We start from the raw sequence: 56,832 nt of genomic DNA on the forward strand, positions 1-56,832 counted from the left end.
CCCAGGGCGACCGGCTGAGCAGTTCGACGTCGAGATCCGGGATGCCGGTCACGATGCGCAGGAGGTCGTGCCAGTCGCCGTCGCCGAGCGTGTGCGCCTCGGGGAAGTCGGCCGTCGAGAACAGCCAGCGGTCCGTGCCGTTGACCGAGAGGAAGGCGCCCGAGACCACCGGGTTGTCGATCTCGCACAGGTTGAACGGCTTTTCTCGCGCGAGCTCCGTGAGATCGGCGCGGAAGTAGAGGTCGAGGTTGTCGGCGAGATGACCGTGGCCGCTGCGCGGGACGCCCAGTGCGGTTCGGATGGGACTGCGGGCGCCGTCGGCGGCGATCAGGTAGTCCGCGCTCAGCTCGCACGGCTCGCCGTCCGCCGGCTTCAGCAGCGCGGTCACCCCGTCGTCGTCTTGGGTGAAGGACACCAACTCGGTGCCGAGCCGCACGGACACGCCCCGTTCTTCGGCGGCCCGGCGCAGGATCGGCTCCAGCACGACCTGCGGGCACAGGACGTTCGGTCCCGGGCTCAGCTCGGGAATCCTCGCCTGCTGCAGCCGCCGTTCCCGCATGGTCCCGCTCAGTTCCCGCACCCGAGCGGCGGCCAGTGTCGGACCGGCCAGGACCTCGGTGAACGACGCGAGCGGCACACTCGCCTCGGCGACCTCACCCGCCAAGCCGAGCAGGCGGAACACTTCGGTGCTGCGCGGGTTGAACCGGCGCGCCTTCGGCTGCGGCGACACACCGGCGTGCTTCTCGACCAGCACCGGATCCACCCCTTCGCGCCGCAACAGGAGAGCGGCGGTCAGCCCGGCGATCCCGCCACCGCTGATCAGAACAGGAACACGAACCGTCATCGGAACTCCTCGATCAAAGGTGACACGGTACAACTGAGTACACCGTATAACTAGTGGTATCGTCAAGGCATGACGACCGGGATGGGCAGGCGGGAGCGCAAGAAGGCGGCTACCCACCAGGCACTGGCCGACGCGGCCCTGCGGCTGTTCCTCGAACGCGGCTACGACAACGTGGGCGTCCGCGAGATCGCCGACGCCGCCGACGTGTCCACCACGACCCTGCAGAAACACTTCCCCAGCAAGGAATCCCTCGTCTTCGACCGAGACGCCGACATCGAGGAGGCCCTGATCGCCGCTGTGCGCGACCGCGCGCCGGGCACTTCAGTGCTCGCCGCGCTGCGGGACCACACGCTGGCCCGCGCCGAGCGCGGCGCCGCCACCGACGGGGCGTCGGAGTTCATGACCCTCGTGCGCAGCACGCCGGCACTGAGCGAGTACTGGCGCCGGATGTGGATGCGGCACGAGGAGGCGCTCAGCCACACTCTCGCCGCCGAAACCGGCACCCCCGAAACCGATGCCGGATGCGCCGCACTGGCCCACTTCGCGCTGGAAACCTCGGCACTCGCCATCCGCGCCGAAGATCCGGTCCGCACCATCGAAGCCGCGTTCGCCATCCTCGAACACGGCTGGCGCGCCTCGCCACGCTGAGCTGCTCCTCAGGTGACCCCACCACTCATCCCGCCACTCCCAGCGACACCTCGACACCGGACCGACCCTTGAGATGTTCGAGACGGGCCCGGCCAGTCCTCTCACCAATTTCGCAGAACCCCTTCGTTCCAGCTCGCTGGGCTGGTCGGAGGCATTTTCCGCGTTCCGGGGGTTGATCTTCGGTGCTCGCCGTGCGGCGTGATCTTGTACTCCTGCCGGGGCAAAAGCGGAGCACTACCCCGCCCTCGATCCGGCGCCGGCGCGGTGTTCTCGCTGACCTCGGGCCTCGTCAGAGGGTGACCCCCACCGGGGTCGACGGTAGTGACGCCGCCGTGTGCCAGCGGCGCTCGAGGTCGTCGAGCAGCCGCTGCTCGACCTCAGTTCGGCCACCTGTGCACGCGGGCGCAGCAGCTCGACCGCCTCCAGGAGTGTGTCGCCGCGGGGCGACAGGGCGTCGATGAGCCGATCGTTGGGGGATCAAGGCACTCGGCGCTGATCGGACTCGCGAAGCAGGCTGCTCGCCGGACGGTGGTCGGGGGCCCAGTGCAGTGCCGTCTGCAGGCCCCGTCTCGCCTCTTCGCGGCTGCCGGCGCGGAGCAGGTCACGGCCCTGGAGGTAGTTCCGTTCCGCCAGCAGGGCGCGGATCCGCGCGTTGGCGTGGTCGTGGTGCAGGGCGCACCGCAGCAAGCGCTCGTCGGCCTCGAAACTGGCGATGGTCGGGTTGGCCATGGCCGCGGCGCAGTGCAGGTCCAGCATCTCCTCGAACACGTCCACGTCGTGCGGATCCGCCTGCCAGGCCAAGTGCGCCATGGCGATCGCCCTGGTGTGGTCCCCCTCCTCGAAGAACCTTCGTGCGGTGGCGATCCGTTCGCCCGCGGTCGCCGCCCGGGCGGGTTCCGGCCGGGCGGTGTCGATCTCGGCCAGCAGGCCCTGGGCTTCGCCGATCAGCTCGCGCAACTCGTCTCGCGCGGCGTCCAGCCGGCCGGCGCTGATCAACTGGCGCACTCCGGACAAAGTGGACTTCGGAGCCGAGGCGGCGGCTTGTCCCGGGGCGGTCAGCACGGTCGCCGCCAGCGGGGAGAGTGACGGCGTCTGGTCGGCCTTGCGTGGCTCGGCCGCGGGTTCGGGCTCGTCATAGGCCGGAACCGGGCGGCGGCCGAGTTCGTGTGCGTGGCGCAACGCACCGCGGGCGAGGTGGTCGTCCTCGGTGCCGGCCAGTGGACGGCCGAGCCCACCGAGGACCTCGCGCAGCATCGGCATGGCCGTGCTGCCGCCGATCAGCGTCACGACGTCGACCGCGGCCGCGTTCAGGTCGGCCCGGGTGAGCAGCGTGGCCACCCGGTCGAGCGTGCCGGTGACCACGGCCTGCACGTGCCGGTTGAACGACGACTGGTCGAACTGGACGTGCAGTTCACCGCCGGCCGCCGGCACGGCACGGGGGAACAACACCGATTCGCCGGCGGTGAGCCGCAGTTTGACCTGCTCGGCGAACCGCCGCAGCCGCGGCCAGTCGACGTCGCCGTGGTGCCCTCCGTGCGGTGTCACCTGTTGCTGCCTGAGCGCGGTCAGCCAGCTGCGCAGGATGAGTGCGTCGAGGGTGGCGCCGTCCGGGGTGGCAGCCCCCTCGTACCCGAGCACGCGGTAGGTGCCGCGCACGGTCCGGACCAAGCCGAATTCGCAGCCGCCGTACCCCATTCCGTACACCAGGTAGGTGCCGGTGCGGGTGCCGGCAGACTGTTCGACCACCGCGGCGACGGTGTCGGTGATCAGCCTGACGTCGGTGAGCCCGGCGTCGTCGGCGGCGGCCAGCAGCGCGCTTCGCTGCGCGGTGAAGAACCGGGCCGGCACGCTGATCACGGTGTGGCCGATGCTCGTGCCGGGCTCGCGCAGGATGCCCGCGCGCACCACGCCCAGCGCCTTGGCCACCACGGCGGCCGGGTCGACGCCGGACTCGGTCGGCTCGCCGCCCAGCCGGCTCTTCACGCTGGGAAACGACACCGGGATGCCACCGGCCGCCGGTTCGCAGAGCAGCCACGGCCACTCCGCGCCGGCCAGCGTGACGGTGGTCGCGGCGGCACCGGAGGCCGCGTACGCGGCACGCAGCCCCGTGCTGCCCAGGTCGACACCGAGATGGACGACGGTCACAGCCCACTCCTGACGTCAGGACTCGAGCAGCTTGAGCAGCCCGGCATAGTCCTCCGCATCGTGGATCTCGGCGACCTCCTGCCGGTTCAGGCTGTTGGCCACCAACACCTTGAGCACCCGCACTTGCTCCTTCACCACGCCCTGGCGGCCCTCGCTGTGGGCGTCGCGGACGCTGCGGATGGTCTGGCCGAGCTGCTCCTTCTCCGCCTTGCCGGCCCGCGCGGCGGCGCGATCGGCCAGGTACAGCGCGGACGCGAGCCCGGAGCTGAACAGGTCCGACTCCAGCACGGCGAGCATCCGCCGGCATTCGCCGGGTTCGGCAAAGATCAACGCCTGCTCGGCCTGGGTCACATCGCCGGTGACCTTCTTCTTCTGCTCGGGATCAAGGTACTCGACGTAGTCGTGCAGGAAGACCTTGGCCGCTTCCAAGGCAAAGGTCAGGTCCGCCCGCTGGGCTGCCTCGTCGTTCTCGGCCGGCGGCGGGGCGGGTGCTGGCTTCGTTCGCGGGGCGTCGATGCGCAGCTTCTTGTTGTGCTCCAGGCCGACGTCGGGGACGGTGATCGTGACGTGCAGCTCGCGGTTGCGGTCGAACATGAAGGCCACGTCCACGCGCGTGTTGACGTCGATCGCCTCCGGCAGCTCGAACTCGATCACGCCCTGCTCGTGGTTCTGGCTGGCCAGCGGATCGTCTCCCTCGTAGACCGGCACCCGGATGAGCCGGCCGTCGGTCACCCCGAAGCTGTGCACCATCGGCTCGCTCATCGGGTACGGCGTGTTCTTGGGGATGATCGGCACGAAGGCGTCCCGGTGTGAACCCTTGACCGCGTTGACGCCCAGCGCCATGCCGGTGACGTCGTGGATCTTCGTGTCGCCCGCGGACGGCGCGGTGATCAGCGAGTGCCGGCACTGTGCGCACGTGTCGGCCGACTCGTCGTTCACCGCCTTGCACGACTGGCACTCCACCCCGTGCAGCGTGCTGGCCAGGATCCCGGCGCCGATCGCGACGCACTCCATCGGGTCGACGTCGCGGCGTACCTTGGCCTTGCCGAACAGCTCCTCCACGGCTTCGTACACCTTCGGGGTCAGCGTCGCGCCGCCGACCAGCAGCACGTCGGAGATGTCGGACTTGTCCAGCCGCTGGCTGGTGAGCACCGACTCCACGAGGGTGATCGTCCGCTCGACCAGCGGCTCGATGAGCTCGTCGAACCTCGACCTGGTCAGCGTCATCGTGACGTCGAGGTAGTCGCCGGCCACCTTGTAGGCGTGCCCGATGGTGATGTCGGCCGAGCTGTTGTCGCTGAGGAACCGCTTGGCCGCCTCCGCCTCGGTCCGGGCCAGGAACATGAACCCGGCGTCGCCGGACGGGTCGACCTCGCCTTCGCGCTTCACCCAGTCGACGATCTCGTCCACGATGAGACTGTCGAAGTCGTCGCCGCCGAGCCAGGTGTCCCCGTTGAACTCCATGACTTGGAGGTGTGGGCGACCCTGCTTGTCCCGGGTCATGTTGAGCACGGAGATGTCGAAGGTGCCGCCGCCGAGGTCGTAGACGAGCACCCGCCGCCGGTCCCGCTCGCCGAGTTCGACGCCGAACGCCACCGCGGCGGCGGTCGGCTCGTCGATGATCCGCTTGACCACCAGCCCCGCCCGCTCGCCGGCCTCCCGGGTGGCGGCGCGCTGCGTCTCGTGGAAGTAGGCCGGCACCGTGATCACGGCGTGCGTGACCGGGGTGTCCGACGCCGCGGTCTTCAGCCGTTCGAGGATGAACGTGGACACCTCGGCCGGGGTGTGGACCGTGTCGCCGAGGACGACGTGCGCCCGCGGATCCTCGTCGGGACCGGGCACGATCCGGTAGCTGCGCCGGGAACGCGCCTGCTGGACCGACGGGTCTTCGAAGTCCCGGCCCATGAGCCGCTTCACCGACAGAATCGTGTTCCGCGGGTCGCGCTTGCCCCAGTTCAGCGCGTTCTGGCCGACCAGGATCTCCCGCTGGCCGTTGTGTTCTCGCAGCCCGACGACCGACGGGGTGGAGCGGGAGCCGCCGACGGTCACCACCCGGGTGCGGTCGTTCTCCGGGGTGTAGGTGGCGACCACCGAGTTCGTGGTGCCGAGATCGATGCCGATTGCGGTCATGACTGGATGCCCTTTCCCGATGAAACGATGACCGACGCCGGGCGGAGCAGGTGACCCCGGTAGCGGACGCCGCGTTCGATGACCTTGAGAACCGTGTCGGCCGGCAGGTCCGTCGTGTCACTCGCTTCGACCACGTGGTGCGTCTCCGGCGCGGCGAGTTCGCCGCGCCGGCCGATCAGCTCGACGGCGCTGTGCGCGGACAGCACGGTCGCCAGCCGGTCCACGGTGGTGCGCAGGACGGCCGGGCTGCTGATGCCGACGTCGTCGTCCAGCGGCCGGCTGAGCGCGTCGAGAACGTCCGTGACCCCCGCGACCAGTGCTTCGGTGTCCAGGTCGAGCCGCGTGAGCTCACGCAGCAGAAATCGCTCGGCGGTGTCCATCGCCCTTGTCTCCCGGGGGGGGTCAGCGGTCGAACCGGATGAGTCGGTCGAGGAACGACGAGGTGGGGAAGGCGCCCGGACCGGCCGGCGGATTCGGTTCCTCGGCGAGCTCGTCGGCGAGACCTTCCAGGAGCTCGACCGGAATCGTGGTGAGCGCTTCGGTCACCTCCGCGGGCTCGCCGGGGTCGGCCAGCTCGTGGGCGATGCGCTCGTCCAGCCGGTCGAGCTCGGCCTCCTCGCCGACGTCGTAAAGCAGGAGATCGGCCAGCAGCCGGCCGGCCAGGTCACGCAGCTCGTCGGCCGCCCGCTGGGTGGTCGGGTTCATCATGTCCTCGGCCATCAGGGTGAACACGACGTCCTTGACCTCGGCCTGCGTGGACCGCGGCGTGATGCCGAAGCCGGCCAGCACCCGGTAGGGGAACCGGCCCGGCCACCTGGTCAGCGGATCCTCAATCATCGGCGGGTCCTCCTTCGCCCAGCAGTTCCTCCAGCGCGGCGAGCAGATCGACGCGATACCGCTCGTCCGACGGATCCGCGCGCACGGCCATGACCAGGTAGTGCACGCACAGGCTCAGATCGCCGGCGGCCCGCCTGCGGTCGGCTTGCCCGGCCAGTGCCCGGGCCTGGGCCGGCCCGGTCAGGTCCGCGGCCGGGTCCCCGTCGAACGACTGGATCAGCCGGTGCAGTTCGGCCGCGGGCAGGCGGCCGAGTACCGCCTCTCCGATCGCGTCGACCGTCTGTCCCAGCACCCAGCGCAGCCGGCCGGTGGGACCGGCTTGGTCGATCACGCCGTGCACCCCGGACAAGGCCTCGAACAGCGGCGCCAGCTTGTCGGCGGCCGCGGTCAGGCGGCCGGAGTAGTGGAGCAGGCCCTGGACGAGGTTGTAGCGCACCCAGGCCGAATCGGGATCGAGCCGGAGGGCTCGGCGCAGCTCGCCGACCGCGCGGGCGAGATCGGCCGGCAGGCCGAATTCGGCGCAGGCCGAGCCGTGCCAGACACCGCGGTCGACCAACAGGGCGGCGAGTTTCCTGGTGAGCGCGGTCCGGATGGGATCGCCGAAGGCGGGAAGGGCCCGCTCCACCAGCTCGATCGCCTCGTCGAGACCGGCACAGCTGCCCGCGGTCGACTCGGCCAGCACGTCGGCCCGGCCGATGATCATCCGCGACGTCGCCTCCCGGGCCCGGACGCCGATCTGCGCGTTGTCGGCGATGTCGATCGCGCCGGCCAGCCCGGCGATGGCCGGGTCGAGCTGCCGGCCGGCCAGCAGGTCCCGGGCGATCGACAGCCGGGCCCGCACCGCGAGCCCGACCGCGTCCACCAGCATCCGGGATCGACGTCTCGGCAGGTAGGTGTACGCCGGATCGTGCGCCACGAACTCCCGGCAGTGCGGACAGTCGCCGACGCCGCCGTGCCGGGCCGGTCCCGCGCAGTCCTCCGGCAGTTCGCGCCGTCGCAGCCGGTGGTAGTCCGGCAGCGCCCGCAGCGCCCGCTCGAAGCGGTGGTGGTCCAAAAAGGACGAAGCCGCGGACAGGCCGGAGAAGGCGCAGCGCAGCCGGCCCCGCAGGCCCGAGCGGCCGTCGGCGTCGGACTCCCTCTGGTGTTCCCCGGCGATGAACTCGCCCAGCTCCCGGGAAAGACCGACCAGCCGGAGGTATTCGGGACCGCAGCTGAGCCGGCCCTCGCCGCCGCGCAGCGGTAGCCCGCCGGCCTCCTTCAGGCACTGAGCCGCATCGAGCTCCGCCTCGAACCGGAACACCAGCTCCTGGTACCGGTCCGCCTCCGCCTGCTGTCCCGCGTTGGCGTGCCGGTCCGCGTGGCCGGTCAGCACGCCGATCAAGTACCGGCCGAGCTCGATGCGCAGCAGCGCGGTGTCGGCCGGGGTGACCGCGTGGCCGTAACACGCGGCCCGGCCCTGTCGCCAGCCGGTCCAGAACTCGTCATCGGTGAGCACCGTCGCCAGGCAGGCCAGCGCGGTCCGCCACACCGGAGCGGCCAGCTCCCACGCGCCGGCCTCCTCGAGGTCCTGGGCGTGCCAGAACGACGTCAGGCCGAGACAGTGCGCGTCGTGCTGGTCATCCGGCCGCGCACGGAGCCGGGTCTGCCACAGCGCGGTCGCCCGGGGCCGGTCACCGGCGAGCAAGGTCAGCAGCGGAGCGTCGCCCGGCAGCCGCGCGCAGAGCCAGGACAGCGGGGCCCGTTCAGCCGAGTCCATCGTGGCCAGTGCCCGGCGCAGTGCCTCCGGCTCGCGCAGCCGGTACATCCGCGCATCCACCAGCAACCGTTTCGCCGGCGTGCGCAGCTGGTCCCAGGCCATCCGCTCCCGCCAGCTGATGACGCCCCGCTCCATCAGGATGAACGTGGCGTCGGCGACCACCTCGGTCGGGGACGCCGGACTCACGCCGGCCGAATCCAGGGCCAGATAGGGGAAAGTGGGCTCCCGCAGCATCACCGGGTCCGCGACCAGCGTCGCCTCGGCGATCCCCTCCGCGAACGGCAGTTCGGCCAGCAGGAAGTCGAGCCGCTCCCGGCGGTGCCGCACGTCGCGACCGGAGGCGGCCGCCCGGTCGTAGGCGGCCTTCGCCCGGGACCACTGGCCGGCGGCGTCCCATCGCCGTCCCCGGGCGTAGTCGGCGCGGCCGGCCGCGTCGGCGTGGTCGCCGCACGACTCGTACGCGACGATCGCAGCGCCCCAGTCGGTCCGCTCCTCGGCCAAGCGGCCGCGTGCGTAGGCGGCGAGCGTCAAGGTGTCCGAGTAGGCGTCGCCGGCGTCGGCGACCTCCGTCCATCGCCCCGCCGCGATCGCGGCCCGCAGCGTGGCATAGCGCCGCCGGGTGGGCACATCCAGGAAGTCGTTCGGCAGCTCGGAATACAAGTCGGCGGCGTGGGCCCAGTCCGACGCCAGTTCCGACGCGCGAGCCGTGACGTAGCCGATCCGCAGCCGCACGTCGCGGTGGTCGCGCGGCAGGGTGCCGTATGTGTCGAGCGCGGCAGCGTAGTCGCCGTCGTGCTCGTCCCGGCGGCCGGTCGCATAGCGTCGAGCCAGCTCCAGTTCGCCGGTGCTGGGCACCGTCGCGTAGCACTCCACCGCCCGGGCCCAGTCGTCGCTGTCCTCGGCCAGCCGGCCCCGCGCGGTCCAGCGGAGCACGCCGGCCGATCCGCCGCGATAGGCATCGGGTGTCGCGCCGAGCCCGGTGAGCACGGCGCGCCAGTCCTCGCGTTCCCCGGCCAGCTCGGCCCGGGCGAACTGCCGCCGGCGGCCCACCTCGCCGTCGGCGAAATCATCCGGCAGCTCGGCGAAACCGTCGGTGACGCCGGGCCAGTCGTCCCGGCTGTCGGCGAGCATGCCGTCCACGTACCTCCGGCGCGCGCCGACGTCGAGCATGGTGTCCGGCAGACCGGCGTAGGTCTGCCGCGCCGCCGCCCAGCGGCCGGCGTCCTCGGCGACCCGGGCCGCCGCGTAGCCGGCCAGGTGGTCGTCGTCGACGCCGAGCGCGACCGCCGCACGGAAGTGGTTCTCCGCCCCCGGCCAGTCGCCGAGGTCGATGAGGGCGTGACCGTGCGCGTGGGCCGACCGGCCCGGTGCGTCGGCGAAGCCTTGGCACGCGGCGTACCCACTGACGGCGTCCGACCAGCGGGCCTGCGTCTCCGCCAGCCTGGCCGTGAGGTAGCCGACCCGGACTTCGGTGTCCCGATAACCGCTTTCGCGAATCCCGAGGATGGCCGAGGCCTCGGCCAGCGCGGCCTCCCAGTGCTCCGCCTCGTGCTGGGCGAGCAGTTCGGCGTAGTGCTCCGCCAGGGCGATTTCCTGCTGCGCGGCACCGAGTTCCGTCGTGACGTCACGAGCGCCGGCCGGCTGTTCGCGCTCGATCCGCCGGTACCGGTCCACGGCGGACTTCCAGTCGCCGTCGGCCGCCGCCTTGCGGGCCTGGTCGAGCTGGTCGCCGACCTTGCGCGCCGCGGCGATCTCGCCGGTCAGCAGGCGCAACACCGGGTCGGGCACCAGATTGCGCGCCTGGTCGAGGTGCCTCTGCGCCGAGTCGTGGTCGGCCTCGGCGAGCGCGTCGCACACGCGTTCCACGTCCGGCCAGGCGAGCTCCAACCGGGCTTCCGCGACGAGCTGCGCCTGTTCGGGCGTTCCCTGGGCGGCCTTCGCGATGCTCTCCACCTGCTGCCAATCCTGACGCAGCCGCAGGAACCGCGCGGCCGCGACGGCGATCGCCGGCCGGATGTTGCCCTGGGCGCGGAGCCGGCCGAGCGCTTCCTCGCCGGCCCGCAGGGGATCGGTCGACTCGTCGTCGTCCCGCACCTCCCGGACCTTGAACAGCCAGCCGAGGCCGCAGGCCGGGTGCAGGAACAGCGCGGGAGTGGCCCATTCGATCGCCGTGTGCCCCGGCAGATTGGCGATGTGATGCCGGGCCGAGGTCATCGCCTCGTCCACCGAGTTGTTCGCGCAGATGCCGGTGAGCAGCTTCGGCCCGAACACGCCGGCCGCCCGGTCGGTCACCAGCCCCTGCATGGCGACGACGGCCGGGATGCCCCGGCCGACCATGGCCTGGGCGAGCCCGGCGAACGGCTCCCGGGCGGAGTTCCGGGCGCCGAAACAGAGGTTCAGCACGATCAGGCGCAACTTCCGGGCGCGCACGAGGATGCCGCTGAGCACATGGCCGGGCACCACGTCGGCGGTGCCGTCCCTGGCCTCCAGGATGACGACGCCCTCGCCGCTGTCCTCCTGGTAACCGCCGTGCGCGATCAGCAGCACCGCGGTCGGCAGTCCGGCGTTGTCGGTCAGCCACTTCTCGATGTCGGCCCGGGTGGTGTGGCGGATGACGTGGGTCTGCACGAGAAAGGGCGGCAGGTCGGCCAGCTCGGCCAGTTCCGCGGCCGCGTCGATGGCCGGCAGGTCCTGGTCGTGCGGGGCGGCGATGGCGATGAGCAGGTGCAGGACATCCGGCAGGTCGTCACCGGCCGGCAGGCGGCAGTTGTCCGGGCTGCCGCGCAGCGACCGGGCGATCGACAGGTTGCCGTCGAGCGCGAAGGTCTGCTCGGGCTGCTCCGACGGCGAGCACAACGTCTCCACCGGCAGCGCCTGCAGGGCGGCCGGCAGGTCGAAGCGCAGCCGCAGGCCCAGTCCCCGCCGGTCGGCCGCCGCCCGCGCCCGCCGCACGCAGTCGGTGAGCGCGCCGTCGAAAAGCAGGTCGTACACGGACTGGCCCAGCCGCCGCAGACCGGTCGTGGTGTTGGCCGAGCCGGTCGGCGCGTTGCCGGTCTCGATGTCGATGAGGCGGTTCAGTTCGGCGCGCAGCCCGGCCGCCTCGGCGCCGATCCGGGCGGCGCGCACGCCCTGGGTGGCGCCGTTGGCCAGCACGAGGTAGCGCTGCGCGCCGATCTGACGAACGCGAAGCCGAAGTTCCTCGAATTCCCGCACGGGCGTCACGACTCCGCATCCCGTCGCCGGTCTTCGTATTCCTCGAGCACCCCGCCCAGCTTCCGCCTGGCCCGGTCGAGCGCATCACGGAACTTCTCCGTGCCGTGCATGGCGGCGCCTGCCTCGAACTGGTCGACCGCCTCGGTCAGCAGGCGAACGCTGGCCTCGACGTCGAACCGCTGGAAGGCGCGGGAGGACAGCACGCTGAGCAGCGTGCCGAGGTTGAACCGCGGCAGCGGCAGGTCCGGGCGCAGCCCCACCGCCCGCCGCAGAGCGGCCAGCGCCTGCTCGTCGTTCGCGGGGGACTCGTCGAACAGGTCGACACCCCTGGCGTTCAACAGGAAGGCCAGTTCGCTTTCCACGCGGTCGCGCTCCGTGCCGTCCTTGGCCGGGATGACCGCCAACACCGCGTCGAGCACGGCGATCGCCTCTGCGTGGTCGTTGCGTTTCGCCAGCACGAGGGCTCGTCCCAGCGCTTCGTCGGCCACCTCGTGGAGAATGGCGTTCCGGTGGTTGAACCGCATGGCCAGGGTGATCGCGCCACGCCAGCACCGCCGGGCGTCGGCCAGGTCCGTCACGGGCTTGGTGATGTCGCCCCGCGCGATGTCGAGCAGGGTCCGCGCGGCCAGTTCCGCGCTGGCCCGGGCCAGTTCGTCGTGCTTGTCCCGGCACCGGCTGAACGCGGGATTGCGGCGGTCGAACTCCGGGCACTCCGGTTCGCACAGCAGCGGTTCGGAGATCATCGCCGGATGGGTCCGGCCGCCGGTCCGCGCGCAGGACGGGCAGCGCAGGTCCAAGGCGGTCAGCGCGGCGGCTCGTGGCCGCCCGACCTCCAGCCTGGCGACGGCCAAGCCGAGCTCGGAGAACTGCCGGAACAACTGGACCGTGTCCTCCTCGGCCGCGGGCCGGCTGAGGAGGAACTCACCGAGCCGCCGCTCGAGGCCGAGCTCCGCGATCCGCAGAGGCCCGCACACCAGCGCCGGACCGGCCGGGTCGGCGTCCGGAAGCCCGCCCAGTCGCGCGAGCAGTGCCGCCGCGGCGCGTTCCCGGCGCAGCAGCAGTCCGAGGTCATCGGAGGGGAGCCGTCGTTCGATGAGCTCCTCCAGCGCCGATCGCGCGGTGTGGATCGCGTCCTCGGGCACGAGGCAGCGGTATCGCCGGGCCGCCCGTGTCCGCCAGCGGATCCAGAAACCCTCGTCGTACAGCACCGACACCGACGCGCCGAGGCAACCGGGCCAGTCGAGGAGATCCGGCGACCGGTCCGGCGTGGCGCTGAGCGTGTGCAGGTGCAGCACGGTCTGAGCGTGGCTGTTCCGGTGATCGGCCGGCGCCCGGACGGCGGCTCGGGCCAGGTGCGCCGCCGCGTGCGCGCGCCGGTCGCTCAGCACGTACGCGACGGCCTTGAGCAGCACCAGGTCACCGTCGACGTGATCGGGTAGTGCGTCGGCTGCCGCCGGCCAGTCGCCACGGCGGGCCGCGGCGACGCCGTCGGCGCAGCGGAGAAGCGTGCGTTCACGTCCGGCCCGGCTCCCGGGTACGTCCGCTGCATCGGCGTCCGCGAGGTGCGGCCACGCGTCGTTCCCGCCGGCGCGATACCGGGCCTCGGCCAGCACCGCCGGCCAGTCCACGCCTCCGGCCGATTCGAGGATCTCCACCGCGGCCGGCCAGTCGCCGCCCCGGATCCGGAGTGCGGCCAGGACACGGCCGGCCAACCGCCGGATCCGGTCCGGTGTTCCCGGGTCGGCGCACAGGTCCCGCAGTTCGGCATCGGCCGGTTCGGCGTTGCGTATCGCGCTCATGGCCAGCCCGAAGCGGCTGACGGGATCCGTCGTCGTGGCCAGCGTCTGCTGCCAGTACCGCTCCGCCGGCGCGTGCCGGCCGTCGCGGAACTCGAGCACGGCAAGGTAGCGCAGGCCGCGCGGGCCGCCGGCGCGCAGCCGGGTGCGGGCCCGGTCCCAGTCGCCCCGGGCGACGGCCAGCATCGCGTCCCGCAGGTTCGTCTCCTCGACGAGGTCGGCCAGGTCGTTCGGATGGGCGCCCCGAAGCCGCTGCCAGACGGCCATGCTCGCGTCGAAGTCGTTGCGCTGCAGGAGGGCCAGGCCGTGGTGCAGCAGCACGGCGTCGTCGTGGCAGCCGCCCGCGACGGCACGGTCGAGTTCGGTCGCCGCGGTCTCGAACTTTCCCTGGTGCCACAGCGCCATGCCGAGGATCGCCGCCGCGTCGGCGCTGGGCGGGACATCGGCCGCGATGGCCGCCGCCCGCGTGGTCTCCCCGCGTTGCAGCAGCAGCGCCGCGGTCAGCAGCCGCGTGTTGTCGTCGACGGCATGGTGGTCGGCAGCGGCGAGCAGATCAGGCAGGGACACATCGGCCCGCCCCTGCCGCAGCCGGACGTAGGCCCGCTGCAGATAAGCCCGGCCGTGCCGGGGGTCCCGGTCGAGCGCAGCGGTCAGCAGCCACTCGGCACGCCGGTGGGCAGCGGCGTGAGCGGCGGCGCACCCGGCCCAGTAGAAGCCGTCCGGGCTGGTCGGCAGCAGTCGCTGGACGCGGTCGAACCGCAGGTCCGCGGCCCGGATGTCGTTGTCGGCCAGGTGCACGCGGCCGAGCCCGATGTGGGCGGCCGCGGCGAAGTCGTGGGCCGTCTCGCCGCTACCGTCCAGTTCGCCGAGGTGGCCGAGTGCGGCGGTGAAGGCGTCCTCGGCGGCGCGGGGGTCATGGCCGGCCAGCGCCCGCTCGCCGTCGGCGATGGCCGATCGCACCAGCTCGAGCACCGTTGGGTGGCTGCCCACTTCGATCATGGCTCCGGCTCAGCCCTCGGCTTCGTCGAGCTCCGAGCGCCACTTCTCCTGGTGCCGGTCGTAGTGCAGCGGCCCGGTCCGGTACGCGGCCAGGTCGAGGCCGACCAGTTTCTTGATCGCGTCGGCCGGCAAATCGGCCTCCATGATTATGGTCAGTTCGGTCGCCGTGTCCCGTAGCACAAGTGGCACCTGCTTGGTGGCCTTTTCACCTTTCTTGCCGAACGGGGTCAGCTTCTTGGTCTTGGCGTACAGGTCCTTGACGGCCTCGCTTCCGATACCGGTGAGAAAGGCTTGAAGCGGCAGGGCGGCGAGCATCAGCCAGGTGAGTTCGTTCGGCCCGCGGTGGGTCAGGCGCCGGCGCACTTTCGTGACGAAGCCCAGTTCCCGGAACGAGGACTCCAGCTCCGCCGTCAGCTCCGCGCTGATGTCGTGATCGAAAATCAACTCCGCATGCGGCGACGGCCGTCCCATTGCGTGATCCCTCTCTGCGAAACCGGGTGTGCGTACCAAGGTCACCCGGCCACGAACCGCGACGCGGCGGCCGCGTGACCGGCCGGCCGGGCGGTTCCCCCGATGTCCGGCGGCTTTCGTCAACCTGACCACAGCGTGCATCACTGGGCTGTAAGCTAACCATGCTGCCGGTCACATGGCCAGGAAACTGCACTCGATCGGCGGTGTTGCGGGGAACGCCGCCGATTGTTCCGGAGGTAGCAGTCTGAACGTGAACAGTTGTTCGCCACCGAGGTGCGGTGGCGACCTTTGACCAGCGCGATCGACGACTCGACCGACGAAACCACCACGGGCTTTCCGGAAGTCAAGAAACTTGGAGGGGAAGCGGCGGGAGCCGCCGAGAAGCTTTCCGCACTCTGCGCGGAGCTGGAGAAATCCGGCGCGAAGACCGCCGCGTGCCGCGTGCGCCGCGTCGACCAGGCGGTCTCCGCGCTGCCGTTCCCGGTGATCGAGCGGTTGATAGCGCCGGAGCGGGCGCTCGCGGAGTTGGACGACGTACAAAACGCGCCGGTGCGCCGGCTGCACGCCCAGCGCAATCAGGTCGCCTTGGCGCCGATTCTGCTGACCTGGCTGTCGATCGGCGTGGCGGTGCTGCTGGGCGAGGGCGTCGCGCTGCTGCCGTTCTACGGCGTGGTGGCGGTGCTGGACGCGGCCCTGATCGGCTGGGTCGTCTGGCTGACCTGGCAGGCGCACGTTCGGGAACAAGCCGCCGCGAGCGAATACGAGCGCGTCGCCGAGCAAGTCGACGTCGCGGTCAGTTCGCTTGCGGTCGCCATGGCGGACCACGCGTCGCAGGCGCCGGCCAACGCGGAGGAATGGGGGCTGGCGGCCCGTGAAGTGCTCCAAGAGGCGCGTCAGCAGACCGCCGAGCTTTTCGAGGCGACCAAGGAAGCCGTCGACAAGGCGAACGACAACCTGGCCTCGGTGCACACCGAATCCGAGAAGCTGCTCGGCCTGCTGGCCGAGCAGATCGGAAAGACGCTGGACTCGCTGCAACAGGCCAATGAGCAAATGGTCACCCGGGTGGCCACGGAAGCGGTCGCGGTGCTGAACTCCGCGGTGACCGAGGACCGGACACTGGTCAACGAACAACTGGCGCCGCTGGTTGAACAATTCCAGGCCAACGTCGAGTCGTTCTCCCGCAGCTACGAGGCGTACCAGGAGAACACCGCCGCATTTGTCGCGGTCACTTCGGACGTCGGGGTGGCGGCCACCGTGCTCGGCGAGAGCGCCAAGTCCTACACCGACATCGCCGAATCCATCGAAACCCACCTGCGGAACATCGACGGGTCGCAGCAGCATTTCATCGAGCAGGTGACGGAAAGCGCGCGCAGCATGGGCACCGCCGCCAGTTCCATGCAGAACGTGAGCACGCTGCTCAGTGACCGGCTGCGCGCCGATCTGGAAACCATCACCGTGCAGTTGAACTCGTCGAGCGCGCGACTGGCCGCCGTGGACACGAATCTGGTCGAAACCACCAGTGCCCTCGGGCAGGCGGCCCTGGAGATGCAGAACGCCGCGGCCGCCATGGGCGGCCTGCCGCCGCGGCGCTTCCCCTGGATCAGGCGGGGCTGAGGCCGTGCGCGGCACGCGGACCAGGCGCGGTGGCGATGTGCTGTTCGGCAGCGCGGGATGGCTGTTCGCCGACCTCATGCTGGCCCTGGTCGTGATGGTGTTCGTGGCGACCACGGTCAACGCCCGGCCGAGCCCGCCCCCGCCGAAGCCGTCAGTCCCCCCGACGCCCTCCCGAACGACGACCCCGACGCCGACCACGACCGCCCCTCCACGCGGACTGGCGCCCCAGCCGCTGAAGCTGGACATCAACGTGAACACGGACGCCTTGCTGCGCAACGACCGTGGCGGCATCGACGCGATGCGGTCGGACATGCGCGCTGCGCTCGGCGGGCCGCTCGCCGGGCGGCAGGTCGGCGTGGTGCTGACCTTCGGTACCTCGCCCGCCAACAAGATCCAGCGCGGCGTGACGGTGGCCAAGCAGTTCAACGACCAGGTGCTGAAGGCGTGGGGCGGACAGTTCGCCGAGGCGGTCTACGACGGCTTCTTCCAGGGCGGCGACGACCTGAACAAGATCAGCCTCGAGATATTCGTGTACAACGGCTGACGCCCGGCTCAGCGCCCCTTCCGCCGTCGCGGCTGACGCCGTCCCCCCTTCCTGGGCGTCAACTCGGCGGCACACCGCGACCCGGTGGCGACGAAGACCTCGCCGTCCTCGACACTCGCCGACGCGACGACGAAGTGGAACTTCTGCTCGCGGTCCGGTGTGGTGCCGGCGACGTCGAGCCAACCGGTCCGGTCGATGCCGACCCGGTCCACCAGCACGCTGTGGGGCGCGACCGCCGGATCCGGCGGCCAGTCGTCGTGGTCGTAGGTCACGAGCGCCGCGGTGCACTCGTCCGGCCACTTCCAAGTGAGGCGAACGGTGTCCCCGAGGTCCCGCGCGGCGAGCTCCCCGACCTCGTCCTGCGCCGCGTAGCGGCGGATCTCACCGACGTAGCCGACGCCGTGCTGGATCACGACCTGGGCGAAGTAGTACAGGCCGGCGCGCGGCAGGGCGAAGCCTTGAGCGGCGGCCTCGGTGAGCAGCGAGCCGTGCCGGCCCAACTCGGTGACGGGATACTGCTCGCCGGCCCGGATCCGCGGCCGCTGCTGGGTCCACAAGATGGTGGCCGCGCCCGGCGCCGCGCCTTGGGGCAGCAGGTCCACCAGCCGGTAGCACAGGCCCAGGTTGCGGGTCACCGTTCGAACGTGGACCGGCCCGGGCAGCGCCGGCGGCCGGCCGGGAATCAGGGACACGGAGACGCCGGCGGACCGGTGATCGGCACCGTCCGGGGCCGGATAGCGGGCTCGCAGGGTGTAGGTGTGGGACACGCCGTTGACGAGCCCCTCGTCGCGCAGCCGGGTCGGTTCCGGCGTCTCGACGTCCGACGTCTTCCCGTCCGCGGTGCGCTGGACGACCGCCCCGCCGGCGTGGATCGGCAACTGCCACGCGAGTTCCACCACGCCGTCGTCCACACGCTGCGAAGTGATGGTGACCTCGCCGGCCACCAACACCGGCTCGGTCGTCACCGCCGCGTGCTCCGACGCGACTCCGGTCGCGCGCTGGGCGAACACCGCGTAGTGCAGCGGCAGGCCCGTTTCCGGGGTCCGGTCGTCATAGGTGGTCCGGCGCACCGTGGTGAGCCGGAGGCCGTCGGCGACCGAAGCCGGCGGCACGGCGCCGGACTTGCGGACGACCACGTACCGGACGTTGTCCGAGCTCGACGGCGTCCAGACCAGGCGGATCGTGGTGCCGGTGGATTCGGCCCGGAGGTCCCGCGGCGGTTCCGGTGGCAGTGCGTTGACCGCCCGGATCGCCCGTTTGTGGTCGGCGCAACGCGCCAACGCCTGTGTGTAGTGGTCCAGCTGCTCCGACGTGCTCGCCGTCCGCTCGGCGAGATCGCAGAAACGGTCGGCGTCGTCGATGTGCTCTGTCGCCTCGCGGATGAAGCGCTCGTGGTCCTGGACAGTCGCGGGCGCGTGGGTGGCTTTGTTGAGGACCGCGTGGTAGTTGCGCTGCTCGGCCAGCGTGCGCAGCTGACGGGCCGTGCTCTCGTCCTGAGCAGCGCGCTGCCGGCGCAGTCCCGCCACCTGCTCCCGGCATCGCTTCAGCTGCACCGCCGGTTCGTCCGTGCCCTCGGACGGCCAGGCCTGCCTGGCCGTGGCCAGTTTCTCTTCGGCGCCGGCGAGATCCTGCTGTTCGCACAACTCCAGGCATTCCCGGGCCAGCAGGGACACCCAGTCGTAGTCGCCGACGGGAAAGCCGCACTGACCGCAGGAGGCGTGCCCGGGCACCGTGCGCTCGCACTTCGGGCAAGTGATCCGCAGCCGGACGCCGCACACCACGCAGAACTGGTTCTCCGCGTCGTTCCACGTCTCACACGCTCCGCACCGCGTCCGATCTTGCTCGGACGCCTCGGCGCTGCCGGCCGGGAGCGACACCAGCCATTTCGTCGGCTTGAAGTGCTCGAGCAGCATGGCCAGCGCGGTCTTGGTTTCCGCACCGACCGCCTTCGCCTCGGCGAGAAAGCGGTCGACCTGGCCGGGTTCGAACCGCTCGGTGGCGGCGAGCGCCGACCGGTACTTCTTGATCAGGGCGTTCACCGGCGCCAGGGCCAAGGTGGTGTCGTAGCGGCCCCGATCCTTGGCGGAGCCGAAGACCTGCATCGCGTGGCCGGCGAGTTCCTGCCGTGCCACCAGCTTCTGGTCCTGCTTGTTCATGTTCAGCTGGGTTTGCTGGTACAGCGTCTTGGCGGCGGCGGCGAGGCGTTCGGACGGCGACCGCGCATCGACGCCCGGATCGACCCCCGCCAGCAGGGTGTAGAGGGAATCGGCGCCGAGCGAGTCGAGCAGGCTCCGGATCCGGACCGCCTTGGACTGGTCGAGCCCCTCGGGGACGCTGTGCTGCTGCGCGAATTCGCGCGTCGGCATGCCGTCGAGCCGGTGCGCGACGTCCGGATCCCGGAGCAGATCCGGATAGTTCCGGCGCAGGGCGGTCCGCTCGGCGTCCCACAGGAAACCCTTGCTCATCATGATGCGCAGGTCGTGTTCGAAGGCGACGCGCAGCCGCTCGCGCTCGTCTTCCAGCCGTCTCCGCGCGTCGGCGTGCTCCTGCTCGCGCAGCACCGGATCGACCATGACCCGCTTGATGTCGTCGGTGTGGTTGATCGCCCACTGCGCGTCCATCACTTTCCGGCTGTTCTTCACGCCGTTGAGGACGAGCTTGCTCCACTCGCTGCGCTTGGCGCGCAGTCGCGTTTCGAACACCGCCCCGGTCCAGCGGGCGCCGGGGTCGATGTCGAGCAGCAGGAAGTAGTTCGGACGGTTGCTGTTGGCCATGACGGCGTTCCCCCACCTCACGCGTACCGTGGCGTCAGATCCCTGATGTGACCGCCACGGCCCTCGGCCAGTTCCCGGGCGATGGTGGTGAACGACTCGGTCAGCCGGTGCAGGTCGGTGAACAGGCTCTGCTCGGACGACGAGGCGATCCGGCTCAGGAACTCCCGGTCGGCCGAGCCGAAACCGATCGAGAGGCACTCGATGCCGGCCGTGTGGCACCGGGCGGCCCGGGGGATCACCCGATCCTGTTCCGCCCACCGGCCGTCGGCGAGGACGATCGCGTACCGGGCGCCGGGTGCGTCGACCAGGTCGTCGTACAGCGCGTCGAACGGGTGCGCGCGGTTCCCGTACCCGGTCGTGCCCACGTCGAGGCCCTCGATCGCCCGGCCGATGGCCCCGGCGTTCTGGGTCGCGGTCTGGCAGACCAGCACCCGGTCGGAGAACCCGATCAGCCCGATCGAGGTGTTGCTCAGGTCGCACTGGCCCACGAAGGCGTGCGCGGCCCGCTGCGCCTCGGCCAGCGGATCACCGGCCATGCTGCCGGACAGGTCGAACGCCAGGTACACCGTGGTGTGACCGCGCTTGCCGGCGCCGCTCGGCCGGCCGGCGAATCGCTCCGGCACGTCCGGCGGCACCGCGTCGACGGTGACCAGCAGCGGCCGGGTCGTGGTCCGGTCGGTCGCCGAGACCTGCACGACGCCGCTGCTGTCGTAGGCGTATTCGATGTCCACGACCGTGCCCCCGGTACCCGGTCCGAACCCGGTGACCACGTAGCGGCCGAGGTAGGCGCAGTCCTCCGGATGGTCGGTCTCGCCCTGGGTCAGGAACACCTCCAGCAGGTTCTCTCCGTTGTCCTGCAGGTGGAACTGGTAAGGGCGGCTCTCCCGCGCCGGGATCGGCAGGTTCTTCCTGATCAGCACACTGTTGACGTACCGGGAGCCGGTGGCGTTTTCGGCGATCATGCCGAGGCTGTGCGCGATCACGTCCTGGGTGAGCCGGATCCCGACCCTGCCGCCGGAACCCTCGGCCACGGCGAGCCCGTGCGGTGCCGGCGTCCCGGTGGCCGCGTCGATCGCGGCGCCGATCGCCACGGCCTGGTCCGGGTGCACCCCGCCGAGCGGCTGGTGTCCGGAGAGCCGGGCCACGCACTCCCGCACCATGGGCATGCGGGTCGAGCCACCGATCGGGATGACGCCGTCGATCCGGTCCCAGCCGAGGCCCGCGTCCGCGACCACCTGCCGGGTCAGCTGCTCGGTCCGGTCGAGCAGGTCCCGGGTCAAGTCCTCGAACTTCTCCCTGGTCACCTGGTAGCGCGCGGTGTGCCCGGCGAAGTCGAGCAGGATGTCGCCCTGCTGCCGGGCGGAGAGCGTGTGTTTGAGCTGTTCCGCGCGGGCCAGCAGGGTGAGCGCGTCGTCCACGCCGATCTCGACGCCGAATTCCTCGGCGAACAGGTGGTGCACGTGGGAGACGATGCGGCCGTCCCAGTCCGCACCGCCGAGCCGGTGATCGCCATCGGTGCCGAGCACGCGCATTTCGTCACCCGTTATTCGCACGAGGGAAACGTCGAAGGTGCCGCCGCCGAGGTCGTACACCAGCAAAGTGCGCTGCTGCGGCGCCGCGCGGAATCCGTAGGCGATGGCCGCCGCCGTCGGCTCGCTGATGACCCGCAGCACCTCGAATCCGGCCCGCCGGCCCGCGGTTATCGCGGCGGTCCGCTCCGGGTGGGTGAAGTACGCGGGCACCGTGATGACCGCGCGTTTCACCCGTTTGCCGAGGAACGCCTCCGCCTGTGCCTTGAGTTTTGCCAGCACCAAGGTCGACAAATCGGTCGCGTCGAACTCCTGGTCGCGAAACGAGAGCACGAAACGCGGGTCGCCCAGGTGCCGTTTGAACGCGGCCGCCACCTCGGTTTCGCCGTCGGCCTGCGCGATCTTCGCCAGGGCGCCGACCACCGGCGGGTCATTCGCGAAGCTGACGACCGACGGCACCAACAGGCGGCCGGCCTCGTCCGGGATGACTTCGGGATTTCCGTCGTCGCCGAGATGGGCCACCGCGGAATAGGTCGTGCCAAGATCAATTCCCACGACCTCGGTCAACGCCGCCTCCCCGCCTCGACTGTGCCCCGGACCACGGTAACCTATCGGACACAGAAAGATGGCTCAGTGGTTCGGCCAAGTTACTGGGAGGTAGTGTGCCGACCGAGGACGAGCGACGTTCGGCGGATCCGGATGCCGTGGAAGCCGATGACGCCGGGGAGTTGCCGCCGCCCGGTGAACACCTTTCCGGGGAAGAATCGCGCGAACCGATTGCCGAAAACCCCGATCCGACCGGGCTCGTCGAGCGACTGGCCGAAGAGGTGGCCGCGTTACGCGCGGACTTCGCCGCCAAGATCCGCTACGACGAGGTCAAGGAACGAATGATCGTCAGCATGCACGAGGAACTTCAGGGTTTTCGTGCCGGCTTGCACCTGCGACTGCTCCAACCGGTGTTCGCCGACCTCATCGCGATGCACGACGACCTGGTCGACGCGCTGAGCCTGGACAATGCCGCGGCCGAACTCGACTCTTTCCGGGAATCCGTGCTGGAAACGCTGTCGCGCAACGGCGTGTCCAGTTACTCTGTCGGTTCGGACGAGGTCGACACGGCACGACAACGGGTCATCCGCACGGTCGCCACGAGCGATGAGACGCTGGATCGGCGCGTGCAGCGCCGGATCCGGGTCGGTTTCGAATACGACAACGGCAAGGTGCTGCGCCCGGAGTGGGTAGCGACCTACCGTCATACCTCGAATGCAAAAGAAAACGTGGCGACGGTGCCGGCCGTCGGAGGGGAATGAAGTGGACGACAACACGGTATTCGGCATCGACCTCGGCACCACGCACTCCTGCATCGCCTACATCGACGAGGCGTCCGGGCGGCCCGCCCTCGTGACCAACGCGGAGGGAGACCTGACGACGCCGTCGGTCGTGCTCTTCGAGGGCGCGGACCGGGTGGTCGGCAAGGAGGCGAAGAACGCCGCCGTGATGTACACCGACCGCGTCGTGGCCATGGTCAAGCGGCAGATGGGTGTTGCCGACTGGCGGTTCAGCTACGAGGGACAGGACTACACCGCCGAAGAGATCTCGTCCTATGTCCTGCGCAAGCTCGCCGGCGACACGAAGGAGATGCTCGGCCTGCCGGTGCGGGAAGTGGTGATCACCTGCCCCGCGTACTTCGGCATCGCCGAACGCGAGGCGACCGCCAAGGCCGGTGAGATCGCCGGCCTGAAGGTGCTCGAGGTGATCAACGAGCCCACCGCGGCGGCGATCTCCTACGGCGTGCACGCCGACGGCGACCAGACCGTGCTGGTCTACGACCTCGGCGGCGGCACCTTCGACGTGACGCTGATCGAGATCAAGGACGGATCGGTGCGGGTCGTCGCGACCGACGGCGATCACCTGCTCGGCGGGCGGGACTGGGACGAGGCCGTCGTGGACTACCTCGCCGGGCAGTGGCAGCAGGAGACGGGTTCGCCGGACGACCCGAAGGATTCCGAGGAGACCCTGCAGGATCTGTGGCAGCGCGCGGAGGACGGGAAACGGGCGCTGAGCACGCGGTCGGAGACCCGGATCACGGTCAGTCACGGCGGGCAGCGCGTCGCCGTGACCCTGACCAGGGAGAAGTTCGACGAGCTCACCGCCCACTTGCTGGAGCGCACCGTCGAGTTCACCAAGGCCGTGCTGGCGGTCGGCGGGGAACTCGGCGGCGGCTCGTTCGACAAGCTGCTGCTGGTCGGTGGCTCGACGAGGATGCCGCAGGTCGCCGCGCGGCTCAACCGGGAGTTCACCGTCACGCCGGTGATGCACGACCCCGACCAGTCCGTCGCCAAGGGTGCCGCGATCTACGCGCAGAAGCTCAAGCTCGGTGAGGTGATCCGGACCGAGATCGGCGAACTCACCGGGAAGCAGAACACGCCGGTGGACAAGGACAGCGTGTCCGCGGAGGTGTACCAGCAGGCCGTCGAGAACGTGGCCACGCGGGCCGGTCTGGTCATGGAGGCCGTGAAGAAGATCGACCGGATGACCGTGACCAACGTGGCCAGCAAGAGCTTCGGCATCGTTGTGCTGGACAGGGTCGACGGCACGGAACGGGAGGTCATCTCCAACCTGGTGCTGGCCCAGGAGCCCGTACCGGTGACCAAGAGCCAGACCTACGCCACGGTCGAGGTGGACCAGCCGCGGGTCGACATCCGCGTCATGGAGAACGGTCAGCGGGACCGCACCGTGCCGCTCGAACACGGCCGCGCCATCGGTCTCGCCGTCCTGCCGCTGTGCGACGGATTGCCGAGCGGGTCGCCGGTCGACGTCACCTTCGAACTGACGCCGGACGGGCGGCTCAAGGTCACCGGCCAGGACCTGGCCGAGTCCGGTGCCGAGACGGTGGCCGTCGTGGAAACCGACCGAGGGTTGTCCGAGGAGGAGTTGCGGCAGGCCAAGGAGCGCGCCGGGGGCCTCAAGGTCAGCGGCTGACTGCCCTTGCGGATCGGCCAACACCGGGGCAGGTGGTGACGACCTGTCGCCGGTGGTCATGGTCTGTCCACAGTCGACGGCTGAGCGGCGTCGAGCAGGATCTTCAGCAGCTCGGCCGGCGCGTCACGCATGAGGTTGTGGCCGCTGTCGAGTGCGTGGGTGGTCCATGCGGGGTCCGCGCGAAGGCGCTCGTAGATGGGCGTGAAGGGTGACTGGCCGTCCCAGGCGGCGGCGTAGACGTAGTCCCGGCGCCGGAAGCCGGTGCCGTCGCCGGAGAGGCGGAGCGGCTGGAGCAGGGAGGCGAGCGGGTGCGGGGTGGCTCGCGGGTCGAAGAACGGCAGGGGGCGTGTGGCGTAGCCGTTGTCCACGACGTCGAGGTACCAGCTACGTTCCTGGTCGGAAACCAGCGCCCAGCAGGAATCTCCGTGCGCGGGCACGACGGCGTCGAGGTACACCAGGCAGTCCACGCGCTCGGGCCGGCGGTCGGCGGCGCCGGTGATGACCATTCCGCCGTAGCTGTGGCCGACCAGCACGGCGTCGTGGATCTTCTCGGCCGCCAGCAGGGCGGTCACGTCCTCGATGTGCGTGTCGAGGTTGACCCCGCCGTGCAGGAGGTGGCTGCGTTCGCCCACCCCGGTCAGCGTCAGGGGGTGGACGCGGTGGCCGTGCCCGCGGAGTTGCTCGGTCAGTTCGGCGAAAGACCAGCCGCCGTGGCACATGCCGGGGACGAGGACGAAGGTGGCCATGACCGTGCTCCGTTTTGGTTGTCGGGTGGGGGTTCAGCGGATTTCGGCGTCGAGTTTCGCGGTGCAGCGGGCCGGGCCGCCGCCAGTGCCGCCGCGGCGGCGCACAGAACGGCGGTCCAGGCCAGGGGTGCGGCGGCCGAGGTGTGGTCGGCGAGGATGCCGGCCAGCCACGGGCCCACGGTCTGCCCGGTGGCGAAGAGCATGGTGAACGCGGCCAGCGTGGCGGTCCAGCCGGCGGGCGGAACGGCTGTCCGGATGTGGGCGGTGACGGCCGCGGGGACCGCCATGAAGGTCACCCCGTAGGCGACCGCGGAGGCGATCACGACCGCGGGTGAGGGCGACAGCAGCGCCAGCGTCGCGCCGCCGGCCAGCACGCCGAGCACGACGGCCAGGGCGCGGGTGCCGGGCCAGCGGGTGATCGGGCGGCTCCACAGGACCGGGGCGACCACGACCGCGGCGCCCAGCGCCGTCCACGTGAGGACCACCCGCATCACCGGTGCGTGCCGTTCGGCCAGGTAGACGGACAGGAAAGTGATGTAGGTGATGTACCCGGCGGCGAAGAGGAAGTACGCCACGGCGACCCGCCACAGGGGACGCACCCGTGCTCGGCCGGCCTCACCGGCCGGCAGCTCCTCGCCGGTTCCCGCCGCCGTCCAGCTGATCAGCGTGGCCAACCCGGCCGCGGCACCCAGACCGGCCCACGCCGCCTGCCAGTGATCACCCAGAACCGGGATGGTCGCACCGCTGAGGACTATCCCCAGGCCCGTGCCCGCGAAGTACACCGTGATCGGCACGCTGGACCCGGCACGCGCGGCGATCCGGGCCGCGATCACGCCACCCGCGACGAACACCACCGCCCCGCTCGCCCCAGCCACGGCGCGGACCGCCGGCAGCACCACGAAATCGTCACCCGCCGCCGTACCCGCCAACGCCAACGCGGTGACGACCATGCCCCAGCGGAACACCGCGGCAGTGCCCCAACGGCGCACCAGAGCCCCCGCCACCGCCGCGCCGACCAGGTAACCCAGCCCGTTCGCGGCGCTGATCACCCCCGCGTCGGCCAACGTCCAGCCCAGGTCGTCCCGCATGGCCGGCACGAGCAGCCCGTACGCGAACCGCGCCAGTCCCAGCGCGGACGCGGTTCCGAGCGCCAGCCGCACGGCCCGCCCCGTCGCTGTCATGCGCACCCCCCAGATCGAACCGATCAGTTCTATCCGGACGCTAGCACAAGGATCGAACCGATCGGTACGATCAGGTCATGCCCGTTGCCAAAGGCACGACCATCGACCCGGAGCGCACCCGCGCGACGATCCTGCACGCGGCCACCCAGGTGCTGTACGAACGCGGGCTCGACGGCATCGGCGTGGCCGAACTGTGCGCCCGCCTCGGCGTGTCCAAGGAGACGCTCTACCGGCACTTCGGCAGCAAGGACGGACTCGTCCAAGCGATGCTCGAAGCACGGAGTGACCGGGTCGTCCGCTGGCTGACCGACGCCGTCGAGGCAGCCGGAGACGACCCCGCCGACCAGCTCACCGCCCTGTTCGACACGCTTCAGGGGTGGTACGACGAGCCGGCTTTCCGCGGCTGCGCGCTCCTCAACGCCGCCGCCCAGCACCACACCGGCACCGTCCGGACCATCACCACCCGCCACCTCGGCCGCTACCTCGAACTGCTCACCGGAATCGCCGGCCGTGCCGGAGCCGCCGACCCCGGCCGGCTCGGACAGCAACTGCTCATCCTCGTCGAGGGCGCCACCGTCGTGGCCGACCACCACGACTCCACCCGCGCGGGCGAACTCGCACTCCAGGCCGCACTCACCCTGCTCGCCACGGCCCGCCGAACCTGACCTGCCACCACCGGACAGCCCATCGGGGACGAACGCCGTGCCAGCTCGACGACGCCGGCGCCCGCCACGGGAAGGTGGCAGCCTCCGGCGTTCGCCGCGGCACTCGTTTCACCCGAGCGCGTTGCGGCTGACTGGGTGCCTGGCGCACTTTCCGCCGCCGGCGGCATCACTGCGGTAGGCCGAGCCGTCGCGCGCCCGCGCTCGAAGGCCTGAGACACGAAAGCCTGGTCAACGACGACGGCCCTGCCCGCGAGCGGCGAAATCGGCCTGCGCGTGCGGGTCTTCGCGGAGTATCCGCCAGCACAGGTACAGGCAGACACCGGCCGAGGGCGCGCCTCCCAGCAGCGTGGCGGCGACGCCGAGTGCGGTGGTCTGCCCGGCCACGTACAGCGGCAGCTGCACCGCCGTCGCGATGGCGCACTTCACCACGAACACCGCCGTGCACAGCTGGTGGCGCCGCCGTGCTGCCGGGTCGCGCCGCCAGCCGGACCGGTCGCGGCGAACCACCCCCAGCACCACCCCGACCACCGGCCACCGCACCAGCATCGACAGCAGGAAAACCGCTCCCTGGGCCGCCTGGATCACCACGGCCGGAAGGTAGAAGTCGATCGCCTGCCCGGTGGCCCCGGCCAGCAAGGCGGAGCCCCCGACGATGGCCAGCCCGATCGCCGCCGACCAGTAGCGCCGGTCGGTCCACACGCGCACGGCCGCGAGCACCGCCACCGCGCCGACGGCGATCAGCGCGGAGGTCCACACCTCGCCGGTCAGCAGGGAGGCGACCAGGAACACCACCCGGGACGCGACGCCCTCGGCGACCGTGCGCCAACCGCCCACCGCGTCGAACACCGACAGGGACTTCCGGGTCAGCACGTCGAGGCTCATGCGCTCGCCTTCGCCGCGACGGGCGTGAAGCTGGTGCGGCGCATGGTTTCTTCGTAGGCGCCGATCGCCTCGAGCAGGCCGAGCCGGCCCCGGTCCGCGTCGGCCAGCGCCTCGCCGAGGCGGTGCGCGTCCCGCATCGCCACGTTGCCACCGAAACCCGGGGCCAGGTGGATGGCGTCGCCGAGGACCGTCACCGGGCTGGCGGGCCACGCGGGCATCGGCGGGATCGTCCCGATCCGGAGCGCGGCCGTGACGTCCGGCCAGGCCTCGGCGACGATCAGCCGCAGCGTCGGGTGCAGGTCCGCGGCCAGCTCCTGAGCCTGGTGCCACACCGAGGCCGGTGAGCCGAGCCGCTCTTGTGTGCAGGGCAACGCCCACATCACGTAGTCCTCGATGTCCACGACCGCGCGAGAACTCAACGCGGGCAACAACTCCTCCCGCGCGGTCACCGGCCGCCGGGTGAACCGCAGCACACCCAGCGCCATCATCGTGCCGCCCGCACTCGCGGTGGCCGGGCTGTCGCCGACCAGCGCCGGCAACCCGGTGCCGGCCACCGCGCGCAGCGGCGTCGCCCCCATGACCATGCGTCGTCCCGTGTCGGCCACCCGCACGTCCGGCAAGTAGCGGCGGCGCACCGCCGAACCGATTCCGTCCGCGCCGACCAGGACGTCCCCGGTATCCGTGCCGCCGTCGGCGAAGAAGGCCCGGACCGTGCCGTCGGCGCGCCGCTCGAACCGCGTGAACCCGGCTCCGAACCGGACCACGTCGTCCAGTCCGGTCAGCAGCACCGCCCGGAGCAACGGCCGGTGGACCTGCCGGCCGGGCCGCGCCCGGCCGGCCGAACCGTCGGACGGCCGGGTACCCACGACGGTCAGCTCTCCGTCCACTTCGGACAGTGTGAGGGTCTGCTCGCGCGGCCCGCCCGTGGTGGCTTCCGCCATCGCGACGTGCGCTGGAGGCAGGCACGCCCGCAGCGCCGCCGCGCCCCGGTCGTCGAGGTGCAGGCTCACCCCCTGCCGACGTCCCTGCGCGCCATCCCGCTCGTGCACCGCGACGTCGATGCCCGCCCGGCGGAGCCCGTGGGCCAGCGTCAGCCCACCGAGGCCCGCGCCGATCACGATCACTCTCATGTCCCCAGCCTTTCTTCACCACTTGATGAAGAACACGCTACGGCGAGTCCGCGCAAAACTCCACCGGCCGATGAAGAAATGGTGCTAGGCTTCGGTGGTCATGACGGAAGACGGCACCCACGGCCGCCCCGGACGCTGGCGGTCCGGCGCGGAGAGCAAGCAGCGGATCCTGCAGACCGCGCGTGAACTGTTCGGCGAGCACGGTTACCGCGCCACGACCGTGCGCGCGATCGCCACCGCGGCGGGGGTCGACCCGGCAATGGTGTTCTACTTCTTCGGCACCAAGCAGGGCCTGTTCGGCGCCGCTGTCGAGATGTCCGAAAACGTCCCGCCGGCCATCGAGTCGATCTTCGCCGGCGACCTCGACACCATCGGCGAGCGCATCATCCGGACCCTGGTGGAGAACCTCGACAAGTCCGGCCGCACCCCGCTCGTGATGCTGACCAGATCGGCGCCGAGCGACGCCCAGTCCCAAGAGCTGCTGCGCGAATTCATCGACCGCGAAATCACCGACAGGCTGGCCGCGCTGCTCGGCACGCCGGACGCCGCGCTGCGGGCCGCCATGGTCAACGTCCAGATCCTCGGTCTCACGGTGGCGAGGTACATCATGCGGATCGAACCGATCGCGTCCGCCTCCGTCGACGAACTGGCCGACAGGTTCGGTCCGCTGGTGCAGCACTGCCTGACCGCACAGGCTCGGTAGGATCTTCTCCGCCGGGTCGGGGGATTCCGGAGGGGGAACCTTGTTCGACGAAACGCGTTCGACGCTGTCCAGCCACGACCAGACGACGGTCCACGGCCCCGTGGGCTCCACCGAGCGGACCGACGGGTTCGCGATCGCGTCGTTCCTCTGCGGCCTCGTCGGCCTGGTGCCGCTCGCCGTGCTGTTCGGCATCCGTGCGCTCGTCCGCACCAACCGATCGGGGCGCGGGCTGGCGGTGGCCGGCCTCGCGCTCAGCGTGCTCTGGCTGGGCGTCGGCGTGGTGAAGGTCGCGCCCGTGCTGTTCGCGCACCCGGTTGCCACGCTCGCGCAGCTGGCCTCCGACGGCAAGGACTCCATCCACGCCCTGGGTACGGGCGACTGCTTCGACTCCGGCGCCGACGGCGAACACGTCACCCGGATCCCGTGCGACAAACCGCACGACGAACAGATTTTCGACCGCATCGACGTGGGCGAGACCGCTGATGCCTACCCGGGCCTCGAAGCGATTCGCGAACCGGCGCTGACCACCTGCCGGATCGCGGCGGCGGCCTACTTCACGACGGGCACCCCGCCGTCGGGACTCGAGTTCTTCGTGCACCTCCCGACCCGCGAATCCTGGATCGCCGGCGTACGCGCGGCGACCTGCACCTTCGGGCGGCCGGGCGAGAAGCTCACCGCGTTCGTGCAGCCCTGACCGGGTTCGGGCCCGGTTGCGCATGCGATCGAAAGCCTGGCGGCCCGTCCGGGGTCACCAGGCCAAAGTGAACTTCACCGGCAACGCCGCCAGGCCGCGGAACAGCGGCGACGGCCGCCACTCCAGCGTGTCGGGCGGCACCGCCAGCACCACGTCCGGGAGGCGGTCGAGCAGGACTTCGATCGCGGCCTCGGCGATGACCTTGGCGATCTCCTGGGCCGCGTACGGACACCGGTGTTCGCCGTGGCTGAACGACATGTACGCCTGGTTGCCGGTCGACGCCTGCGGGACCGGGCGGACGAGCGGGTCCTGGTTGGCCGCGGCGAGGCCGAGGATGAGCAGGTCGCCCTGGCGGATCTGCCGGCCGCCCAGCCGGAGGTCGTGGACGGCGAACCGGCCCGGGAAGTTCTGGGTGGGTGTGTCCTCCCAGAGCACCTCGTTCAGCGCCTGGCCGACGCTGCGACGGCCGCCGGACAACGTCATCGCGAAGCGGTCGTCGGTGAGCATCAGCCGCAGGGTGTTGCCGATCCAGTACGCGGTGGGCAGCTGCCCCGCGTTCATCAGGTGGAGCAGGTCCTCGGTGATCTCCTCGCCGGCGAGCGCGGCCGGGTGGGCCAGCAGCCGCGACGTGACGTCGGGTCCGGGATCGCGCCGCTTGGACTCGACCATTCGCCGCACCTTGTCCCGGACGCGCGCGTAAGCCTCGTTCGCGCCCTCGCCGGCGGCGTGCGTCCGGTAGACGTCACGGACCAGGTCGCCGGTTTCCGCGGCCGGCACGCCGATCATCCGGGCGACGACGGGCAGCGGTATCCCGTCGGCGTACTGCGTGATCAGGTCCGCCTCGCCGGAGCCGGCGAAGGCGTCGATGAGCTCGTCGGCCACCTGCTGGGCCCGCGCGCCCAGGTCGAACTGGTCGACGGCGCCGAGCGCTTCGTCGAGCGCCTCGGCCCGCCGCCGGTGCTCGGCGCCCTCGGCGAACATCATCGTCGGCTGGTAGCCGAGGAGCGGGAGCAACGGCCAGTCCGGCGGCACCCGGTCCCAGGCGTTCCAGCGCCGGGAGTCGCGCCCGAAGACCTCCGGATTGCTCACGACGTGCTGCACCTCTCGGTAGCCCAGGACCAGCCACGCCGGCAGGTCGCCGTCGAGCAGGACCGGGGCCACCGGCCCGTGCGCCCGCCGCAGCTCCGCGTAGAGGTCGGCGGACTTCTGCTGGAATCGCGGCCCGTACAACGGCGTGGCGAGGGCGGGCTGGGGCGTGGTCATGACGCGGTCTCCCGGGCGGAGGACAGGGCGAAGAGGTGGTTGACGAGGGTGAGCAGGACGGTCTTGCCGGAGTCGCGCCGCCGGGCGTCGCAGTCGATCAGCGGGACGTGCGGGGACAGGTCGAGGGCCTGCCGCACCTGGTCCAGGGTGTGTTCCGGCCGGCCGAAGTTGTTGCGCGCCACGATGAACGGCGTCCCGTGGTGTTCGAGGCGGTCGATGGAGTACCAGGAATCGGCCAGCCGGCGGGTGTCCACCAGCACGACGGCGCCCAGGGTGCCGGCGAACAGGCGGTCCCAGAGGAACCAGAACCGCTCTTGGCCCGGCGCGCCGAACAGGTACAGCACCATGTGCTCGTTGAGGGTGATCCGCCCGAAGTCGAACGCGACCGTGGTGGTGGTCTTGCCGTGCGAGGCGCCGTCGTCGATCCCGACGCCCGCCTGCGTCATGGTTTCCTCGGTGCTCAGCGGGCGGATTTCGCTGACCGAACGGACCATGGTCGTCTTGCCCACCCCGAACCCGCCGACGATCACGATCTTCAGCCCGTCCCTGGCGGTGCTCGGCAGCGGCGTACGGGCGTCTTGCTCAGAGCTTCTTGAGTCCAACAAGCACCTGCTTCAGGGTTTCGAGATCGGGCAGACGGGCGTCGTCGGGAGCCGACGACGGGTGGCGGGCGGTGATCCGGCCGGTGTCGAGCAGGTCGCACAACAGGATCTTCACGACGCTCACCGGCAGGCCGAGCTCCGAGGAGACCTCCACCATCGCCGTCGGGTGCCGGCACATCCGCAGGATCTTGACGTGCTCGGACTGCATGCCCGGAACCGGATCGCCTTCGCTCACGATCAGCGTCACGAGGTCCAGAGCGCTTTCGTTCGCACGGCTGCGCCCGCCGGTGACGGTGTACAACCGGTCCGGGTCCTCGCGGTGCAGGTCTTCCCGGCTCATGTCATCCGGCCGCGGTGCCGCGGCCGGGGTCGGGGCGGGGCGGGGCGGTCAGGTGCTCGCCGATCTGCTCGACGAGCTCGTTCATGTTGTGGCCGATGACGCCCACGTCCGCGTCGTCGCCGGCGATCACGGCGAGGTGCGCGCCCTCGCCGGCTTCCACGATGAACAGCATCCCGCCGTGGAACTCCGTCATCGACTGCCGGACGCCGCCGGTCCCGTCGCCGAACTCGATCGACGTGCCGTACGCCAGGCTCTGGATGCCCGAAGCGATGGCGGCCAGCTGGTCGGCCTGGTCCATCGTGAGCCCCCGGGTGTGGCAGAGCTTGAGCCCGTCCTTGGACAGCACCAGGGCGTGCCGGGTGCCCGGCGTCTTGCTCAGGAGGTTCTCCAGCAACCAGTCCAGGTCGTGATCCGTGGTGTTCATCGGCTGTCCTCCGAAGGAGCGGAAGGGCGGGTTCCCCGGCCGGCCGCGCGGAAGGCGCTGAACCGCGCACCGGCGTCGGCACGGGCCGGGGCGGGGCTCGCCGCCGGCGGCGAGCCCGTCTTGGGCGCGGCCGCCAGCGTCTGCCCGCGACGTCGCTGCGGCAGCCCGGACGACGCACTCTCCACTTCGGACTCGGTCGCGGCGGGCGTGGCGGCGGCGGGTGCGGGCGGCGCGGCCGCTGGGCTCGGCGTGCCCGGCCGGGCGTCCGGTTCGGGTTGCGTGATCAGTTGCCGCGGGATCATGACCACCACTCCGGTGCCGCCCCGCGCGGACGGCCGGAAGTGCACGGTCAGGCCGTGTTTGCGCGCCAGGCACCCCACCACCGCCAGTCCCAGCCGGGTACCGGACAGCGTGGTCAGGTCCAGCGGCTCGGAGGACACCGCCCGCACGGCGCGCTCCAGCGCCGCGGGGCTCATGACGAGGCCACTGTCCTCGATGGTGACCACGACCCCCGCGTGCACTTCCTCCACGTACACGTGCACGTTCTCCGACGGAGGCGAAAAGGCGGCGGCGTTGTCCATCAGTTCGGCCAGTGCGTGCATGACGCCTTCGGCGGCGTACCCGGCGACCGCGACGGTGCTCGTCGAGTGCGTTTGCACCCGCTGGTAGGCGCTGATGCGCCCCATCGCGCCGCGCAGGATGCTTTCCATCACGATCGGCTTGGTCCAGCGCCGGCCGGACCGGGCCCCGGTCAGCACCGCGATGCTGTCCGCCAGCCGGCCCGCCTGCGCGGTGCTGTGGTCCAGCTTGAGCAGGTCGCCGAGCACGTTCTCGTCGTACCGGCCTTCCATCTCCCGCAGGTCGGCCAGCATGCTGGTGGCCAGCGCCTGAACCCGGCCGGCGGCGTTGGCGCAGGCCGCCATCGTCGCCGCGCGCATGCGCTCTCCCCGGCCGATCTCCTGCGCGACCGTGCCCAGCAGCCGCCGGTGGACGCCGTCGACGGACCCGGGCACCTCGGCGAGCGCGGTGTCCACCGACGCTCCATCGCGCACGCGCTGGACCACGGCGGGCAGCGTGTCGTCGGCGAGCCGGACGACCTCCGCGTCCAGCGCCGCGGCGTGGCCCCGCAGGTGGCGCACCGCCTGCACGCAGTACGCGGCGACCGTGACCGCGGCGCACACCACCACGGCCGCCACCGCGCCGTACCAGGCCACGAACGTCCGGTCCGCCGCGGGCGCCCCGGCCGTCATCCACCACCAGATCCCGCCGGTGACGACGATCGCGGCCGGCAGGACGAACAGGGCTCGCCCCACCGGCAGGCGGGCGGCCTGGTGGTGCGCGGGTAAGTGCACTGACATCGATCAGGTCCTCGTGGGGCGCTCGGAGACAGGGACATCAGGGGTGCGGAACCGGAGCGCGCCACGCAGCGGCACCCGATATCGAGCGGTCGCGGGAAACGCGCCCGGGCTCGCGCGGCATTTCACTGCAGGGTGACCGGCGGACTGCCGTGGGGTCGGGTGGGGAAGCTTCGATCCAGGCTCCTCATTCCCTGCGACGGTCGCCTCGGCAAGGTGCGTGCCCGGTAACGCGCATCGAGACGATGCGTCGCCGGCGGCGAGCAAGACCCTAGCGCCGATCTTTCCCGTTCGTAAGAGTCAATCTCCGGCGGCACCTTTTTCGCCGATCTTCGACGTTTCCGGGAAGTCAATCTCCAACGAATCGGTCCGCGCATCGGGAAATGGGCGAGGAATCAGGTGCCCGACCCGCTTCGGCGATCCTCGCCGGGGCCGGCGGGCGGTGGACCTCGCCGGATCGACGTACGCTGCCCAGGTGATCGAGATCGGTTCGCGGGCACGCACGCTGCCGGCACCGCCGCCGGTCGTCTGGGACTCGCTCGTGGAGCCTCGCCGGCCGGGCACCCGTCCGTGGCTCCACCTGCTGGCCGACGAAGTCGAACCCCGGGTCCTGGCCGCGGAGAAGCCCAGCCGGGCGGTGTGGTCGTCGTTGTGGCCGAGCCGGCCCGACGATCGGATCCAGTTCGCGCTGACGGCGTCGCGCGACGGAGGGACCCTGCTGAGATTCACCTTGGTCACTCCCGGTGAAGCCCCCGATCAGAGCAAGACCGGCCACCTCCGGCGGCGGCTCAACCAACTGCTGTTCGCCGATCTCCGCTTCTCCTACGGCCAGTGAGCCGCGCTGACCGGACCGGCCGGGCCGCTAGTCCCTGATCGTGCAGCCGTTCCTGGTGCAGATGGCGCGGTGCAAGTGGCTGTTGTCGAAGTCCCACAGCTCGACGTAGGCGATGGTGATCCCGCCCGGAGCGTCGCAGGGGATGTCGACGGCGAAGTCCCGGGTGTCGCCGACGGACGCCGTTCGTGGTTCCACACTCGATATGCAGTGGGGGGACTCGCCTTGGAAGACGGCCGTCTTTTTCGCGGAGGCCGCTTTGACCGAGCCCGCGGTGTGAATGCTGCGGGCGTACCAGGTGATGGAGCCCTCGAGAAAGCCGGCGCCGTATTCCATGCGGAACGGCGTGACCGGATAAGCGGCCGGCGTGCTCGCGTAACCGGCCGCGGGGCCGGTGAGCATTCCGAGCGCTGCCAGTATTGCCGCGATCAAGACAACCGGGAATGCGCCGATTTTGTTCTTCGCCGTGGCCGGCCTCCGACCCGGTTGCCGTTCGCATCCCGGACCCCGCCGGCGCGACAGCCGAAGCCCAGCCTCGAGCCGCTCCCGACGCGCCGATCGGCGCCAGTTCGCATCCATCGTCAACGCCTCCCCACGTTGCCACCGGTGAGGGAATGCTCGCAGCGACCGCTTCTCGAACGCTGTACACCAGGAGCGGACGCACATAGCGCCGATTCACCCAAACGGTCCTGTACCCGGCCGGTTTTTCTGGTATGGCTGAACCCGGCTGGTACGGTTCCGACATGCCGGAGGGTTGCTGGGACATCCAGGTTCTCGGACCGCTGTGGGTGGGTTGGCAAGGCGTCGAAACAGACCTCGGCTCCCCGCAGGCGCGTGCCGTGTTCGCGGTGCTGCTGCTGTCCGCGAATCAGCCCGTGACCTGGGAAAGAATCGCTGACGAGCTGTGGGACGAGCACCCGCCGGCCACGGCGAAGACCCAGATCCACGGCCTGATCTCGCGGGTGCGCCGCGCCCTGCCGCGGCCGTTGATCGCCACCCGGCGCTCGGGCTACGTGCTCGAGTTGCCCGCGGAAGCCCTGGACGTCGAGCGGTTCACGACGCTCACCGCGACGGCCCGCAAGCTGATCGCGGAGGAGCAGCTCGAACAGGGCACCCGGCTGATGGACGAAGCGCTCGGCCTGTGGCGCGGCCCGGCGCTGCCCGACATCCCCGTGCCGTCCGCGCGGGTGGCCGCCGACCGGTGGGACGAGCTGCGGCTGGCCGCGATCGAGGACCGCGTCGAGGCGGACCTGCTGCTGGGCCGCACCCACGGGCTCGTCGACGAGCTGACCGAGGTGATCGCCGCCCATCCGCTGCGGGAACGGCCGCGGGCGCAGCTGATGACGGTGCTGGCGCGGTCCGGGCGGATCCCGGAGGCGCTGGAGGTCTACCTTGACCTGCGCCGGACCATGGTCACCGAACTCGGTGTCGAGCCGTCACCGGCGCTGCGCGCACTGCACGCCGGCGTCCTGCGCGGCGAACCGACGTTGCGGCCCGCGGTCACCGCCCCGCGCGAGGTGAACCGGCCACGGCAGCTGCCGGTGGATCTCGCCGACTTCACCGGCCGGGCCGGCCTGCTGGCCGAGCTGGCGGCCGACCTGCGCACGCCGGACCGGCGCGAGCCGCTGGTGCTGACCATCTCCGGCGTCGGCGGACTGGGCAAGACGACGTTCGCGGTGCGGCTGGCGCACGAAGTCCGCGACGCGTACCCGGACGGCCAGCTGTTCGCGACGCTGGGGGACTCCGGTGCCGACACGGTGCTCCCCCGGTTCCTGCGCGCGCTGGGCGTCGCGGTCGACATGGTGCCCGCCGACCAGGACGAATGCTCCGCGCTGCTGCGTGACCTGCTCGTCGACAGCAAGGTGCTGATCGTGCTGGACAACGTCCAGCACGAACGCCAGGTCCGGCCGCTGCTGCCCGCCGCGCCCGGCTGCGCGGTGCTCGTCACCAGCAGGCAAACGCTCAGCGGGCTCGAGCACGGCAGGCGGGTCCGGCTCGACCTGCTCAGCGATGCGGACGCGGCCAGCCTGCTCAGCACGATCACCGGGGTGCGGCACGGGCCCGAGGAGGCGCTGCTGGCGCACTGCGGCGGCCTGCCGCTGGCCCTGCGGGTCGCGGGCGCCCTGCTCGCCGAACGCCCCCATTGGAACACCGCGGACCTGGCCGACCGGTTGACGGCCGAGCGGACCCGGCTGGACTGGCTGGCGGTCGGCGACCTCGCCGTCCGCGCCAGCTTCGCGATCAGCTACCGCCAGCTGCCCGCCACGCACCAGACCCTGTTCCGCAGGCTGGGATTGCTGTCCGTGCCGACCTTCGGCGCGTGGCTGGCCGCCGCCGTGCTGGGGATCGACGCGCGCGCGGCCGAGCGGATGCTGGAGGACCTCGTCGGCTGCCACCTCGTGGAACCCGCCGGCCGGGCGGCGGGCGCGGCCCGCTACCGGCTGCACGACCTGTTGCGGTGCTTCGCGGCCGAGAAGGCCGAGGAGGAACCGGAGGCCGAACGCCGGCAGACCATCACCAGGGCCCTCGGCGGCTGGCTCTCCCTCAGCGAGCAGGCGGCGGCCCGGCTGCCGCGCAGCGTGCTGACCGCGCTGCCCGGCGACGCGACCCGGTGGCCGGCCGACAGCGAGCCGATCACCGACGCCACGGAGTGGTTCGAGGCCGAGCTGCCCGCGCTGCACGCGGCCATCAAGATCGCCGTGGCCCAGGGGATGACCGACCACAGCTGGGAACTGGCCATCATGTGCCAGCAGTACTTCGACCACAGCGGCCGCAACGAGGTGTGGTTCCAGTTCACCACCGAAGCGCTCACCGGGGTGCCCGGCGGCCGCGGCCGGGCCGCGCTGCTGCTCGGGCTCGGGCAGCTGCACATCTACTGGGACCGGTTCCCGGAGGCGTTCGCCGCGCTGCGGGAGTCGTTGGCGATCAGCGAAGAGATCGGTGACGTGCCGGGGATCGCGCGTGCGCTCGGCGGCCTGGCCACCACCTACCGCGTGACCGGCCAAGCCGACGAGGCGCTGGAGTTCAACGCACGCGCGACCGTGCTGGCCGCCGAGACCGGCGCCCGCCACCTCGAGATCCAGCTCCGCGCGGGCGCGGCGGCGCTGCACCTGGCCGAGGGCAGGCCCGGGCGGGCCTGGACGCTGCTGGAAGAAGCGTTGGAACGAGCCATGACACTGGGCGACGACCACCGCACGGCCGCCGTGCTGACCCGCTGCGGCGAGTTCAACCTCAAGCAGGACGCGCCGGCGAAGGCGTTGCGGCAATTGACACGGGCCCTGGAGATCGTGGAAGGCCAGCGCGACCGCCGCTGCACCGCGCGGGTGCGGCTCCAGCTGGGCCGCGCCCACGCGATGCTCGGCGACATCGCGACGGCGACCGACGTGCTGGCCGCCGCCTGCTCGCTGTTCGTCGAACTCGGCGACGGGCAGAACGAGGCCAACTGCGCGTTCGAGCTGGCCCACGCCCATGCTCAGCCCTCAAGCTGACCGCCGGCCGACACCACGAGCGTGATCGGCCAGCGAACCTCTTCGGTCTCGGCCGACATCCGTTGGTGTGAAAGGACGTCCAGCTGCCCGGCCGTCAACCGACCGCCGGTGGCGATGCAGGAGCGCACGAGCGACCGCAGCTCCGGGTTCGCCGCGTCCGGCCGCAGGTCACGCTCCCACAGCTTGAGCGCGTGCAGCGCGGCGCGGCGTGACACGTCCGGGGTCGAGGCGTACCAGTGCCCGCCCATCCTGCCCGGTGGCGGACCGCCGGGTGCGGGCACGCGCCGGCCGAGCCGCTTCTGCGCCACGCGTGCGTCGAGGAACGAAGCGACCTCCTCGCGCCACACCGCGCGGCTGGCCTCCAACGCCTCGAGTGCCCGCAGCAGCGCCGATTCGTGGTGCTGGTACGGCCCGGCCAGCTCACCGAGGAAGCTCAACGTCGCCCGGTGACCGATCGGGTGGTACCACCCCACACACGAACACAACGCCGCGACCCGCCGGCCGTGCGCCAGCCGCCCGTCACGCACCCGGCGCGCCCGCTCGGTGAACCCCATCGGCAGACGGTACCGAGCACCCTGTCCCTAGTACTTTCGGCCGATGTCCGCACCGCCGAAATCCTCCGAAAGACGTGGGCCATTTCGGGGTTCTTGTCCGGGCGCCGGTTCCGCCGCCAATCACCGCCCTACTGTGGCGGCGATCGGTGATCTTGAAACGGACCAGCAGAGGGGAAACCACCTTGCCCAAGCGGACCGGATTTCTCGGCAACACGCTCGCGGCAGCGGGCACCGCGGCGGCGCTCGTGCTCGCCACGGCCGTTCCCGCCGCCGCCAGCACGCCATCCACCGTCGAGGAGGATGTCGCGCAGCTGTACCAGGACGTCATCGACCTCTACAACGGCCTGCCCAGAGACGCGCTGCGCGGCGTCGACCGGCTCATCGAGTCGCCCATCCCGCGAATCGGCCCCCAGGCCCAGGCCGCGCAGGACCCGATCCCGGGGTGTACCGAAGGTTCGCTGCTGACCTACGCGAACAAGCTCGCGAAGCAGCTCACCCCGCTCGAGGGCCAGGCGCTCGACGCGCTGTCGGCGCTCAGCCAGCTCTACGTCCAGGGCGTCGCGTCCGACAAGACCCCGCAGGTCTTCGGCACCGATGGCCAGTACACCGCGCGCGCCACCGCCACGATCGACAAGCTGCGCGGCTTCTGGGACATCGAAAGCTGGAACATCCAGCTCGTCGCCTGGAAGGGCACCGACCTCGGCAGCCAGGCGAAGATGGCGCAGACCTTCGGCCTCGGGCTCGCACCGGCGAAGGTGAAGGCCGCCGCCGCGCTCGCCACCAAGGTGCTCTACGAAGTGCCGGCCCTGCAGGGCGGCCGCAACCCGCTGATCACCTTGAACGCGTTTTCCGCCTCGGCCGACAACCTCGGCGGTAAGCGCGTGGCACTCGGCGACGGCCTGCTCGACACCGTCGACGTTCTCGGGTTCGACGACGTCTCCGTGGAGTCCGTGATCGGCCACGAGTACGGCCACCAGGTCGACTTCGCCCACCAGAACTACCCGCGCAACGAGTCTTCCGAGATGGGTCCCGACGCCTACGGCGGCTACTTCGTCGCGCACGCCAAGGGTTTCGGCTGGAACGCCCGCACCCAGCAGGAAGTCGTCTACCTCGACGCCTCCATCGGCGACTGCTTCCACAGCCACGGCACCCCCGACCAGCGCAAAGCCGCCGGCGCCTGGGGCGAGAAGCAGGCGACGGGCCAGGCCAACCCGAACCGGATCGTCCCGTCCGCGACGATGATCGAGAAGTTCCAGAAGGTGTACCCGAAGCTGATGCCGCCGGCGACCGGTCAGGCGGCCGGAGCGGCGGTGGCTGCGGCTCGCGGCTGAGCCTGGGTTCCCTACGGTGGGCCGTCTCTCTCGATGAGGGGGAGACGGCCCAGCCTGTTTGCGTTGCGGAGGAAGGGTTGTGTTCGACGGCGGCTTCGGGTGATCTCGATGGCCGGCTCCGCCCGGTCCCGGGTGCACACGATCGACACGCGGTGGCCGCCGTGGTCGAGGACCCCTTGGTGGAAGTTCGGTGTGACACCGTCGGCGATCCGGAACTCGACGATCCGGCCGCCGGTGCGCCGGGCCGCTTCGTGGCACGCGCGGCGGAACTCGCGAAGGTCGGTCATCGCGCGACCGTACCCGCGAGTCAGGGGCAATTCTCGCCGTTTTCCAGTAACCGCCGCCGCCGGTCAGCGAGACTGCTTCGATGATCTCCGAATACGTCCAGAGCGACCGATTCCGTGGTGCCCGCATCCACCTGTGCGACCTCGCGGGCCTCGAGATCCGCGACTGCGAGGTGACCGGCCTGAAGATCGTCGACTGCTACGGCAGCGACGTCTACCTCGGTGGCTACTTCGAGCGCCTCGTCGTCAACGACGTCGACGTGACCGCTTATGTCGAGGCTGAGCTCGACCGGCGGCACCCCGCGCGGGTGCCGGCGCGGAATGCGGCTTCGCCCGAGGACTACCGGGCTGCTTGGGACGCCATCGAGACCGTCTGGAGCGCGACGCTCGACCGGGCGAGGCTGCTGCCCGAGGCCGCACTGCAGGAGCGGGTCGACGGCGAGTGGTCGTTCGTCGAGACGCAACGGCATCTGCTGTTCGCCTGCGACGCCTGGCTCGGCAACGCCGTGCTCGAGGAGGAAGCGCCCTACCACCCGCTGGGCTTGCCCGCCGGGGGCACGCCGCCCGACGCGGCGGCGAAGCTCGGCCTCACCCTCGAAGCCACCCCGACATTCGACGAGGTGCTCGCGCCACGCCTCGCCCGCATGGCCGCGATGCGGCGGGTCGTCGACGGGCTCACCACCGCCGAGCTCGACCGGGTGTGCGGGCGCAAGCCGGCGGACATGTATCCCGAACAGGAATACGTCGTGCGCCGCTGCCTCAAGGTGGTGCTGAAGGAAGAAGCCGAGCACCACCGTTACGCGGTGCGCGACCTCGACCGCCGGGGTGGGACGCCGTCAGCGTGAGCACCGAAGGCGTCCTTCCACCGGGGCGGCCTCAGCCGTGCAGGGCGCTGCCGGCCTGCCACGCCGACCAGCTGATGGCCCAGTCGCCGTGGCCGTTGTTGATGGCCAGCTGCGGGCCGCCCGAGTTGGTGACCTCGACCACGTCGCCGACGTTGAAAGTGTCGAAGAACCACTTCGCGTTCTCGGTGTTCATGTTGAGGCAGCCGTTGGAGACGTTGTCGCTGCCCTGCACGCCGACCGTCTTCAGGTTCTCGTGCAGGTACTCGCCGTCGTTGGAGATCCGGACGTTCCAGTTCTCCGGCGCGCTGTAGTAACCGGGGTCGCCTTCGCACACGCCGTAGGTGCAGGAGTCCATGATCTTGTGGTCCTCCTTCCCCAGCACGGTGTGCGTGCCGTTGAAGGTCGGGGTCGCGCCCCGCGGCGGGGTGTCGGCGGTCTTGCCCATGCTGGTCGGTGCGGTCCGCACCAGCTGGCCGTTGTGGAACGCCTTGATCTGGTGCGTCTTGCCGTCCGCCTTGGCGATCCAGGAGTCGTGCACCTTGTAGGTGGCCGAGACGTCCTGGCCGCCGTACAGGCCGCCCCCGATCGGCGTGCCGAAGGTCGTGGTCTCGAGCTTCACCGTCGAGCCGGCCTTCCAGTAGTCCTTGGGCCGGAAGTGCACCTCGCGCTTGCCGACCCAGTACCAGCCGCCCTCCTGGGCGGGCGAGGACGTCACCTTGAAGGACTTCTCCACCGTGGCCTTGTCGGTGATGTCGTGGTCGAACTTCAGGCCGATGATCAGGCCCACCCCGAAATCACCCGACGCCGACTGGAAGAGCGCCGGCGTCGCGACCCCGGCCGGCTTGACCGTGTGCACTTCCCCGCGCTGTTCGGTCGCCGCGCCCGCCTGGTTCACCGCGGTGGCGACCACCTGGTAGGTGGACGCGTACCGGAGGCGGTCCGAGCTGGTCCAGGTCGTCTTGTCCGGCGAGAGCTCGCCCTTGACGGCGTTGCCGGTCTGCGGGTTCGTCACCGCGACCGCCTGCAACGTGCCGCCCGACGCCTTGACGACGATCGGGTCCTTCGGGCTCAGCTGGTCCCCGCCCTCGAACGCCACCGTCGCGGCCGGTACCCCCGGTACGGTCGGCGTCCCGGCCGCGCCGGCCGCTCCGATCGCTCCGGCCGGTTGCGCAGCCCCCACCGTGCCGGTCTCACCACTACATGCCGCCAGCAGCAGGGCCACCAGGCCGAGTCCGGCGATGCGGATCATTCTCACGAACCTCAAGACGTGCCAGACCAGCCGAAGTTGTGTAACGATCCGATCTCTCGGGAACCGGTTCCGGCCCCGGCGAGCGGCCGCGGGCCGCCGGACGGGGAGTCTTCCAGCGGAGCCGCGCCCGCGGCGCCCAAAAAGCCCGCCACGCCGGCCGTCTCGATGAGCAACTCGGGCGACTCCGAGCCGAGCTGACCGGATCGAAGGCGTCAGAACAGGGTCGCGGGCTCGACCGGCACCGGCTCGGGCAGCGGCTCAATGCCAGGCAGCAGCGCGCGCACGTCGTCGTGGAACCGGCGGGCGAGTGCCGGTGCCTCGCTGTTGTCGGGGGTGTGCACGAACACCGTCGGCGAGCGGCCCTCGCGCAGCCAGCCCGCGACCACCGCCGTCCACGGCCGCCAGCCCTCGATCGTCTCCTCGGCCGAGTCGCGGCCCAGGTAGCGGACGATCGGCCGGTCGGTCAGGGGCCGCGTCCGCCGCGGCACCCGCGGTTTCTTGCCCCAGGTCTCGCGTTCGGCCTCGGTCACCGGTGGACGCCCGAAGAAGACCGTGGTGTCGAACGGCACCCACTCGGCGTCCGCGCCGGCGAGCGCCCCCTCCAGCAGCGACGCCGAGCCGGCGTCGGTGAAGAACTCCGGGTGGCGCACCTCCACGGCGCGCCGGCGGCCGGCGGGGAGACGGCGCAGGAAGCGGCCGAGGGCGTCGACGTCCGAGGGGCCGAACGAACCGGGCAGCTGGGTCCACAGGACCGCCCGCTCGCCGAGCGGTTCGATCGCGTCCAGGAACGCCCGCATCTCGGTTTCGACCCCGGCGAACCGGCGCTCGTGCGTGACGAGCTTGGGCAGCTTGACCACGAACCGGAAGCCGGGATCGGTCTGCCGCGCCCAGGTTTCGACGGTGGCCCGGGCGGGAGTCGCGTAGAAGGTGGTGTTGCCTTCGACCGCGTTGCACCAGCCGGCGTAGGCCCGCAGGCGTTCCTTGGCCGGCAGCGACGGCGCCAGGAACCGCCCGGACCACGCCTTGTGGGTCCACATCGCGCAGCCGACGTGAAGGCGTGCCACAGCGTCTGCTCCCTCCCTCGCGGAGGAAACAGTTTGCCAGGCGCCGGCCGGCCGCGGGCACCGGCCGGCGGGTAACCGTGAGAGTACTTGAAGGCGAAACTAGATGCGGGTAGTAGTGGCTTGAGGACCGCATGAGTCCGTCCACTCTTCAGGGGAGAAGCAATGTCACTTGGGTTCAGCCTTCCGGTGTTCGGCAAGGCGGCGGCCACGCCGGGCGGGATCGCCCGGTACGCGCGCGAGGCGGAACGGGCCGGCGCGGCCAGTCTGTGGGTCGGCGACCGGCTGCTGTCGCCGGTCGCCCCGGTGGTGCCGTACCCGGGCTACGACACCATGCCCGAGGAATTCCACACCGCACAGGACCCGTTCGCCGCGCTGGCCATCGCCGCGGCCGTGACCGAAACCGCGGTGCTCGGTTCCAGCACCATCAACGCGACGCAGTACCAGCCCGTCAACTTCGCCCGGCTGCTCACCAGCATCGACGTCGCGAGCAACGGCCGGCTGCTCCCGGGGCTGGGCATCGGCTGGTCCCCCGACGAGTACGCGGCCGTCGGCGTGCCGATGTCCGAGCGCGGCAAGCGGCTCGACGACCTGCTCGACCTGCTCGAGACGTGGTGGACGAAGGACACCGTGTCGCACGACGGCGTCGGCTACCGGGTCGCGGAGTCCGACGTCGCCTTGAAGCCGGTGCGCAAGCCGCCGATCCACCTGGCCGGCTTCGGCGAGAAGTCGCTGCGCCGGGTCGCCGAGCGGGCCGACGGCTGGCTCCCGGTCTGGTCGGTGCCCGAGCAGTTCCCCGCCGACGTGATCACCTCGACCCTGGCCAAGCTCCGCGCCGACGCCGAGCGGGCCGGCCGTGACCCGCAGGCGCTGGGAGTGGCACTGCGGGTGAACCCCGACCCCGGCACCGAGGCGGCGGTCATCGCCGAGTCGGTCTCCAAGATCGTCGAGCTGGTGAAGCCGGACCACACGTTCGTCGACCTCACCTACCTGACCAGCAGCATCGAGGAACACCTCGACCTCACCGGCCGGCTGCTCGAGCTGACCGCTCGGGGCTGACCGCCGGCGCGGGAGCCCCTCGGACCGAGGGCTCCCGTGCCGTGGTGTTCACCCTTCGATAAAGGTCTGCCAGGGCGTGATCCGGTCGATGTGCACGACCGCGTCGAACGCCTCCAGGGGGTTCACCAGCTGCTTGTACGGTCCCTGCCGGGTGCCGTCGATCCCGGCGAAGCAGCGGGCCACTTCGCCGTCCGCGGGGACGTTCCGCAGATCGAGCAGGGCGAGTGGCTGACCGGCGCTCGCGAGCAGGACGTCGAGGCTGCCCGGCTCGGTGAACGGGGCGACGTCCTCGTAGAACACCTCCGTGTGGCCGGGCGGCCCGTCGGGCAGGGGGCGGTGGCCGAACACGCGACCGCCGTTGTACGTCGTCGCGATGACCACCATCCGGTCGCCGAGCGAGCGGGCCAGGTGCTGGCCGAGCATGACCTGCTCCTCGTTGATGATCGGCGGCACGCGGTACGGCCGGCGCTGCATGTGCCCGTTGGCGGCCCCGACGACGACGCGTTCCTCCCGGTCGAGGATCCATTCGACGTTGGCGGCCATCGCCGCGTCCCGGACGTTGGCGCCCCGGTAGGTGCGTCCCGGCGCGGCGGCCATGGCGGCGAGGAAGGCGTCCGCGGACCGCGCGGTGACCGCGCTGCAGCGCGATGTCGGCCCGTTCGGCGTCCACAGTGGAATAGGGGACGCGCAAGGCGCCGAGGCGTTCAGTCAGCTCGCCGATCCGGGCGGTCAGCTCGTGGCGGTGCGCGGTGCCGAGCGCCAGGTAGGCGTGGATCGCGGGCGCGGCCCGGGCCAGCCCGCTCCGGTCGGCGGGCAGGTAGCCGAACAGCGGCAGCAGGTCTTTGCGGGCCGCGGCGGCGTAGGCCGGATCTGCCTCGTCCAGGAACGCCAAGGCGGCCACCACCCCCGGCAGCGCGGACGCGCTGGAGTCCGGCAGGTCCATGCCGTAGAAGCGGATCTTGCGGTCGTGGGTGCGGTTGTGCTCGCGCATCCAGGCCAGCTGGTCGCGCATCTCCGCGCACTTGCCCATGTGGTAGGTGATCCCGGTGCGCAGCAGCGCGTCCAGGTCACCGTCGCCGCCGAGCACCCAGTCGTGGACCGCCCAGCCCTCCGGGAAGCCGGACTCCATCGCGAACCCGGTGAACCCCATTTCCTCGGCCAGGAACCGGGTCACCAGGTGGCGCAGCCTGTAGAACTCGTGCACCCGGTGCGTGCTCTCGCCGACGGCCACGACGCGAGCGTCGCCGACGATGTCCCGCAGCGGTTCGAGTTCGCGGTGGGCGGTCGTCGACGGGGGTCCCGGCGAGCAGGTGCCGCCGGAGCTCGGCGAACAGGCCGAGCCACTCGGTCTTCAGGGTCTCGACCGTCCCGCCGCCGAGCTGTGCGGCCCGTTCGGTGATCGTCGTGAGCCGGCCGCCGGAGAGGTACCGGCCGGCGTCGACGGACATCGGCTCCAGGGTGGCGAGGAACTGCTCCGGTTCCGGCATGCCCGCTTCGGCCAGCCGGGCGAGCAAGCCCCGCAGCCGCTGGGCCGACTCCTCGATGCGCGCGGCCCGGGCCTCCGGGCCGGCGAGCTGGGCGGTCAGCAGGTCGCGCAGGGAGCCGAGGTCGTCCCGGGCGTTCCGGAGCACGGCGGCGACCTCGTCCAGGGAAAGCCCCAGCCCGCACAGGGTCCGGACGCGGTAGAGCCGGCGCACGTCGGCCTCGGTGTACCGCCGGTGCCCGGCCGGCGTCCGTTCGCCCGGCGACACCAGGCCGATGCGGTCGTAGTGGTGCAACGTGCGCACCGTGACACCACCGGCCTTGGCCAGCTCACCGATGCTCCACCTGCGTTCGCTCACCCCCCGACCGTAGAACCTGACGCGACGTCAGGGGCAAGCCCGCACTTCGCCGGTCAGTCCCCCGGCTCGCCGGGCCGGCGGCGCCGACCGGGTCCGAAGTGGACCGGGGTACGGTGTCGCGCCGCAAGAGCGGGGCGGAGGCGACGAGCAGGAGTGCGGCGCCCAGCGGGATGAAGTCCTTGTCGAGCAGCGGCAGGATGATCTCGGCGAGCACCAGCACCGGTGCCCACGGCCGCACCCGCCGCCCGGCGGCGAGCAGCGTGACCAAGGCGAGCTGGCCGGCGAAGAACAGCAGCGGCCCGTAGCTGTAGAACGCCGCGTCGACGCCCGGCACGTCCTGGATCCGGGCGAAGTACGCGTCCATGCCGCCGCGGTCGGCGGACCGGAACCCGGCCACGAGGTCGATGCCGAACTGGCCGGCCGGACCCGCCTCGCCACCGCCGGATTCGCCGCCGGGCTCGCCGCCGGGATCGCCGGCGAGCCGGCCGTCGGCGCGAGAGCGGAAGAACGCTTGCGGCAAAGTCTCTTCGGGCTGCCGCACGCGGGCAATCGGGGAACTCCCCGACGTGCCCCCGGGCTCGGGTCAAGGTTCACCGCCGGGAACGATTCAGCAACAGGCTCCGAAAGTTTCGGCGGGAAATCCGTTCTTTTCGAAAGCGGAACCGGTGGAGAATAACCACAATTTCATTCCGGCGTTTGGTTGAAGTTTGTCCGGATCGGGGATAAGCTGCTGCCACCCTGGGAGCGCTCCCACAATGAACCACCACCGCTCGATCATCCGAGAATGGAGGCTCATCCATGCGTAGGCGCAACTTCTCCGGGTCCGGCGCCGGACGACGGGGCCTGATCGCCCTGGTCCTCGCCGGGCTGGCCGGCCTGTTCGTCGGGGTGCCCGCCGCCTCGGCGCACGGGACCATCGTCAGTCCCGCCACCCGGGCTTACCAGTGCTGGAAAGACTGGGGCAGCCAGCACACCAACCCCGCCATGCAGCAGCAGGATCCCATGTGCTGGGCGGCTTTCCAGGCCAACGCCGACACCATGTGGAACTGGATGAGCGCCCTGCGGGACGGCCTGCACGGCAACTTCCAGGGAGCGACGCCCGACGGGCAGCTGTGCAGCAACGGCTTGGCGCGCAACAACTCCCTGAACACGCCCGGCCAGTGGCGCACCACCAGCCTGGGCAGCACCTTCTCGATGCACCTGTACGACCAGGCCAGCCACGGCGCCGACTTCATCCGGGTCTACGTCAGCAAGAACGGCTACGACCCCACCACCCAGCGCCTCGGCTGGGGCAACCTCGACCAGGTCACGCAAACCGGCCGCTACGCCCCGGCGAAGGACATCACCTTCACCGTCCAGACCTCCGGCGGTTATCGCGGACACCACGTCGTCTTCACGATCTGGCAGGCTTCACACCAGGACCAGACGTACATGTGGTGCAGTGACGTGGACTTCGGCTGAGCACAGTATGCCGTGCCGCATTGAACAGGAGCGTCCTGTTCGATGCGGCACGGCGGTGTTCTTTCCTGACCGATCCTGAGCGTTTCGCTTCGGAACCCTGGCCGCTGGCCGGGGCCGGGTGTTAACCAGTGTCTCGACCATTTCCCGCTGCGCAGGATCCGGGAGGAACGAGCCGATGAGACCGACCCACTCCGTGCTTCGCAGGATGCTGTCCACGGCAGTCCGGCTCTTGGCGGTGTCCGCGCTGGCCGGCGGGCTGGTGACCGCCGTCCCGGCGCAGGCCCAGGCGTCCACGGCCGGGCTCAAGGGCGTCAACTGGGCCGACGCGCGGGACAACTTCGTCAACGGCGTGCTGTACGTCTCCGGGCTCGGTGCCTCGGACACGTACTCCTCGGCCGCCGCCACGGCGAACCAGGTCGTCGGGCAGCTGTACTCGATCACCGGGGCCGGCACGGTCCGGATGCCGATCAACGAACCGACGGTCTCCGGCTACTGGGGCACCTACACCGGGGCGATCGACACCGCGCTCACCAAGGGCAAGGTGATCCTGGCGTACTGGGCCTACACCGGCGGCAAGCCGACGGACACGGGCCGGTTCCAGCAGATGTGGGACACGGTCGTCGCCAAGTACGGCAGCAACCCGAACGCCTACTTCGAGGTCATCAACGAGCCGTACGCCTACAGCGCGGGCGACCTGAACAACTTCTACACCGCCTGGCTGAACCGGTACCCCGGCGTGCCGCGCGACCGGGTGATCCTCGACGGCGCCGGCCTGGCCCAGAACGTGCCCGCGGTCGGCGGCGACCGGCGGCTCGACGGGACGCTGCTGGCGGCCCACGACTATTCGTTCTTCGCCGGCTACGAAAGCGAAACCGAGTGGGCCGACCACATCGGCGGCTACATCGGCGGGTACGCGGACCGGACCGTCGTCACCGAGTGGGGCGGCCCGATGTCGCCGGGCAGCAAGAACGGCGTGCACTACGACTCCCTCGACTACAGCATCCCGAGCGGATCGTTCTTCGCCGACTACATCCGGGGCGTCAGCGCGAAACTGCGGAGCCTGGGCGTGGGCAGCGTGTACTGGCCGGGCCTGCGCGACGGCGACTGGTATAGCATGACGACCAAGGCGGGCACCGGCGCGGGCACCAACCTGACGCTGTCGAACCCCAGCGGGCTGACCCGGCTGAAGTACGCGTGGGGCGTGGGCGACGGAGGCGGCACGTACGTCCGGATCGTCAACGCCGCCACCGGGCTCTACGTCGACGGGCTGGGCCGCACCGCCGGCGGCTCGGGCACCGGCCAGGCGAGCGGCGACCCCGGCCGTTACGACCAGCAGTGGGTCATCGAGAACGCCGGCAACCGCGTGCGCATCAAGAACCGCGCCACCGGCCTCTACCTGGACGGCGCGGGCCGCACCACGAACGGCGCCGTCGTGAGCCAGTACGCCGCGAGCGGCAGCGCCAACCAGCTGTGGTCGGTGGTGACCGACGCGAACAACGTCCGCATCCGGAACAGCAGCACCGGGGAGTACCTCGACGGCATGGGCCGCACCGGCAGCGGCACCGACCTCGGTCAATACGGTGACAGCAGCAGCACCAACCAGCGGTGGCGCATCGTCGCCGCCGGCTGAACCCACCGGAGGGGCCCGCACTGCCGGCCCCTCCCGCGGCCGTCCCCAAAGCCGGAGGCCGGCCGGCCCCGTACCTGGAGCGTCGGCCCGCGTACCCAGGAAGTCGGCCCGCGCACCTGGAGCGTCGGCGCGTGCGGATCGGTGGCCGACCGCTCCGGTACGCGGGCCGACCGCTCGGGTACGAGGGCGGGCGCTCCTAGCCCGCTTTGCTCGTGCCGAAGGCGCGCAGGAACGTGTCGACGATGACGTCCGCGGCCTGGGCGTCGTTCTGGACCGACAGGTCCTTTGTGGACAGCCGCACCAGTGACCCCAGGACGCTGCCGGGCCAGCGGGCCGGCAGCCCCGCCCGCAGGAAGCCCTCGCAGGTGGCCCGCTTGACAAACCGGTCGACCTCCTCGACCGCGCGCTGGCGACGGGCCCAGATCTCCGGGTCCGAGCGCATCCGGCTCACCTCGGTCGGCCAGGTGCGGTTGACCCTGACGATCCCCCGGACGTACCGGTGCAGCGCGTCCGGCACCGGCGCCTCCCGGAGCCCGGCGGCCTCGATCGTCGCTTCGATCGCATCCAGGCGCGCTTCGTAGACCGCGGACAAGAGCTCCTCCCGGCTCGTGAACCGGCGGTAGACGGTCCGGCGGTCGAGGCCGGCCTCGGCCGCGATCGCCGCGATGCTCGTGGCCGGGTCTTCGGCGAGCATGCGGGCGCCCGTGGTCAGCAGGAGTTCGAGGTTGCGTGCGGCGTCGGCTCTCACTCTTCCACCCTAGCAGTAACTGCCACACTGATGAGGCATTTAAGTGCTACACTGATGTGACAGATCAACATAGGGAGCCAGCAGTGATCACCTACGAGGACCTCTTCATCGGCGGCACGTGGACCGCGCCGAGCAGCACCGAGCTGCTGGACATCCGGTCCCCGCACGACAACTCGCTCATCGGCCGCGCCGCGCAGGCGCTGCCCGCCGACGTCGATCGCGCCGTCGCGGCCGCCCGGAAGGCCTTCGACGACGGCCCGTGGCCGCGCACCTCGCCCGCGGAGCGGATCGCCGTCGTCCGCAAGCTGGCCGCCCTTCGCGAGAAGCGCGCCGACGAGGTCGCGGCGCTCATCTCCGCGGAGAACGGTTCCGCGCTCTGGTTCACCAAGGCCGGCCAGCCCGGCCTGACCCGGCAGGCCAACGCCTACCTGAAGGCGGCCGAGGAGTTCGGCTGGGAGGAGACCCCGGCGCCGTCGGATCCCGCCGCGCCGTTCCGGTCGGTCGTGCGCCGGGAGGCGATCGGCGTGGTCGCCGCGATCATCCCGTGGAACTCGCCGTTCTCCTCGGCGTCCGCCAAGATCATCCCCGCGCTGCTCGCCGGCAACACCGTCGTCCTCAAGGTTTCGCCCGAGAACACGCTGAGCATGAACCTCCTCGCGGAGCTGCTCGCGGAGGCCGGCCTGCCCGAGGGCGTCATCAGCGTCCTGCCCGCCGACCGCGAGACCAGTGAGTACCTGGTCAAGCACCCCGACGTGGACAAGATCGCCTTCACCGGCTCCACCCGCGCCGGACGCCGTATCGCGTCGCTGGCCGGGGAACAGCTCAAGCGGGTCAGCCTCGAACTGGGCGGCAAATCGGCCGCGATCATCCTGCCCGACGCCGACCTCGGCGCGGCGGTCCAGGGCCTGAAGTTCGGTTCCCTGCTCAACAACGGCGAATCGTGCATCGCGCAGACGCGCGTCCTCGCGCCGCGCAGCCGCTACGAAGAGGTGGTCGCCGGGCTGAAGGACCTGATCGAGTCCCTGGGCGTCGGCGACCCGGCCGACGACGGCACGTTCATCGGCCCGATGATCCGCCGCGACCAGCAGCAGCGCGTCCTCGACTACATCCGCCTCGGCGTCGAAGAAGGCGCGCGGCTCGTCACCGGCGGCCCGGAAGTGCCGCGGGGGCTGGAAGCGGGCAACTACGTCACGCCGACGCTCTTCGCCGACGTCGACAACGCGATGCGGATCGCCCAGGAGGAGATCTTCGGCCCGGTCCTGGTCGTCATCGCCTACGACGACGAGGACGACGCCGTCCGCATCGCCAACGACTCCGAGTACGGCCTGTCCGGCGGCGTGTGGTCGGCCGACCCGGCGCACGCGCTCGCCGTGGCCCGCCGCGTGCGGACCGGCACGGTCACCATCAACGGCGCGCCGATCGGCTTCGACGGCCCGTTCGGCGGGTTCAAGGCCAGCGGTCTCGGCCGCGAGTACGGCGCCGTCGGGCTCGGCACCTACACCGAATACAAGACCATCACCGTTCCGGAAGCGAAATGACCATCGAAGTCCCTCTGAGGCCGGCGGTGCGCCCGGCGATGACGGCCTTGGTCCTGGCCGTCCTGCTGGCCGCGCTGGACCAGACCATCGTCGCCACCGCGCTGCCCCGGATCGCCCGCGACCTCGGCGGGTTCCGGGACATCGCCTGGATCACCGCGTCCTACCTGCTCGCGTCGACCGCCGCGACCCCGCTCTGGGGCAAGCTCGGCGACCTGCTGGGGCGCAAGCGCCTCTACCTCGTCGCCACGACGGCGTTCCTGCTCGCCTCCGCGCTGTGCGGCCTCGCCCAGGACCTGCCCCAGCTGATCGCCGCCCGGGCGCTGCAGGGCCTGGCCGGCGGCGGCCTGATCGTCCTGACGTTCGCGCTGGTCGGCGACATCGCCGCGCCGGCCGACCGCGGGCGTTACCAGGGCCGGTTCGGCTCGGTCTACGGCGTCGCCAGCATCGCCGGCCCGCTGCTCGGCGGCCTGTTCACCGACCACCTCTCGTGGCGGTGGGCGTTCCTGATCAACGTCCCGGTCGGGCTGGTGGCCGTGGTGCTCGCGGCGCGGGCCCTGCCCACGACGGTCCCAGACCCGCCGCCGGCATCGACTACGCCGGCGCGCTGCTGCTGGCCGGCGCGGCCACCGCGCTGGTCCTGATCACCTCCTTCGGCCCGCGGTGGGGCTGGACGTCGCCGGGCACGCTGGCGCTCGCGGCCGCCGCGATCGTCCTCATCGGACTGGTGGTCCCGGTCGAGCGCCGCGCCGCCGCACCGGTGCTGCCGCCGGCGATGTTCGCCTCGCGCACGGTCGTGCTGGCCGCGCTCGTCGGGTTCATCGCGAACGTCGCGATGTTCAGCGTGCTGGTCTACCTGCCGACGTACCTGCAGGTCGTCGACGGCGTCTCGGCGACGCTCTCCGGGGTGCACCTGCTGCCGCTGGTGCTCGGGCTGGTCGTCAGCCAGTCGCTCGCCGGGCGGTGGGTCGCGAACCCGGCGCGCGTGCGGGGTCGTCCTGGTGACCGGCATGGCGCTGAACGTCGCCGGGCTGCTCCTGCTGAGCACCCTGGCGCCCGGCACCGCACAGCTCGCGCTGATCGGGTACTTCGCCGTCACCGGCGTCGGGATCGGGATGGTCCCGATGGTCGCGCTGACCGCGGCGCAGAACGCGGTGCCCGCCGCCGACATCGGGGCCGCGAGCGCGGTGGTCACCTTCGCCCGGTCGATCGGCGCCGCGTTCGGGGTCGCCGTCTTCGGCACCTTGCTCGGCGAGGACGTGGCCGGGCACATCGGCGGGGCGTTCCTCGCGATCACCCCGCTGGTCGTGCTCGGCACCGTCCTCGCCACGCTGTTGAAGCGTACTTCGCGGCCGCCTTCGGCTCAGCCGCGTTCGGCAGCGGCGGCGAGCATCCCGGCGTCGTAGGACCCGCCCGTCTGGTGCACGATCACGGCGAGCCGGTTGGCGGCGTTGATCAAGGCGACCAGCGCGACGAGCGCGGCGACCTGCTCGTCGTCGTAGTGCTCGCGCACCCGGGCCCAGGTCTCGTCGGACACGCCTTGGGCGGCGTCGGCGAGCCGGGTGCCCTCCTCGGCCAGCGCGAGCGCGGCCCGCTCGGCCTCGGTGAAGACCGTCGACTCCCGCCACGCGGCGACGAGCGCGAGCCGGACCGCCGACTCCCCGGCCGCGGCGGCTTCCTTGGCGTGCATGTCGAGGCACCAGCCGCACCCGTTGATCTGGCTGGCCCGCAGGCTGACCAGCTCCCGGGTGAGCTTCGGCAGCGGCGACTGGTCGACGACCTGCCCGAGGCCGGCGAACCGCTTCACCAGCCGGGAGCCGGTTTCGGTGGTGAACAGGTCGAGGCGGGGTTCCATGGGTTCGTCCTCCGGTGTCGTGGGATGGGAACGACCTCGAGACACCGGCGGGGCGAAGCTTGTGACACCTCGGTCCTCCGGGCCGCCTCGCTACCGGACGTATCACCACTCCTCCCTGCGTGCTCAGAGGGGCGAAAGTGCTCCGAATCGAGGGAGGGACCGATATGTCCGCAACGTTTTCCGCAGGCAGAAGCCGGCTTCTGCGCAAGCTGGGTGGCGTCGCCGTGGTGGCCGCCGCGCTGATGGGCTTGACGTCCGGGGTGGCGCACGCCTCCCTGTCGCAGGTGCAGGACGGGTTCGAGGTCAACCCGCAGTCGTCGTGGCTGGTGGCGACCGGGGGTTCCGCGTCGGCCGGGTTCGACGTCGGGGCCGGGACCGCCCGGTCCGGCCGCAACAACGGCTGGCTGTTCGCCACCAACGGCTGGGCGTTCGAGGGCTTCTGGGTGCCCACGAACTCGGTGCCGGGCAACGCCCAGTGCGCGTCGCAGTTCCTCATGCAGACGGCGGGCGGGGCGCAGGTCGGCATCGAGATCTGGGACGCCTCCGGGCACCTGCTGGCCAGCACCTACCCGTGGCTCAACGGCAGCGGCGCGTACCAGGCGGTCAACACGGCCCGGTGGAACCTCAACGGCGTCAACCCCGTGTTCGTCAAGGCGATCATCGGGGCGAACGGCTCGTCCCGGTTCGTCCGGCTCGACGACATGACCACGCAGTGCTACTGGTGATCGGGCTGTACCATCACTGCCGATGAGCTGGGCGGGGTGGAAGGTGCGGTTGCGGGAGGTCCGCCCGGCGGATCACCGCGCCCTGATCGGGTTCGACCGTGATTCGGACCGGCAGGTCGGCGGCTACCGCCACTGGGCGACGCACCGCGGCCCGGCGGGCGACGACTTCCACTTCGCGATCGAGACACTGCACAACCGGACGCTGGTCGGGTCGATCTGGATCCAGGCCGACCCGGCCTCCGGCCACTTCAGCTACGGCATCGGCATCGGGCCCCAGTACCGCCGCTGCGGCTACGCGGCCGACGCCGTCACGGTCCTGCTGGGGTACATGTTCGAGCTGCGGCGGTACCGCAAGTGCGAGGTCAGCATCAACGGGAGCAACTTCGCCTCGCTGGCGCTGCACGGCGAGCTGGGCTTCCGCGAGGAGGGCCGGCCGCGGGACACCGAGCTGCGCCGGGGCGAGGTCCGGTACCCGGTGCTGATGGGCCTCACGGCGGAGGGTTTCGCGGAGCACCAGCCGGCGTTCCTGGCCTCCCGCGGCCCGGTGCGGCCGTGGCGGGGACGCCATTGGCGCACACCCCGCCGGGGCCGGCACTGGCGCGCCGAACACCTGCGACCGGCCCGCTGAACGTTCGATCCGCGGCTTCGGCCGCGGTTCGGCCCGCCGCGGACCGGTACCACCCGGCCCGGCCGACGGGCTCGCCGGACCGGACCGCGCGACCACGGCTCACCTCGCGAACGCCGCCACCCACCCCGGGGCGGCTGGAGGCCGTCGACCGCGATGTCCGGTTGCGGCTGAACTCAGAAAGTAGGCACTCGCCGAGGGCGCTTCGGGCACTGAATGCTCACCGGAAGGCGGGAGGCCCGCCCGGGCCTCCCGCCTCCCGGATCAGCAGTCCAGGTCAGCCGTCCGATTCGGCGGACGGCAGGTAAGCACCCGGCACCTGCTCCGGGGCGTACACCTGGTTCTCCCCCGGATACGGCAGTTGCCACCCGTGCGTCTGGTACCACGTGAAGTGGTTCATCTGCGCAGGGTTGGCGTAGTCGGCGACGGCGTCCGGGCCGGTCAGCCGCTGGTGCGCCGTCCACTCCTGCCACTGCGCCGCCACCTGCCGCTTGTCCGACGGCACGGCCGACGACGGCACCGGTGCGGCCGCCGGGTTCGGCGGGGCCGGGGTGTCCGCGCCGCAGGGCGGCTGGGTCGTCAGGCCCCCGGTCAACGACGTCCGGTTCGGGAGCGCCGTGAACGGTGTGTAGTCCGGCTTCTGCGTGAACGCCGCGCTCATCGGCGTCGCCGCGCTGTCCTTCTGGTTCATCGGCTTGACGCCGAGGATCTGCTCGATCGTGCGGATCATCGTGATCTGCGAGTAGTAGTGGCTGTCGACGACGCCGTGCCGGGCGTACGGGCTGATGATCTGCACCGGCGCCCGGTGGCCGTCGACGTGGTCCAGGCCGGCCTGGGAGTCGTCCTCGACCACGAAGATCGCCGAGTCCTTCCAGTACGGGCTGTGCGAGATCTCGTCGACGATCTTGCCGACCGCGAGGTCGTTGTCGGCGACCTGGGCGGCCGCGTTCGGCGGGCCGCCGGTGTGGTCGCTGGACAGCCAGAACATGTTCAGGTTCGCCGGCCCGTGCTTCTCGAAGTCGTCCTTCCAGATCTGGTACCGGTAGACGTCCGGCACCGCCGTGTCGAACTTCGGGAAGCCCGGCACCGAGACGTCGTTCAGCGACGGGATCGGCGACGACGACACCAGCGGGTAGGCCGTCGGCTCCCCCGTGGACGCCATGTTCTTGGCGTCACAGTACAGGTTCTGCCAGCTCGCCCCGGCGGGCTTGGTCAGGAACTGCTGGAACTCGCCGAAGTCCCGCACCGACTTCCCGGCCGCCTGCGCACCGGTCCAGAGGAAGCCCGATGTCTGGTGGCCGAGCGCGTCGTCCTCGGTGTCGTAGCTGCGCAGGTACTCCCCCGCCGACGATTCGGTGTACTCGGGGTTGTCGGCCTGCATGAGCCAGTTGTGGCCCTCGGCGGAGTTCGTGCCGATGTCGTAGGTGTTGTCGTACAACCCGAAC

51 protein-coding genes and 1 pseudogene (1 of these 52 only partly in view) are annotated in these 56,832 nt (G+C 71.2%); 20 read left to right on the forward strand and 32 right to left on the reverse strand.

Features of this window, described 5'->3' with window-relative positions; genetic code table 11:
* Window positions 1-844, reverse strand: an 844-nt coding sequence (locus C2L58_RS24595; protein ID WP_158264163.1) for an FAD-dependent monooxygenase, incomplete at its 3' end; no start/stop codon positions are given.
* Window positions 845-913: 69 nt separating this feature from the next.
* On the opposite strand from C2L58_RS24595, the gene C2L58_RS24600 reads away from it, so the two are divergent.
* Entirely contained in the window at window positions 914-1,492 is a 579-nt protein-coding gene (locus C2L58_RS24600) for a TetR/AcrR family transcriptional regulator (RefSeq protein WP_103339967.1), read from the forward strand.
* 477 nt (window positions 1,493-1,969) lie between these two features.
* Here C2L58_RS24600 and C2L58_RS24605 read toward each other — a convergent pair whose 3' ends face one another.
* Genes C2L58_RS24605 through C2L58_RS24635 form a run of 7 tightly spaced genes read right to left on the reverse strand, consistent with a single transcriptional unit; the run spans window position 1,970 to window position 14,839 of the window.
* A complete protein-coding gene (locus tag C2L58_RS24605) occupies window positions 1,970-3,637 on the reverse strand; it encodes an Hsp70 family protein (RefSeq protein ID WP_103339968.1) in 1,668 nt (555 codons plus the stop codon).
* A gap of 15 nt (window positions 3,638-3,652) precedes the next feature.
* Entirely contained in the window at window positions 3,653-5,767 is a 2,115-nt protein-coding gene (locus tag C2L58_RS24610) for an Hsp70 family protein (protein ID WP_103339969.1), read from the reverse strand.
* Window positions 5,764-6,147 (reverse strand): nucleotide exchange factor GrpE, encoded by a 384-nt coding sequence (locus C2L58_RS24615; protein WP_103339970.1) that lies wholly within the window; start codon window positions 6,145-6,147, stop codon window positions 5,764-5,766. Before C2L58_RS24615 ends, C2L58_RS24610 begins: the two co-directional genes overlap by 4 nt.
* A gap of 22 nt (window positions 6,148-6,169) precedes the next feature.
* Window positions 6,170-6,604, reverse strand: coding sequence for a hypothetical protein (locus C2L58_RS24620; RefSeq protein ID WP_103339971.1), 435 nt, complete (start codon window positions 6,602-6,604; stop codon window positions 6,170-6,172).
* Window positions 6,597-11,582 carry a CHAT domain-containing protein gene (locus tag C2L58_RS24625; RefSeq protein ID WP_103339972.1) on the reverse strand — a complete coding sequence of 1,662 codons (4,986 nt, stop codon included), beginning with the start codon at window positions 11,580-11,582 and terminating at the stop codon, window positions 6,597-6,599. The genes C2L58_RS24620 and C2L58_RS24625 overlap by 8 nt, the downstream gene beginning before the upstream one ends.
* Window positions 11,579-14,368, reverse strand: a complete 2,790-nt coding sequence (locus C2L58_RS24630) for a hypothetical protein (protein ID WP_103339973.1) — start codon at window positions 14,366-14,368, stop codon at window positions 11,579-11,581. The genes C2L58_RS24625 and C2L58_RS24630 overlap by 4 nt, the downstream gene beginning before the upstream one ends.
* Before the next feature lie 9 nt (window positions 14,369-14,377).
* Entirely contained in the window at window positions 14,378-14,839 is a 462-nt protein-coding gene (locus C2L58_RS24635; RefSeq protein ID WP_103339974.1) for a hypothetical protein, read from the reverse strand.
* 258 nt (window positions 14,840-15,097) lie between these two features.
* On the opposite strand from C2L58_RS24635, the gene C2L58_RS24640 reads away from it, so the two are divergent.
* Both C2L58_RS24640 and C2L58_RS24645 read left to right on the forward strand, forming a co-directional pair.
* Window positions 15,098-16,453 (forward strand): hypothetical protein, encoded by a 1,356-nt coding sequence (locus C2L58_RS24640; protein WP_146073667.1) that lies wholly within the window; start codon window positions 15,098-15,100, stop codon window positions 16,451-16,453.
* A 37-nt stretch (window positions 16,454-16,490) separates the two neighbouring features.
* Window positions 16,491-16,997 (forward strand): hypothetical protein, encoded by a 507-nt coding sequence (locus C2L58_RS24645; RefSeq protein ID WP_103339976.1) that lies wholly within the window; start codon window positions 16,491-16,493, stop codon window positions 16,995-16,997.
* 8 nt (window positions 16,998-17,005) lie between these two features.
* On the opposite strand, the gene C2L58_RS24650 is transcribed toward C2L58_RS24645, so the two are convergent.
* Window positions 17,006-19,771: a zinc ribbon domain-containing protein gene (locus C2L58_RS24650; protein WP_103339977.1), complete on the reverse strand. Its 2,766-nt coding sequence runs from the start codon at window positions 19,769-19,771 to the stop codon at window positions 17,006-17,008.
* A 17-nt stretch (window positions 19,772-19,788) separates the two neighbouring features.
* Window positions 19,789-21,867, reverse strand: a complete 2,079-nt coding sequence (locus tag C2L58_RS24655) for an Hsp70 family protein (RefSeq protein WP_103339978.1) — start codon at window positions 21,865-21,867, stop codon at window positions 19,789-19,791.
* Between the two features lie 95 nt (window positions 21,868-21,962).
* Here C2L58_RS24655 and C2L58_RS24660 point away from each other — a divergent pair, with 95 nt between their 5' ends.
* Complete coding sequence (locus tag C2L58_RS24660) at window positions 21,963-22,607, forward strand: hypothetical protein (RefSeq protein WP_146073668.1); 645 nt, start codon at window positions 21,963-21,965, stop codon at window positions 22,605-22,607.
* Between the two features lies 1 nt (window position 22,608).
* Window positions 22,609-24,279: an Hsp70 family protein gene (locus tag C2L58_RS24665; protein ID WP_158264164.1), complete on the forward strand. Its 1,671-nt coding sequence runs from the start codon at window positions 22,609-22,611 to the stop codon at window positions 24,277-24,279.
* A 56-nt stretch (window positions 24,280-24,335) separates the two neighbouring features.
* Here C2L58_RS24665 and C2L58_RS50610 read toward each other — a convergent pair whose 3' ends face one another.
* Entirely contained in the window at window positions 24,336-25,025 is a 690-nt protein-coding gene (locus tag C2L58_RS50610; RefSeq protein ID WP_103339981.1) for an alpha/beta fold hydrolase, read from the reverse strand.
* Window positions 24,965-26,206 carry a YbfB/YjiJ family MFS transporter gene (locus C2L58_RS50615; protein ID WP_103339982.1) on the reverse strand — a complete coding sequence of 414 codons (1,242 nt, stop codon included), beginning with the start codon at window positions 26,204-26,206 and terminating at the stop codon, window positions 24,965-24,967. Before C2L58_RS50615 ends, C2L58_RS50610 begins: the two co-directional genes overlap by 61 nt.
* 77 nt (window positions 26,207-26,283) lie before the next feature.
* Here C2L58_RS50615 and C2L58_RS24680 point away from each other — a divergent pair, with 77 nt between their 5' ends.
* Window positions 26,284-26,871 carry a TetR/AcrR family transcriptional regulator gene (locus C2L58_RS24680; protein ID WP_103339983.1) on the forward strand — a complete coding sequence of 196 codons (588 nt, stop codon included), beginning with the start codon at window positions 26,284-26,286 and terminating at the stop codon, window positions 26,869-26,871.
* Between the two features lie 228 nt (window positions 26,872-27,099).
* Here C2L58_RS24680 and C2L58_RS24685 read toward each other — a convergent pair whose 3' ends face one another.
* Both C2L58_RS24685 and C2L58_RS24690 read right to left on the reverse strand, forming a co-directional pair.
* Window positions 27,100-27,753, reverse strand: a complete 654-nt coding sequence (locus C2L58_RS24685) for a DUF3159 domain-containing protein (protein ID WP_103339984.1) — start codon at window positions 27,751-27,753, stop codon at window positions 27,100-27,102.
* Entirely contained in the window at window positions 27,750-28,883 is a 1,134-nt protein-coding gene (locus tag C2L58_RS24690; RefSeq protein ID WP_233225900.1) for an FAD-dependent oxidoreductase, read from the reverse strand. Before C2L58_RS24690 ends, C2L58_RS24685 begins: the two co-directional genes overlap by 4 nt.
* A 100-nt stretch (window positions 28,884-28,983) precedes the next feature.
* Here C2L58_RS24690 and C2L58_RS24695 point away from each other — a divergent pair, with 100 nt between their 5' ends.
* The gene (locus C2L58_RS24695; protein WP_103339986.1) at window positions 28,984-29,586 is read left to right on the forward strand and encodes a TetR/AcrR family transcriptional regulator; all 603 of its coding nucleotides are present in this window, start codon (window positions 28,984-28,986) and stop codon (window positions 29,584-29,586) included.
* Between the two features lie 40 nt (window positions 29,587-29,626).
* On the forward strand, window positions 29,627-30,280 hold the full coding sequence (locus C2L58_RS24700) for a DUF4190 domain-containing protein (protein ID WP_103339987.1): 654 nt from the start codon (window positions 29,627-29,629) through the stop codon (window positions 30,278-30,280).
* Between the two features lie 54 nt (window positions 30,281-30,334).
* Here C2L58_RS24700 and C2L58_RS24705 read toward each other — a convergent pair whose 3' ends face one another.
* From C2L58_RS24705 to C2L58_RS24725, 5 genes are read right to left on the reverse strand one after another with little or no spacing between them, the layout of a single operon-like run.
* Window positions 30,335-31,543, reverse strand: coding sequence for a cytochrome P450 (locus C2L58_RS24705; protein WP_103339988.1), 1,209 nt, complete (start codon window positions 31,541-31,543; stop codon window positions 30,335-30,337).
* Complete coding sequence (locus tag C2L58_RS24710) at window positions 31,540-32,073, reverse strand: GTP-binding protein (RefSeq protein WP_013223335.1); 534 nt, start codon at window positions 32,071-32,073, stop codon at window positions 31,540-31,542. The genes C2L58_RS24705 and C2L58_RS24710 overlap by 4 nt, the downstream gene beginning before the upstream one ends.
* 52 nt (window positions 32,074-32,125) lie before the next feature.
* On the reverse strand, window positions 32,126-32,485 hold the full coding sequence (locus C2L58_RS24715; protein WP_103339989.1) for a DUF742 domain-containing protein: 360 nt from the start codon (window positions 32,483-32,485) through the stop codon (window positions 32,126-32,128).
* 1 nt (window position 32,486) lies between these two features.
* Complete coding sequence (locus C2L58_RS24720; protein WP_103339990.1) at window positions 32,487-32,909, reverse strand: roadblock/LC7 domain-containing protein; 423 nt, start codon at window positions 32,907-32,909, stop codon at window positions 32,487-32,489.
* Window positions 32,906-34,267 (reverse strand): sensor histidine kinase, encoded by a 1,362-nt coding sequence (locus C2L58_RS24725; RefSeq protein WP_199191419.1) that lies wholly within the window; start codon window positions 34,265-34,267, stop codon window positions 32,906-32,908. Before C2L58_RS24725 ends, C2L58_RS24720 begins: the two co-directional genes overlap by 4 nt.
* Window positions 34,268-34,739: 472 nt before the next feature.
* Here C2L58_RS24725 and C2L58_RS24730 point away from each other — a divergent pair, with 472 nt between their 5' ends.
* Window positions 34,740-35,099: a hypothetical protein gene (locus C2L58_RS24730; RefSeq protein ID WP_103340018.1), complete on the forward strand. Its 360-nt coding sequence runs from the start codon at window positions 34,740-34,742 to the stop codon at window positions 35,097-35,099.
* Between the two features lie 27 nt (window positions 35,100-35,126).
* On the opposite strand, the gene C2L58_RS24735 is transcribed toward C2L58_RS24730, so the two are convergent.
* Window positions 35,127-35,675, reverse strand: coding sequence for a hypothetical protein (locus tag C2L58_RS24735; RefSeq protein WP_146073669.1), 549 nt, complete (start codon window positions 35,673-35,675; stop codon window positions 35,127-35,129).
* A gap of 164 nt (window positions 35,676-35,839) precedes the next feature.
* On the opposite strand from C2L58_RS24735, the gene C2L58_RS24740 reads away from it, so the two are divergent.
* Window positions 35,840-38,584, forward strand: a complete 2,745-nt coding sequence (locus C2L58_RS24740; protein ID WP_158264165.1) for an AfsR/SARP family transcriptional regulator — start codon at window positions 35,840-35,842, stop codon at window positions 38,582-38,584.
* Here the strand turns inward: C2L58_RS24740 and C2L58_RS24745 are convergent.
* A complete protein-coding gene (locus tag C2L58_RS24745; RefSeq protein WP_233225901.1) occupies window positions 38,569-39,138 on the reverse strand; it encodes a hypothetical protein in 570 nt (189 codons plus the stop codon). The two genes, C2L58_RS24740 and C2L58_RS24745, sit on opposite strands and share 16 nt — an antisense overlap.
* Before the next feature lie 182 nt (window positions 39,139-39,320).
* Between C2L58_RS24745 and C2L58_RS24750 the strand changes: the two genes are divergently transcribed.
* Window positions 39,321-40,469, forward strand: a complete 1,149-nt coding sequence (locus tag C2L58_RS24750; protein ID WP_103339993.1) for a M48 family metalloprotease — start codon at window positions 39,321-39,323, stop codon at window positions 40,467-40,469.
* 11 nt (window positions 40,470-40,480) lie between these two features.
* Here the strand turns inward: C2L58_RS24750 and C2L58_RS24755 are convergent, their stop codons facing one another.
* Window positions 40,481-40,756: a hypothetical protein gene (locus tag C2L58_RS24755; RefSeq protein ID WP_103339994.1), complete on the reverse strand. Its 276-nt coding sequence runs from the start codon at window positions 40,754-40,756 to the stop codon at window positions 40,481-40,483.
* Between the two features lie 80 nt (window positions 40,757-40,836).
* On the opposite strand from C2L58_RS24755, the gene C2L58_RS24760 reads away from it, so the two are divergent.
* Window positions 40,837-41,598 carry a DinB family protein gene (locus C2L58_RS24760; RefSeq protein ID WP_103339995.1) on the forward strand — a complete coding sequence of 254 codons (762 nt, stop codon included), beginning with the start codon at window positions 40,837-40,839 and terminating at the stop codon, window positions 41,596-41,598.
* A 31-nt stretch (window positions 41,599-41,629) separates the two neighbouring features.
* Here the strand turns inward: C2L58_RS24760 and C2L58_RS24765 are convergent, their stop codons facing one another.
* Window positions 41,630-42,847, reverse strand: coding sequence for a L,D-transpeptidase (locus C2L58_RS24765; RefSeq protein WP_103339996.1), 1,218 nt, complete (start codon window positions 42,845-42,847; stop codon window positions 41,630-41,632).
* A 212-nt stretch (window positions 42,848-43,059) separates the two neighbouring features.
* A complete protein-coding gene (locus C2L58_RS24770) occupies window positions 43,060-43,884 on the reverse strand; it encodes a DUF72 domain-containing protein (RefSeq protein ID WP_199191420.1) in 825 nt (274 codons plus the stop codon).
* A gap of 189 nt (window positions 43,885-44,073) precedes the next feature.
* Between C2L58_RS24770 and C2L58_RS24775 the strand changes: the two genes are divergently transcribed.
* On the forward strand, window positions 44,074-44,967 hold the full coding sequence (locus C2L58_RS24775; RefSeq protein ID WP_103339998.1) for a TIGR03619 family F420-dependent LLM class oxidoreductase: 894 nt from the start codon (window positions 44,074-44,076) through the stop codon (window positions 44,965-44,967).
* 48 nt (window positions 44,968-45,015) lie between these two features.
* Here C2L58_RS24775 and C2L58_RS51310 read toward each other — a convergent pair whose 3' ends face one another.
* From C2L58_RS51310 to C2L58_RS50620, 4 genes and pseudogenes are all read right to left on the reverse strand, one after another.
* Complete coding sequence (locus C2L58_RS51310; RefSeq protein WP_255410562.1) at window positions 45,016-45,564, reverse strand: erythromycin esterase family protein; 549 nt, start codon at window positions 45,562-45,564, stop codon at window positions 45,016-45,018.
* Window positions 45,565-45,700: 136 nt separating this feature from the next.
* Window positions 45,701-46,117 (reverse strand): annotated as a pseudogene (locus C2L58_RS51315) (erythromycin esterase family protein); the annotation flags it as partial.
* Window positions 46,035-46,808 carry a MerR family transcriptional regulator gene (locus C2L58_RS24785; protein WP_233225902.1) on the reverse strand — a complete coding sequence of 258 codons (774 nt, stop codon included), beginning with the start codon at window positions 46,806-46,808 and terminating at the stop codon, window positions 46,035-46,037. The gene C2L58_RS24785 and the pseudogene C2L58_RS51315, both read right to left, overlap by 83 nt.
* A complete protein-coding gene (locus tag C2L58_RS50620; protein ID WP_233225903.1) occupies window positions 46,780-47,349 on the reverse strand; it encodes a hypothetical protein in 570 nt (189 codons plus the stop codon). The genes C2L58_RS24785 and C2L58_RS50620 overlap by 29 nt, the downstream gene beginning before the upstream one ends.
* A 257-nt stretch (window positions 47,350-47,606) precedes the next feature.
* Between C2L58_RS50620 and C2L58_RS24795 the strand changes: the two genes are divergently transcribed.
* Both C2L58_RS24795 and C2L58_RS24800 read left to right on the forward strand, forming a co-directional pair.
* Window positions 47,607-48,269: a lytic polysaccharide monooxygenase auxiliary activity family 9 protein gene (locus C2L58_RS24795; RefSeq protein WP_103339999.1), complete on the forward strand. Its 663-nt coding sequence runs from the start codon at window positions 47,607-47,609 to the stop codon at window positions 48,267-48,269.
* A gap of 205 nt (window positions 48,270-48,474) precedes the next feature.
* Window positions 48,475-49,899, forward strand: coding sequence for an RICIN domain-containing protein (locus C2L58_RS24800; RefSeq protein WP_233225904.1), 1,425 nt, complete (start codon window positions 48,475-48,477; stop codon window positions 49,897-49,899).
* A 196-nt stretch (window positions 49,900-50,095) separates the two neighbouring features.
* On the opposite strand, the gene C2L58_RS24805 is transcribed toward C2L58_RS24800, so the two are convergent.
* On the reverse strand, window positions 50,096-50,647 hold the full coding sequence (locus C2L58_RS24805; RefSeq protein WP_103340001.1) for a TetR/AcrR family transcriptional regulator: 552 nt from the start codon (window positions 50,645-50,647) through the stop codon (window positions 50,096-50,098).
* Between the two features lie 83 nt (window positions 50,648-50,730).
* Here C2L58_RS24805 and C2L58_RS24810 point away from each other — a divergent pair, with 83 nt between their 5' ends.
* Window positions 50,731-52,185 carry an aldehyde dehydrogenase gene (locus C2L58_RS24810; protein ID WP_103340002.1) on the forward strand — a complete coding sequence of 485 codons (1,455 nt, stop codon included), beginning with the start codon at window positions 50,731-50,733 and terminating at the stop codon, window positions 52,183-52,185.
* The gene (locus C2L58_RS50625; protein WP_255410563.1) at window positions 52,182-52,826 is read left to right on the forward strand and encodes an MFS transporter; all 645 of its coding nucleotides are present in this window, start codon (window positions 52,182-52,184) and stop codon (window positions 52,824-52,826) included. The genes C2L58_RS24810 and C2L58_RS50625 overlap by 4 nt, the downstream gene beginning before the upstream one ends.
* Here the strand turns inward: C2L58_RS50625 and C2L58_RS50630 are convergent.
* Window positions 52,777-53,004 (reverse strand): hypothetical protein, encoded by a 228-nt coding sequence (locus C2L58_RS50630; protein WP_233225906.1) that lies wholly within the window; start codon window positions 53,002-53,004, stop codon window positions 52,777-52,779. The two genes, C2L58_RS50625 and C2L58_RS50630, sit on opposite strands and share 50 nt — an antisense overlap.
* 188 nt (window positions 53,005-53,192) lie before the next feature.
* Between C2L58_RS50630 and C2L58_RS50635 the strand changes: the two genes are divergently transcribed.
* Window positions 53,193-53,588: a hypothetical protein gene (locus C2L58_RS50635; RefSeq protein ID WP_369904237.1), complete on the forward strand. Its 396-nt coding sequence runs from the start codon at window positions 53,193-53,195 to the stop codon at window positions 53,586-53,588.
* Here the strand turns inward: C2L58_RS50635 and C2L58_RS24820 are convergent.
* A complete protein-coding gene (locus tag C2L58_RS24820) occupies window positions 53,546-54,037 on the reverse strand; it encodes a carboxymuconolactone decarboxylase family protein (RefSeq protein ID WP_103340003.1) in 492 nt (163 codons plus the stop codon). The two genes, C2L58_RS50635 and C2L58_RS24820, sit on opposite strands and share 43 nt — an antisense overlap.
* A gap of 164 nt (window positions 54,038-54,201) precedes the next feature.
* Between C2L58_RS24820 and C2L58_RS24825 the strand changes: the two genes are divergently transcribed.
* A complete protein-coding gene (locus C2L58_RS24825) occupies window positions 54,202-54,762 on the forward strand; it encodes a hypothetical protein (RefSeq protein WP_103340004.1) in 561 nt (186 codons plus the stop codon).
* Between the two features lie 22 nt (window positions 54,763-54,784).
* A complete protein-coding gene (locus C2L58_RS24830) occupies window positions 54,785-55,390 on the forward strand; it encodes a GNAT family N-acetyltransferase (RefSeq protein WP_233225908.1) in 606 nt (201 codons plus the stop codon).
* A 274-nt stretch (window positions 55,391-55,664) separates the two neighbouring features.
* Here C2L58_RS24830 and C2L58_RS24835 read toward each other — a convergent pair whose 3' ends face one another.
* Window positions 55,665-56,832 carry the 3' portion of a bifunctional YncE family protein/alkaline phosphatase family protein gene (locus C2L58_RS24835; protein WP_103340021.1) on the reverse strand. It continues 1,577 nt past the right edge of the window, so only the last 1,168 of its 2,745 coding nucleotides appear in the window; its start codon lies beyond the right edge, outside the window — the gene reads right to left on this strand; it ends in the stop codon at window positions 55,665-55,667.

Source organism: Amycolatopsis sp. CA-126428 (assembly GCF_002904335.1).
Lineage (GTDB): Bacteria > Actinomycetota > Actinomycetes > Mycobacteriales > Pseudonocardiaceae > Amycolatopsis.

Coding starts and splice junctions, on each gene's coding strand:
- C2L58_RS24765 (WP_103339996.1), bottom strand. CDS start 42,847: ATGATCCGCATCGCCGGACTCGGCCTGGTGGCCCTGCTGCTGGCGGCA.
- C2L58_RS24610 (WP_103339969.1), bottom strand. CDS start 5,767: ATGACCGCAATCGGCATCGATCTCGGCACCACGAACTCGGTGGTCGCC.
- C2L58_RS24720 (WP_103339990.1), bottom strand. CDS start 32,909: ATGAACACCACGGATCACGACCTGGACTGGTTGCTGGAGAACCTCCTG.
- C2L58_RS24690 (WP_233225900.1), bottom strand. CDS start 28,883: ATGAGAGTGATCGTGATCGGCGCGGGCCTCGGTGGGCTGACGCTGGCC.
- C2L58_RS24635 (WP_103339974.1), bottom strand. CDS start 14,839: ATGGGACGGCCGTCGCCGCATGCGGAGTTGATTTTCGATCACGACATC.
- C2L58_RS24740 (WP_158264165.1), top strand. CDS start 35,840: ATGCCGGAGGGTTGCTGGGACATCCAGGTTCTCGGACCGCTGTGGGTG.
- C2L58_RS50625 (WP_255410563.1), top strand. CDS start 52,182: ATGACCATCGAAGTCCCTCTGAGGCCGGCGGTGCGCCCGGCGATGACG.
- C2L58_RS50635 (WP_369904237.1), top strand. CDS start 53,193: ATGGCGCTGAACGTCGCCGGGCTGCTCCTGCTGAGCACCCTGGCGCCC.
- C2L58_RS24705 (WP_103339988.1), bottom strand. CDS start 31,543: ATGACCACGCCCCAGCCCGCCCTCGCCACGCCGTTGTACGGGCCGCGA.
- C2L58_RS24695 (WP_103339986.1), top strand. CDS start 28,984: ATGACGGAAGACGGCACCCACGGCCGCCCCGGACGCTGGCGGTCCGGC.
- C2L58_RS24795 (WP_103339999.1), top strand. CDS start 47,607: ATGCGTAGGCGCAACTTCTCCGGGTCCGGCGCCGGACGACGGGGCCTG.
- C2L58_RS24620 (WP_103339971.1), bottom strand. CDS start 6,604: ATGATTGAGGATCCGCTGACCAGGTGGCCGGGCCGGTTCCCCTACCGG.
- C2L58_RS24745 (WP_233225901.1), bottom strand. CDS start 39,138: ATGGGGTTCACCGAGCGGGCGCGCCGGGTGCGTGACGGGCGGCTGGCG.
- C2L58_RS50615 (WP_103339982.1), bottom strand. CDS start 26,206: ATGACAGCGACGGGGCGGGCCGTGCGGCTGGCGCTCGGAACCGCGTCC.
- C2L58_RS24600 (WP_103339967.1), top strand. CDS start 914: ATGACGACCGGGATGGGCAGGCGGGAGCGCAAGAAGGCGGCTACCCAC.
- C2L58_RS24725 (WP_199191419.1), bottom strand. CDS start 34,267: ATGTCAGTGCACTTACCCGCGCACCACCAGGCCGCCCGCCTGCCGGTG.
- C2L58_RS24735 (WP_146073669.1), bottom strand. CDS start 35,675: ATGGATGCGAACTGGCGCCGATCGGCGCGTCGGGAGCGGCTCGAGGCT.
- C2L58_RS24830 (WP_233225908.1), top strand. CDS start 54,785: ATGAGCTGGGCGGGGTGGAAGGTGCGGTTGCGGGAGGTCCGCCCGGCG.
- C2L58_RS24755 (WP_103339994.1), bottom strand. CDS start 40,756: ATGACCGACCTTCGCGAGTTCCGCCGCGCGTGCCACGAAGCGGCCCGG.
- C2L58_RS24820 (WP_103340003.1), bottom strand. CDS start 54,037: ATGGAACCCCGCCTCGACCTGTTCACCACCGAAACCGGCTCCCGGCTG.
- C2L58_RS24760 (WP_103339995.1), top strand. CDS start 40,837: ATGATCTCCGAATACGTCCAGAGCGACCGATTCCGTGGTGCCCGCATC.
- C2L58_RS24770 (WP_199191420.1), bottom strand. CDS start 43,884: ATGTGGACCCACAAGGCGTGGTCCGGGCGGTTCCTGGCGCCGTCGCTG.
- C2L58_RS24715 (WP_103339989.1), bottom strand. CDS start 32,485: ATGAGCCGGGAAGACCTGCACCGCGAGGACCCGGACCGGTTGTACACC.
- C2L58_RS24800 (WP_233225904.1), top strand. CDS start 48,475: ATGCTGTCCACGGCAGTCCGGCTCTTGGCGGTGTCCGCGCTGGCCGGC.
- C2L58_RS50610 (WP_103339981.1), bottom strand. CDS start 25,025: ATGGCCACCTTCGTCCTCGTCCCCGGCATGTGCCACGGCGGCTGGTCT.
- C2L58_RS24685 (WP_103339984.1), bottom strand. CDS start 27,753: ATGAGCCTCGACGTGCTGACCCGGAAGTCCCTGTCGGTGTTCGACGCG.
- C2L58_RS24650 (WP_103339977.1), bottom strand. CDS start 19,771: ATGGCCAACAGCAACCGTCCGAACTACTTCCTGCTGCTCGACATCGAC.
- C2L58_RS24630 (WP_103339973.1), bottom strand. CDS start 14,368: ATGATCGAAGTGGGCAGCCACCCAACGGTGCTCGAGCTGGTGCGATCG.
- C2L58_RS24615 (WP_103339970.1), bottom strand. CDS start 6,147: ATGGACACCGCCGAGCGATTTCTGCTGCGTGAGCTCACGCGGCTCGAC.
- C2L58_RS24825 (WP_103340004.1), top strand. CDS start 54,202: ATGTCCGCAACGTTTTCCGCAGGCAGAAGCCGGCTTCTGCGCAAGCTG.
- C2L58_RS51310 (WP_255410562.1), bottom strand. CDS start 45,564: ATGGCCGCCGCGCCGGGACGCACCTACCGGGGCGCCAACGTCCGGGAC.
- C2L58_RS50630 (WP_233225906.1), bottom strand. CDS start 53,004: ATGAACCCGACGAGCGCGGCCAGCACGACCGTGCGCGAGGCGAACATC.
- C2L58_RS24680 (WP_103339983.1), top strand. CDS start 26,284: ATGCCCGTTGCCAAAGGCACGACCATCGACCCGGAGCGCACCCGCGCG.
- C2L58_RS24775 (WP_103339998.1), top strand. CDS start 44,074: ATGTCACTTGGGTTCAGCCTTCCGGTGTTCGGCAAGGCGGCGGCCACG.